General features: G+C 73.0%; 41 protein-coding genes and 1 pseudogene. 23 read left to right on the forward strand and 19 right to left on the reverse strand.

The window, feature by feature from the left end:
- Positions 1-3: 3 nt before the first annotated feature.
- Together ACZ66Z_RS17280 and ACZ66Z_RS17285 are read right to left on the reverse strand one after the other, a co-directional pair.
- Positions 4-1,224, reverse strand: coding sequence for an acetyl-CoA C-acetyltransferase (locus tag ACZ66Z_RS17280; protein WP_469934799.1), 1,221 nt, complete (start codon positions 1,222-1,224; stop codon positions 4-6).
- Between the two features lie 153 nt (positions 1,225-1,377).
- The gene (locus ACZ66Z_RS17285; RefSeq protein WP_469934800.1) at positions 1,378-2,373 is read right to left on the reverse strand and encodes an SGNH/GDSL hydrolase family protein; all 996 of its coding nucleotides are present in this window, start codon (positions 2,371-2,373) and stop codon (positions 1,378-1,380) included.
- Between the two features lie 104 nt (positions 2,374-2,477).
- On the opposite strand from ACZ66Z_RS17285, the gene ACZ66Z_RS17290 reads away from it, so the two are divergent.
- The 4 genes from ACZ66Z_RS17290 to ACZ66Z_RS17305 all read left to right on the forward strand — a co-directional run bounded on the left by ACZ66Z_RS17290 (position 2,478) and on the right by ACZ66Z_RS17305 (position 9,732).
- Positions 2,478-3,866: a cystathionine beta-synthase gene (locus tag ACZ66Z_RS17290; protein WP_469934801.1), complete on the forward strand. Its 1,389-nt coding sequence runs from the start codon at positions 2,478-2,480 to the stop codon at positions 3,864-3,866.
- A 764-nt stretch (positions 3,867-4,630) separates the two neighbouring features.
- Positions 4,631-8,647 carry a golvesin C-terminal-like domain-containing protein gene (locus ACZ66Z_RS17295; protein ID WP_469934802.1) on the forward strand — a complete coding sequence of 1,339 codons (4,017 nt, stop codon included), beginning with the start codon at positions 4,631-4,633 and terminating at the stop codon, positions 8,645-8,647.
- A 12-nt stretch (positions 8,648-8,659) separates the two neighbouring features.
- Positions 8,660-9,130, forward strand: coding sequence for a hypothetical protein (locus ACZ66Z_RS17300; protein WP_469934803.1), 471 nt, complete (start codon positions 8,660-8,662; stop codon positions 9,128-9,130).
- Positions 9,131-9,141: 11 nt separating this feature from the next.
- A complete protein-coding gene (locus ACZ66Z_RS17305; protein ID WP_469934804.1) occupies positions 9,142-9,732 on the forward strand; it encodes an SMI1/KNR4 family protein in 591 nt (196 codons plus the stop codon).
- 86 nt (positions 9,733-9,818) lie between these two features.
- Here ACZ66Z_RS17305 and ACZ66Z_RS17310 read toward each other — a convergent pair whose 3' ends face one another.
- From ACZ66Z_RS17310 to ACZ66Z_RS17340, 7 genes are all read right to left on the reverse strand, one after another.
- Positions 9,819-14,234: a golvesin C-terminal-like domain-containing protein gene (locus tag ACZ66Z_RS17310; protein ID WP_469934805.1), complete on the reverse strand. Its 4,416-nt coding sequence runs from the start codon at positions 14,232-14,234 to the stop codon at positions 9,819-9,821.
- A gap of 108 nt (positions 14,235-14,342) precedes the next feature.
- Complete coding sequence (locus ACZ66Z_RS17315) at positions 14,343-15,584, reverse strand: ABC transporter permease (RefSeq protein WP_469934806.1); 1,242 nt, start codon at positions 15,582-15,584, stop codon at positions 14,343-14,345.
- Positions 15,581-16,243, reverse strand: coding sequence for an ABC transporter ATP-binding protein (locus ACZ66Z_RS17320; RefSeq protein WP_469934850.1), 663 nt, complete (start codon positions 16,241-16,243; stop codon positions 15,581-15,583). The genes ACZ66Z_RS17315 and ACZ66Z_RS17320 overlap by 4 nt, the downstream gene beginning before the upstream one ends.
- Before the next feature lie 65 nt (positions 16,244-16,308).
- Complete coding sequence (locus ACZ66Z_RS17325; RefSeq protein ID WP_469934807.1) at positions 16,309-17,907, reverse strand: hypothetical protein; 1,599 nt, start codon at positions 17,905-17,907, stop codon at positions 16,309-16,311.
- 96 nt (positions 17,908-18,003) lie between these two features.
- Positions 18,004-18,999, reverse strand: a complete 996-nt coding sequence (locus tag ACZ66Z_RS17330) for a hypothetical protein (protein WP_469934808.1) — start codon at positions 18,997-18,999, stop codon at positions 18,004-18,006.
- Positions 18,977-19,468, reverse strand: coding sequence for a hypothetical protein (locus ACZ66Z_RS17335; RefSeq protein ID WP_469934809.1), 492 nt, complete (start codon positions 19,466-19,468; stop codon positions 18,977-18,979). The genes ACZ66Z_RS17330 and ACZ66Z_RS17335 overlap by 23 nt, the downstream gene beginning before the upstream one ends.
- Positions 19,469-19,843: 375 nt before the next feature.
- Positions 19,844-20,374 carry an AMIN-like domain-containing (lipo)protein gene (locus tag ACZ66Z_RS17340; protein ID WP_469934810.1) on the reverse strand — a complete coding sequence of 177 codons (531 nt, stop codon included), beginning with the start codon at positions 20,372-20,374 and terminating at the stop codon, positions 19,844-19,846.
- A 316-nt stretch (positions 20,375-20,690) separates the two neighbouring features.
- Between ACZ66Z_RS17340 and ACZ66Z_RS17345 the strand changes: the two genes are divergently transcribed.
- Entirely contained in the window at positions 20,691-21,524 is an 834-nt protein-coding gene (locus ACZ66Z_RS17345; RefSeq protein WP_469934811.1) for a MurR/RpiR family transcriptional regulator, read from the forward strand.
- A gap of 20 nt (positions 21,525-21,544) precedes the next feature.
- Here the strand turns inward: ACZ66Z_RS17345 and ACZ66Z_RS17350 are convergent, their stop codons facing one another.
- The 5 genes from ACZ66Z_RS17350 to ACZ66Z_RS17370 all read right to left on the reverse strand — a co-directional run bounded on the left by ACZ66Z_RS17350 (position 21,545) and on the right by ACZ66Z_RS17370 (position 25,134).
- The gene (locus tag ACZ66Z_RS17350) at positions 21,545-21,916 is read right to left on the reverse strand and encodes a hypothetical protein (protein ID WP_469934812.1); all 372 of its coding nucleotides are present in this window, start codon (positions 21,914-21,916) and stop codon (positions 21,545-21,547) included.
- A gap of 47 nt (positions 21,917-21,963) precedes the next feature.
- Positions 21,964-22,356 carry a roadblock/LC7 domain-containing protein gene (locus tag ACZ66Z_RS17355; protein ID WP_469934813.1) on the reverse strand — a complete coding sequence of 131 codons (393 nt, stop codon included), beginning with the start codon at positions 22,354-22,356 and terminating at the stop codon, positions 21,964-21,966.
- A 41-nt stretch (positions 22,357-22,397) separates the two neighbouring features.
- Positions 22,398-23,162 carry a transcriptional regulator gene (locus ACZ66Z_RS17360; RefSeq protein WP_469934814.1) on the reverse strand — a complete coding sequence of 255 codons (765 nt, stop codon included), beginning with the start codon at positions 23,160-23,162 and terminating at the stop codon, positions 22,398-22,400.
- Positions 23,159-23,551 carry a roadblock/LC7 domain-containing protein gene (locus ACZ66Z_RS17365; protein ID WP_469934815.1) on the reverse strand — a complete coding sequence of 131 codons (393 nt, stop codon included), beginning with the start codon at positions 23,549-23,551 and terminating at the stop codon, positions 23,159-23,161. Before ACZ66Z_RS17365 ends, ACZ66Z_RS17360 begins: the two co-directional genes overlap by 4 nt.
- A 245-nt stretch (positions 23,552-23,796) precedes the next feature.
- Positions 23,797-25,134, reverse strand: coding sequence for a type III PLP-dependent enzyme domain-containing protein (locus tag ACZ66Z_RS17370; RefSeq protein WP_469934816.1), 1,338 nt, complete (start codon positions 25,132-25,134; stop codon positions 23,797-23,799).
- 95 nt (positions 25,135-25,229) lie between these two features.
- Here ACZ66Z_RS17370 and hutU point away from each other — a divergent pair, with 95 nt between their 5' ends.
- The 5 genes from hutU to ACZ66Z_RS17395 all read left to right on the forward strand — a co-directional run bounded on the left by hutU (position 25,230) and on the right by ACZ66Z_RS17395 (position 31,019).
- Complete coding sequence (gene hutU / locus ACZ66Z_RS17375; protein ID WP_469934817.1) at positions 25,230-26,912, forward strand: urocanate hydratase; 1,683 nt, start codon at positions 25,230-25,232, stop codon at positions 26,910-26,912.
- 17 nt (positions 26,913-26,929) lie between these two features.
- Positions 26,930-28,126: an allantoate amidohydrolase gene (locus ACZ66Z_RS17380; protein ID WP_469934851.1), complete on the forward strand. Its 1,197-nt coding sequence runs from the start codon at positions 26,930-26,932 to the stop codon at positions 28,124-28,126.
- Entirely contained in the window at positions 28,117-29,454 is a 1,338-nt protein-coding gene (locus ACZ66Z_RS17385; protein WP_469934818.1) for a formimidoylglutamate deiminase, read from the forward strand. The genes ACZ66Z_RS17380 and ACZ66Z_RS17385 overlap by 10 nt, the downstream gene beginning before the upstream one ends.
- Positions 29,455-29,551: 97 nt before the next feature.
- On the forward strand, positions 29,552-30,721 hold the full coding sequence (gene hutI / locus ACZ66Z_RS17390) for an imidazolonepropionase (protein ID WP_469934819.1): 1,170 nt from the start codon (positions 29,552-29,554) through the stop codon (positions 30,719-30,721).
- A gap of 136 nt (positions 30,722-30,857) precedes the next feature.
- Positions 30,858-31,019, forward strand: a complete 162-nt coding sequence (locus tag ACZ66Z_RS17395; RefSeq protein ID WP_469934820.1) for a hypothetical protein — start codon at positions 30,858-30,860, stop codon at positions 31,017-31,019.
- Positions 31,020-31,025: 6 nt separating this feature from the next.
- Here ACZ66Z_RS17395 and ACZ66Z_RS17400 read toward each other — a convergent pair whose 3' ends face one another.
- Both ACZ66Z_RS17400 and ACZ66Z_RS17405 read right to left on the reverse strand, forming a co-directional pair.
- Entirely contained in the window at positions 31,026-31,382 is a 357-nt protein-coding gene (locus ACZ66Z_RS17400; protein ID WP_469934821.1) for a hypothetical protein, read from the reverse strand.
- A 197-nt stretch (positions 31,383-31,579) separates the two neighbouring features.
- The gene (locus tag ACZ66Z_RS17405) at positions 31,580-32,491 is read right to left on the reverse strand and encodes an RNA polymerase sigma factor SigF (RefSeq protein ID WP_469934822.1); all 912 of its coding nucleotides are present in this window, start codon (positions 32,489-32,491) and stop codon (positions 31,580-31,582) included.
- Between the two features lie 222 nt (positions 32,492-32,713).
- On the opposite strand from ACZ66Z_RS17405, the gene ACZ66Z_RS17410 reads away from it, so the two are divergent.
- The 6 genes from ACZ66Z_RS17410 (at position 32,714) to ACZ66Z_RS17435 (ending at position 37,867) form a co-directional block, all read left to right on the forward strand.
- Positions 32,714-33,082, forward strand: a complete 369-nt coding sequence (locus ACZ66Z_RS17410) for an STAS domain-containing protein (RefSeq protein WP_469934823.1) — start codon at positions 32,714-32,716, stop codon at positions 33,080-33,082.
- A 91-nt stretch (positions 33,083-33,173) separates the two neighbouring features.
- A complete protein-coding gene (locus ACZ66Z_RS17415) occupies positions 33,174-33,593 on the forward strand; it encodes an ATP-binding protein (protein ID WP_469934824.1) in 420 nt (139 codons plus the stop codon).
- Between the two features lie 119 nt (positions 33,594-33,712).
- Positions 33,713-34,435, forward strand: coding sequence for a peptidase (locus ACZ66Z_RS17420; protein ID WP_469934852.1), 723 nt, complete (start codon positions 33,713-33,715; stop codon positions 34,433-34,435).
- Positions 34,435-35,331 (forward strand): COG1470 family protein, encoded by an 897-nt coding sequence (locus tag ACZ66Z_RS17425; RefSeq protein ID WP_469934825.1) that lies wholly within the window; start codon positions 34,435-34,437, stop codon positions 35,329-35,331. Before ACZ66Z_RS17420 ends, ACZ66Z_RS17425 begins: the two co-directional genes overlap by 1 nt.
- Positions 35,328-36,386: a hypothetical protein gene (locus ACZ66Z_RS17430; RefSeq protein WP_469934826.1), complete on the forward strand. Its 1,059-nt coding sequence runs from the start codon at positions 35,328-35,330 to the stop codon at positions 36,384-36,386. The genes ACZ66Z_RS17425 and ACZ66Z_RS17430 overlap by 4 nt, the downstream gene beginning before the upstream one ends.
- A 14-nt stretch (positions 36,387-36,400) precedes the next feature.
- A complete protein-coding gene (locus tag ACZ66Z_RS17435) occupies positions 36,401-37,867 on the forward strand; it encodes a hypothetical protein (protein WP_469934827.1) in 1,467 nt (488 codons plus the stop codon).
- A gap of 63 nt (positions 37,868-37,930) precedes the next feature.
- On the opposite strand, the gene ACZ66Z_RS17440 is transcribed toward ACZ66Z_RS17435, so the two are convergent.
- Positions 37,931-39,451 carry a peptide MFS transporter gene (locus ACZ66Z_RS17440; RefSeq protein ID WP_469934828.1) on the reverse strand — a complete coding sequence of 507 codons (1,521 nt, stop codon included), beginning with the start codon at positions 39,449-39,451 and terminating at the stop codon, positions 37,931-37,933.
- Between the two features lie 425 nt (positions 39,452-39,876).
- On the opposite strand from ACZ66Z_RS17440, the gene ACZ66Z_RS17445 reads away from it, so the two are divergent.
- Positions 39,877-40,554, forward strand: a complete 678-nt coding sequence (locus ACZ66Z_RS17445) for a response regulator transcription factor (protein WP_030690380.1) — start codon at positions 39,877-39,879, stop codon at positions 40,552-40,554.
- Positions 40,555-40,600: 46 nt separating this feature from the next.
- Positions 40,601-41,872 (forward strand): ATP-binding protein, encoded by a 1,272-nt coding sequence (locus ACZ66Z_RS17450; RefSeq protein ID WP_469934829.1) that lies wholly within the window; start codon positions 40,601-40,603, stop codon positions 41,870-41,872.
- Between the two features lie 47 nt (positions 41,873-41,919).
- On the opposite strand, the gene ACZ66Z_RS17455 is transcribed toward ACZ66Z_RS17450, so the two are convergent.
- The gene (locus ACZ66Z_RS17455) at positions 41,920-42,435 is read right to left on the reverse strand and encodes a GtrA family protein (protein ID WP_469934830.1); all 516 of its coding nucleotides are present in this window, start codon (positions 42,433-42,435) and stop codon (positions 41,920-41,922) included.
- Between the two features lie 197 nt (positions 42,436-42,632).
- Between ACZ66Z_RS17455 and ACZ66Z_RS17460 the strand changes: the two genes are divergently transcribed.
- The 4 genes from ACZ66Z_RS17460 (at position 42,633) to ACZ66Z_RS17475 (ending at position 46,524) form a co-directional block, all read left to right on the forward strand.
- On the forward strand, positions 42,633-43,772 hold the full coding sequence (locus tag ACZ66Z_RS17460) for a 5-(carboxyamino)imidazole ribonucleotide synthase (protein WP_469934831.1): 1,140 nt from the start codon (positions 42,633-42,635) through the stop codon (positions 43,770-43,772).
- Positions 43,773-43,791: 19 nt separating this feature from the next.
- A complete protein-coding gene (purE, locus tag ACZ66Z_RS17465) occupies positions 43,792-44,289 on the forward strand; it encodes a 5-(carboxyamino)imidazole ribonucleotide mutase (RefSeq protein ID WP_469934853.1) in 498 nt (165 codons plus the stop codon).
- A complete protein-coding gene (locus ACZ66Z_RS17470; protein WP_469934832.1) occupies positions 44,286-45,482 on the forward strand; it encodes a dipeptidase in 1,197 nt (398 codons plus the stop codon). Before purE ends, ACZ66Z_RS17470 begins: the two co-directional genes overlap by 4 nt.
- A gap of 121 nt (positions 45,483-45,603) precedes the next feature.
- A complete protein-coding gene (locus tag ACZ66Z_RS17475; protein ID WP_469934833.1) occupies positions 45,604-46,524 on the forward strand; it encodes a membrane dipeptidase in 921 nt (306 codons plus the stop codon).
- Positions 46,525-46,587: 63 nt separating this feature from the next.
- Here the strand turns inward: ACZ66Z_RS17475 and ACZ66Z_RS17480 are convergent, their stop codons facing one another.
- Positions 46,588-47,919: a UDP-glucose dehydrogenase family protein gene (locus tag ACZ66Z_RS17480; protein ID WP_469934834.1), complete on the reverse strand. Its 1,332-nt coding sequence runs from the start codon at positions 47,917-47,919 to the stop codon at positions 46,588-46,590.
- 120 nt (positions 47,920-48,039) lie between these two features.
- Here ACZ66Z_RS17480 and ACZ66Z_RS17485 point away from each other — a divergent pair.
- Positions 48,040-48,158, forward strand: a pseudogene (locus tag ACZ66Z_RS17485) (acyl-CoA dehydrogenase); the annotation flags it as partial.

Here is a 48,158-nt window from a genome sequence, read left to right on the forward strand (position 1 = left end):
GGCTCAGCTCAGCCGCTCGATGACCATCGCCATGCCCTGGCCGCCGCCGACGCACATGGTCTCCAGGCCGAACTGCTTGTCGTGGAACTGGAGGCTGTTGATCAGGGTGCCGGTGATCCGGGCGCCGGTCATGCCGAAGGGGTGGCCGACGGCGATGGCGCCGCCGTTGACGTTCACCTTGTCCAGATCCAGTCCCAGGTCCCGGTAGGACGGGATGACCTGGGCGGCGAAGGCCTCGTTGATCTCGGCGAGGTCGATGTCGCCGATGGTCAGGCCGGCGCGCCGGAGGGCCTGCTTCGAGGCCTCGACCGGGCCGAGGCCCATGATCTCGGGGGAGAGGCCGGAGACGCCGGTGGAGACGATCCGGGCCAGCGGGGTCAGGCCGAGCTCGCGGGCCTTGGTGTCGGACATGATCACGAGCGCGGCGGCGCCGTCGTTCAGCGGGCAGCAGTTGCCGGCGGTGACCAGGCCGTCGGGGCGGAAGACCGGCTTGAGGCCCTGCACGCCCTCCAGGGTGACGCCCGCGCGCGGGCCGTCGTCCGCGGAGACGACCGTGCCGTCCGGCAGCGTCACCGGGGTGATCTCGCGCTCCCAGAAGCCGTTCTTGATGGCCTGCTCGGCGAGGTTCTGCGACCGTACGCCGAACTCGTCCATCTCCTGGCGGCTGATGCCCTTCCAGCGGGCCAGGTTCTCCGCGGTCTGGCCCATCGCGATGTACGCGTCCGGGACGAGGCCGTCCTCGCGCGGGTCGTGCCAGGTGGAGCCCTCGGACTCCGCGACGGCCTTCGTCCGGGCCTCCGCGTCGGCGAAGAGCGGGTTGTGCGTGTCGGGCAGGGAGTCCGAGTTGCCCTTCACGAAGCGGGACACCATCTCGACGCCGGCCGAGACGAAGACGTCGCCCTCGCCCGCCTTGATCGCGTGCAGCGCCATGCGGGAGGTCTGCAGCGAGGAGGAGCAGTAGCGGGTGACCGTGCAGCCCGGCAGGTGGTCCATGCCCATCTGCACGGCGACGATCCGGCCGAGGTTGTTGCCCTGCTCGCCGCCGGGGAGGCCGCAGCCGAGCATCAGGTCGTCGATGTCGCGCGGGTCCAGCTCCGGCACCTTCGCCAGGGCGGCCTGGACGATGGTCGCGGTGAGGTCGTCCGGCCGCAGGTCCTTGAGGGAGCCCTTGAAGGCCCGGCCGATGGGCGAGCGGGCGGTCGAGACGATCACGGCTTCGGGCATCACGGCTCCATGAGGGTGCGGAGTGAGCGGACTGAAAGGGAAGTTACCCGTACGTACCGCACGGGTCACCGCCTGGACGGTGTGACGCGGACCTCTTTTCTAAGCGAGCGCTCAGTCGCGGGTCCCGCCCCGGTGGGCGCGGCCCGCGACGGGTCACGCCTGGGCGTCTTCCGGGGAGGGTTCCGGGGGGACCGGGAGGCGCCGCCGGCGCCGGTGCTTCAGGAGCGCCCACGGCGCACGCGCCCCCGTGACCTCCGTGCCCGCCTCCCGCACGGCCTCCGCCGCCGCCTTCGCCACCGGCAGCATGTTCTCCCGGCGCGCCGGCTCCAGCCGGTCCGGCTCCGGCCAGACGCCCAGCGCGGCGCAGAGCGTCGGCAGGACGGCCATCGCCGCCGTCGCGTACCCCTCCGCCGAGGGGTGGAAGCTGTCGATCCCGAACATCTCGCGCGGGTTCGCCGCGAACTCGGGGCCGAGGAGGTCGCCGAGCGACACGGTCCGGCCGCCCTGCTCCACGACCACGATCGTCTGCGCCGCCGCCAGCTGGCGCGAGGCCCGCCGGGCCAGCCAGCGCAGGGGCTGGTAGACGGGCTCGATCGTGCCCAGGTCCGGGCAGGTCCCGACCACCACCTCCGCGCCCACCGTCCGCAGCCGGCGCACGGCCGAGGCGAGCAGCCGCACCGACTCCGTGGGCGGCAGCCGGTGCGTGACGTCGTTCGCACCGATCATGATCACGCACACGTCCGGCGGCCCGAGCGGCTGTGCGAGGAGCAGCGACACCTGCCGCTCCAGGTCGTCCGAGCGGGCCCCCGAGAGCGCCACGTTCCGCAGCACCACCGGGCGCTCCGCGACCGCCGCGAGCCCGGAGGCGAGGAGCGCGCCCGGCGTCTGCCCCGCGCGGCGGACGCCCTGGCCCGCCGCCGTGGAATCACCCAGAAGGGCCAGCCGCAGCGGGTCCTCCGTGCCGAAGGCGCGGCCGTATAAGCCGTCCGCCACCGGCGGCAGCGGCGCCGGGGCGCCGTAGACCGTGCGTTTGGCCAGCTGCGCCTCGGCCAGGAGGATCCCCACCGCCGCCACACCGAGCAGCCCGATGCTCCCGCCGCCGTACGCCGCACCCGCGGCGATCCGCCGCGCCACCCTCGCCCTCGACATGGGGGCCGTCACCTCCTTCAAGCCGTTCAGGGTCTAACTGCCCCGTAACCCGCTCCGACTACGCATACGCTGGCCACACCATTACGGAGACCCCGGAGATTACGGTGCAATTCCACGACTCGATGATCAGCCTCGTCGGCAACACCCCGCTGGTGAAGCTCAACAACGTCACAGCGGGCATTCAGGCGACCGTTCTGGCCAAGGTCGAGTACTTCAACCCCGGAGGCTCGGTCAAGGACCGGATCGCCCTGCGCATGATCGAAGCTGCGGAGCAGAGCGGTGAGCTCAAGCCCGGCGGCACGATCGTCGAGCCCACGTCCGGCAACACCGGCGTGGGCCTGGCGATCGTGGCCCAGCAGAAGGGCTACAAGTGCATCTTCGTCTGCCCCGACAAGGTGTCGCTCGACAAGATCAACGTGCTGCGGGCCTACGGCGCCGAGGTCGTGGTCTGCCCCACGGCCGTCGACCCCGAGCACCCCGACTCGTACTACAACGTCTCGGACCGCCTCGTCCGCGAGACGCCGGGCGCCTGGAAGCCCGACCAGTACTCGAACCCCAACAACCCGCGCTCGCACTACGAGACCACCGGTCCCGAGCTCTGGGAGCAGACGGACGGGAGGATCACCCACTTCGTCACGGGCGTCGGCACCGGTGGCACCATCTCCGGCACCGGCAACTACCTCAAGGAGGTCAGCGGCGGGAAGGTGAAGGTCGTCGGCGCGGACCCGGAGGGCTCGGTCTACTCGGGCGGTTCCGGCCGGCCGTACCTGGTCGAGGGCGTCGGTGAGGACTTCTGGCCGACCGCGTACGACCGGACCGTCACGGACCGGATCGTCGCGGTGTCCGACAAGGACTCCTTCCAGATGACCCGCCGCCTCGCCAAGGAGGAGGGCCTCCTCGTCGGCGGCTCCTGCGGCATGGCCGTCGTCGCGGCCCTGGAGGTCGCCAGGGAGCTCGGTCCCGACGACGTGGTCGTCGTGCTGCTGCCGGACTCGGGCCGCGGTTACATGTCGAAGATCTTCAGCGACGAGTGGATGGCCGGCCACGGCTTCCTGGAGGACACCTCCACCGCCACCGTCGCCGACGTCCTGCGCCACAAGGAGGGCGTCATGCCGTCCCTCGTCCACATGCACCCGGACGAGACCGTCGGCCAGGCCATCGAGGTGCTGCGCGAGTACGGCGTCTCCCAGATGCCCATCGTGAAGCCCGGCGCCGGCCACCCCGACGTCATGGCGGCCGAGGTCGTCGGCTCGGTCGTCGAGCGCGAGCTCCTGGACCACCTCTTCACCAAGGAGGCCTCCCTGGAGGACCCGCTGGAGCGGCACATGAGCGCGCCGCTGCCGCAGGTCGGCTCGGGCGAGCCGGTCGCCGACCTGATGTCCGTCCTCGGCGAGTCCGCCGACGCGGCGATCGTGCTGGTCGAGGGCAAGCCGACCGGTGTGGTGAGCCGTCAGGACCTGCTGGCCTTCCTGGCCAACGGCGGCACGAAGTAGCGCGTCGGCAGTTCGCACAACCGGTACGAGGGCGACACGTGCCCGCAGCACCTGCTTAACAAGCGTCCGGCACATTGGTGGTCGTCGGCGTCACGGACTTCCGGAGCGGCTCCCGGGTTTCTGCCAGACGCCGCGGACGCGGAGCACCGGCCCTGACCCGGGCCCGTGTCCCTCGCGGGGACCGCCGTCGTCCCGCCCCCCGGTGACGGGGGTGCGGCGGTCCCCGCGCCACCCCCTCACGACGTCGAGGGGGTGTCTCCGGCCGTCAGGAGGGGTTGACGGCGAGGCCCTGCGCGCTGCTGTTCGCGGCGCCGGGGACGGTGGTGGGGCCGCTCACCGCGTCGCCGTCGGTGGATCCCGGGTCGACGACCGAGGCGGCGCCGGAGACCGTGCAGGGGGCGTCGGCGCCTCGTCGCCCGTGTCGACGGCCGTGATGCGGTGGACGCCCTGCCCGCCGCAGACGAAGTCGCCCTCGTGGGACCTGGTGATGGTCGGCTGGGTCTGCGCGTAGGCGGGGGCCCCACCGCGAACGGCAGGGCGACGCCCAGCCCCGGAAGGGTCGCGCTCTGGTCGAGCGGGCCCGCGGGCACTACTGTCGCAACGCTCCTGATCGTGCCGAGACGTCCCTCCCCGGGACGTGCCGAACTGCGCCCGACGCCCTTGACGGCCACCGCTGTCATGATCATGATCGCGCGTGGCGTGGATGCACGGCCACCGTTTCCGGGGGGAGGCTTCCGCGCCGAAAGAGCCTCTAAGGAGCGCAGTTGAGATTCCTCCGATCGACGCGAGCACCCCTGGCAGCGGTGGCTGCCGGCGCTCTGCTCGCGGGACTGACCCAGGCCGCGGCCTGGGCGCAGCCCGGGCCCGCCGCCCCGCCGACGGCGCCCGTCACCACCGACACCGCCCCCGCGACGGACCGCGTCCCGGCCGCCGACCGGGCCGAAGTCCTCGGCGAGGACTGGCAGAAGTCCACGGACACCGCCTGGACCACCACCGGCGACGCCCAGGGCTTCCACCTGCTGACCGCCACCGAACAGAGCGGCTACGCCTGGAAGACGCTCGCGTCCCTGGCCGAACCCGGCTTCGACGTGGACCAGTGGATCGGCAACGCGTGCGTCACCGGCTCCGGCAAGCGCGCCGTCGTCGTCTACGCCCCCCGCACCTTCACCAACGACCCCCGGCTGATGGCCCGCGGCGGTTTCACCGCCGTCGTGGACCTCACCAGCGGCGCCGTCACCAAGCTGAAGGTCAACGCCTCGCTCTCGTACTACGACCCCGGCTGCGGCGCGGACGAGGAAGTCGTCCTCACCCAGTCCCCGGGCGAGGACAAGAAGCAGACCCGCCTCTTCCGCGTGAACACCGCCACGGGCCAGGTCGCCGAGCCCGTCGTCGTCGACGGCCAGATCACCTCCTCGGTGCCGGCCGGCGCCGGGAGGATCGCCGCCGCCTCCGGGCGCACCCTCGTCGAGATCGACGGCAAGGGCGCCAAGAAGAGGCTCGCGACGACCGGCACCGTCCCGTACCGCATCAGCAAGGACGCCGACGGCGGCTACGTCTTCCTGGAGCGCGACCAGCGCGACAGCCTCCAGGAGAAGGAGACCGCGCTCGTCCGCCGCTGGGCGGGCAGGAAGGTCACCGAGCTCGGCCACGGCTCCCTCGGGAACACGGGTCTCGCCCGGGTCGGCGGACAGGTCTACCTGACCGGCGACGTCACCCCCGAGGCCGGCGCGAGCCTGCCGAAGTCCGTCACCCGGCTGTCCGGCGTCCACAAGGACGCCACGCTGTCCACCAAGGCGCAGGCGGTCGTCCAGCACACCGTCTGGGCCGACAACTTGGGCTCGCCGAAGTACCTCCAGCGGGAGAAGGCCTCCGACGCCCGCCCGGTGAACATCGACACCACGCTGCGCGAGACCGGCAGGAGCGTCGGCTTCACCGTCACGCCGATGGACGTCACCGCCCCGAAGTGGGGGACCTCCCGCACCCCGTCGCCGCTCCTCGGCACCCCCGAGGGCACCGGCACCGACGCGGGCGGCCCGACGACCCAGACCGCCGGCACCCGCGCCCTCACCGCCGCCACGGCCGCCGCCGACACGACCGGCTCCGCCGGTGAGCTCGTCGAGTCGGAGCGCACCTGCTCCGTGCCCCGCAACGACCCGCGCAACCAGGCCATGCAGCCCAAGCCGCGCCAGGTCGAGTGGGCCGTCGACAAGGCCATCACGGGCAAGCTGAACATCGGCGCCTCGCGCCCGGCGAACTGGAAGAACCTCGGGATGCCGGCGTACTCGCCGCAGACCCTCTTCCCGAACCCGGTCCTCGAAGGCGGCGGCCGCGTCCCCGCGCAGGTCCTCCTCGGCATCACCGCCCAGGAGTCGAACATGTGGCAGGCCTCCCGCTCCACGGTGCCCGGTGTCACCGGCAACCCGCTGATCGGGAACTACTACGGCGTCGACTACTACGACGGCAAGCCGGCCAACGACTGGGACGTCAACTGGTCGAAGGCCGACTGCGGCTACGGCGTCACCCAGGTCACCGACCACATGCGCCTCGCCGGCCGCGAGCACGGCAAGGGCGGCACCGCCTGGGACTACCAGCAGCAGCGCGCGGTCGCCCTGGACTACGCGGCCAACGTCGCCGCCGGCATCGGCATCCTCGTCGAGAAGTGGAACACGACCCGGCGCGCCGGACTCCAGGTCCACGACGGCAACCCGGCCAAGCTGGAGAACTGGTTCTTCGCCCTGTGGGCGTACAACTCCGGCTTCTACGAGAACGTCAACGGCAACGACGCCTGGGGCGTGGGCTGGGCCAACAACCCCGCCAACCCCGAGTGGGACGCCGGCCGCCTGCCGTTCATGGAGGACCGCCTCGGCAACGAGGACGCCTCCGCCGCCGCACGCCCGCAGAACTGGCCGTACCCCGAGAAGGTGCTCGGCTTCGCCGCCCACCCGCCGTCGTTCCTGGAGTCCCCGGGCGTCCTGGTCGCCGCCTTCCGCGCCGCCTGGTGGAACGGCACCACCGAGGACGCCACCGTGGTGGGCTCCGCGAAGTACAACCGCGCGCGCGTGAAGCCGCCGGAGGACCTCTTCTGCGGCGTCTACAACTGGTGCGAGCCCTCGAAGATCTCCGACACCGCGAAGAACGAGCCCGGCGCGGGACCCTGCACCCGCGACGACTTCCACTGCTGGTTCCACCTGTCCGTGCAGTGGAAGACCGACTGCTCCTACTCCTGCGGCAACGAGCTCTTCCGCTTCACCTCGCCGGACTACGACGCCGAGCAGGCGGACGGCACCGCGTACCCGCCGAACTGCACCCGCAGCGGCCTGCCCTCCGGCGCGCTGGTCGTCGACGACCTCCCCGGCGGGACCCCGTCGATCCGGCCGGGCTGCGCCAACGGCGACTGGAGCAACTCCGGCACCTTCAAGGCGGACTTCACCGGCGAGCCCGGCATCGCCCACGACGGCACCGCCGCGACGGTCTACCCCGGCAAGATCGACCTGCACCAGCTCGGCGCGGGCTTCGGCGGCCACTTCTACTTCGGCCACACCCGGGACGTCACCGCCAAGGGAGACCGCCTCAACTTCACCGGCACCTGGGCCCTGAACCAGGCCCGCACCGACTGGATGCGCGTCCTGGTCCACCTCCCCGACCACGGCGCCCACACCCAGCAGGCCCGGTACGACATCGACACCGGCGGCGGCTCCTTCGACCGCCACCGGTACGTCAACCAGAAGCGCGGGACCAACGGCTGGACGTCCCTCGGGGCCTTCCGGATGAACGGCGTGCCCCGCGTCCAGCTCACCACGGAGTCCGAGGACGGCACCGGGGACGACGACGTCGCCTTCGACGCCGTCGCCTTCCAGCCGCTGCCGGGCAAGCCCCAGCAGGTCGTGCAGATGGGCGACTCGTACACCTCCGGAGAGGGCGCGGGCTCGTACGCCAAGGAGTCCGACAACGACGTCGACGTCAGCTCCCGCTGGAACGCCTGCCGCCGCAGCGCCAACTCCTGGGTCCGCAAGACCACCCTGCCGGGCCGCTCGGCGTCGGTCGGCACCCTCGCCGACGGCTTCTCCTCCGAGCTGGAGCTCCAGAACGTCTCCTGCTCCGGAGCGCGCTCCTGGCAGATGGAGACGGGCCACGCCGTCGACAAGAACGGCAACGAGGTCTGGGGCACCGACGGCAACTTCCACGAGCGGTTCCAGATCGACTCCGGCGTCCTCAGCGGGGACACCGACCTGGTGACGCTCACGGTCGGCGGCAACGACGCGGGCTTCCCGCAGGTCATGCAGGCGTGCGCGACCCTCGGCTGCCCGGCCGAGGAGGACGTCCACCGGGACATCGACAACGCCATGGCCGGAGTCGAGGACCTGCTGCGGAAGATCCACACCGAGGCGTGGTCGGCGAAGATCGTCCTGCTCGGCTACCCGCAGATCTTCAACGAGAACTCGCTCACCTGCGTGAGCGGCGTCGGCGGCGCCGGCATGATCCGCATCAACGACAACGCCGTCTACATGGAGGGCAAGCAGCGGGCGGTCGTCGACAAGCTCAAGGCGGAGAGCCTGCCGGTCTTCTTCGAGTCCCCCGACGGGGACTTCGCCGGCAAGCGGGCCTGCGACTCCCCCGAGGGCATCAACAAGATCGTGACCGCGGGCAAGGGCCCCGGTGACTTCAAGTGCGAGCTCGGCGGCACCTGGTGCGTCAGCCGGGAGAGCTACCACCCCAACACCACCGGTACGACGGCCTACTCGCAGGCCTTCCGCCGTGCGCTGGACAACCTTCCCAAGTAACCTCGGGACCCAGTGAGAAACGAACGCAGAAGCGGAACCGCACCCTGGGCCAAGGTCCTGGGTGCGGTTCTGCTCGCCCCCGTCCTGGCGCTCGCCGCCTACCTCACCGTCGCCCACTTCCGCCAGGAGGCCCGGGAACGGGACGCCTTCGAGGCCACCCGGGCGGACGCGACGCGGTTCGCCGACGCCCTCGTCGCCACCAAGGGCGCCACCCCCTCCGACCAGGACGTGCGGGACGCCCTCGACGCGTCCCCGGGCCACGGCGCGCTCGTCGCCACCCGGGCCGGACGGCACGGCACCCGGGTCTTCGTCCTCTTCTCCCGCCCGTACGAGCGGGGACCGGCCCTCTTCGGGCCGGCCGACGGCACGGCCACCCGCTGCTTCACCATCGACCTCCAGAAGACCGGCCCGGCACGCCCCCGGGTCACGGCCCACGGCCCCGACGAGTCCTGCGCGGGCGTGGCCGCCTCCACCCCGAACTGACCGGAGTCACCATGTCCGACGCCGACGACGTCCTCCCCGCCTGGTCCAGGATCACCCGCTGGCTGGAGGAGCACGCCCCGGGCGACCGCGCGGCCCTGCGCCCCGGCGCCTCCGAGGCCGACCTCGCCGCCCTGGAGGCCGGACTCGGCTTCCCCCTGGATCCCGCGCTGCGGGCGCTGCTCGCGGCCTGTGACGGCGTGGTGCCCCGCCGGGCGAGCGTCGAGCCGGGGGCGTTCCTCATCGGGTACGGCCTCCTGGACACCGAACAGGTCCTGGAGTGGCAGCGCCACCTCGCCTCCCGGGCCGAGGAGGCCGTCGAGGAGGGGTACGAGGACGAGGTCGGACGGACCTCCCACGCGCGCTGGGTCCCGTTCGCACAGGCGCTCACCGGCGACCTGCTCTTCGTCGACCACCGCGAGGACGGGCACGGGACGGTCGGCGAGCTCTCCTTCGGCGACCCGGACCACCGGCGGCCCTGGACGGGCCTCGGCGCCATGCTCGACGACCTGGCCACCGCGATGGAACGGGGGACCCCGCTGCTCGCCGTGGGCCGGCGGCCCGCGGTGCACGAGGGCCGGATGCTGGAGTGGCCCACGGTCTGACCCCGGCCGCCCGGAAGCGGAACGGCCCGCCCGGTCCTGGGGACCGGGCGGGCCGCGTCGCGTTCGGCCGTCAGACCGTTCGGACGTCAGGCGATGTTGCAGACGGAACTGATGCTGCAGCCCTCGAATCCGGTCTGGACGTAGTACGCGTCGTTGTCGAGGAGTCGTACCTCCGACGTGAACCTGCCGAGGTCGCCCCCGGCGTCCGTGTTCTGCTTGGTCGGGACCGCGGCCCGGCCGCAGATCTCGTTCCAGCTGGGATTCGCGTAGTTGCCGTCGAGCTCCAGCATCCACGAAGTGCCGTTGGGCTGCTTCGCGGCGTACATCTGGACGCAGTACTTGCCCGAGGTGAGCGTCATGCCGCCGCTCTCGCGCGACTTGGCGAACGGGTACTCGTCACAGCTCGTCCCGTCCGCGGCCGGGTTCGGGCGCCACTCGGCGACGGCGAGCATGCACATCTTGTCGCGGTTCGTCTGCGCCTTGGCGTCGTCCGCGAGGCGGTGCAGGGGCTTGTCGTGCTTCTCGCTGCCCGGGTGGCTCGCCAGCTTCTCCATGAGCACCCAGTAGTAGGCGGCGGCCGCCGGGTACTTCCGGGTGTTCATCTGGATGGTCGGGGTGTAGCTCGGGAAGACGCAGCCCGTGTTGCCGCCCACCTCGTTGTCACAGCGGATCTTGAAGGCCTGGTGGCTCCACTTCGGGACGGCCTGGACGGCCGACTGCGGGGTGGACCAGAACGTCTCCCAGGTCAGGTCGAGGACGCTGCGGCCGCCCGTGACCTTGTTCCACGTGAACGTGTTGGTGCGCGTGGCGACGTGCGGGTCGCCCGTCGTCCACGTCGTACTGCCGATCCAGGGGCCGTAACTCTCGGAACAGGCCGTCGTCGTCCAGCACTCCTCGTTGAAGTCGGTCATGGTCGTGGAGGTGATGCCGGTCATGCTGATCAGCGACACCTCGGTCCACGTCTTGAAGACGTTCGACTTGGGATCGAGGTTGATCTCCTGGATCACCTTCATGGTGGCGTTGCCGATCGGCACGCCGTCCTTGGTGGCGGTGAGGGGCATCATGCCCCGCAGGCAGCCCTCGGTCCGGCTGAACATGAAGGAGCCGTTGACGTTCTTGCACCAGCCGGGGGTGGCGGTGGCGGCCGCCGCGGCCGCCGTGGTCGACACCGTCGCCTTCCGCTCGCCCGGCACCGGCCCGTCGAGCGGCTGGAACGAGGCGCACAGGGTGACGCGGTCGACGCCGGTGGAGCAGGAGGGCTCACCGGACGCGGCGTCGAGGGCCGAGGCCATCATCGTCCCCATCGGGCCCGCGTCCTTGGGGTACTGGGTGCCGACGTAGTCGATGTCCGGGGCCAGCGGGTTCGCCTCGGGGAAGGTGACCGCGTTCAGGCCGTCGTAGTCGCCGGGGACGAAGGCGATCGCGTCCCACGCGATGTCCTTGTCGCCGTTCCCGTCGCCGGTGAAGTTCGACAGGCTGACCTGCGGCAGGGTGCTGCCGAACTGGTAGGCGCCCAGGTCGACCCACTTGTTCGAGGCGTTGTCCGCCTGGGAGATCGTCTTGGTGACCGTGCCCCCGACCGTCTCGATCCGGTAGTCGGCGATCTTGGTCTGCGCCCCGTGGTCCGGGATGTGCGCGTAGACCTTGGCCTGCCCGCCGGGGACCGTCCGGTTCAGCTTCCACACGCCGTCGACGTACAGCCGGTGGCCGTAGTCCGGGTCCGGCTTGCGGGTGTGGGCGAACCAGAAGTGGTTGCCGTACGCGGCACCGATCTGATGGGTGTCCATCTTGCCGGGGTAGGTGCCGTCCGCCCAGACGTAGTAGTTCAGCTTGAACGTTCCGTCGGACTTCACCGCCCCGCAACTGCGCGCGTCCGAACCGGCCGGGACCACGCCGTTCGCGACGTCGTCGACGATCAGCGCGCCCGCCGGCAGGCCGCTGGAGCAGCGCGGCGGGTAGGAGTTGGCGTCCGGCTGCTCCGGGTACGTGGTGTTGAACCGGTGGACCTGGTTGCCGCACTGGGCCCCGGAGCCGCAGTTCTTCCAGGACACCGCCTTGTTCCACCAGCAGTGCAGCCAGTGCGGGTTGGTGTCCTTGTTGCCGGAGTCGAGGGTGCAGGCGCCCTTCCCCGGGTCGTTGGAGTCGCCGTCGGCGATCTTGCCTCCGTCGCAGGAGACGGACGCGTCGCAGAACAGGTCGATCGGCGGCTTGGCGCGCGTCCGGTCCCCGCTGGTGGTCCAGTTGGCCGGACGGTAACCGGCCTGCATGTCACCGGGGGCGAACATCGCCGTGATGGGCCGGGCGGCCCAGCCGATGACCTTCTCCTCGTACGGCCAGTCCTGCGGGTGCGCGGCGTGGCTGTAGTCGTCGAGGCCGAGGAGGTTCTCCAGGAAGGGGGTGCGGTTCGCCTTCCACAGCGGGTTCGCCGGGTTGTTGGTCCAGCCCACGCCCCAGTGCCCGGCGGAGTCGGCGGTGTCGTAGAAGCCGGAGTTGTACGCCCACAGGGCGAAGAACCAGCTCTCGATCCACTTGGGGTGGCCGTCGTTGACCTTCATCCCCGCGTTGTACGTCTGGTTCCACTTCTCCGACAGGATCTGCGCGCCCGCCGCGATGTTGGCGGTGTAGTCGAGCGCGATGGCCTCCTGCTGGAGGACCGACTTGGTCGGCTGGTCGTGGCCGGGCAGCCGCATGCCGTCGGTGGCCTGCGTGATGCCGTAACCGCAGTCCGCCTTCGCCCAGTTGATCGCCCACGGGTCGACCTGGGTGCCGCTCGGGCTGAAGTCGACGCCGTAGTAGTTGCCGATCAGGCTGTTGGAGGTGACGCCCGGCACCGCGTACCGGGTGGCCTGCCACATGTTGGACTCCTGGGCGGTGACGCCGAGGAGGATCTGGGCCGGGATGTGCCAGCGGTCGTTGGTGCCGTCCTCCGTGTCGAGCCTCCCGTTGGGGTCACCCGCCAGGACGATCGGCGGGAACAGGCCCTGCGGCTGGTAGCCGCCCGTGCCGGTGTTCTTCCAGTTCGGGCTCCGGTAGAAGTCCAGGCGGCCGACGACCGCCTGGTCCACCGCCCACTCGACCTGGCGCGGGGTCGGCTGGAACGCCTGCTTCCGCACGTCGTTCCGGGGCACCGCGCAGGTGCGCTCGGACGCGTCCTCGCTCGGGTCGTCCGGCGCGGAGGCGGCGGTGAGGCCCGTGGGGGCCGCGGTCTTCCGGGCGGAGGCGGCACCCCGCGGCCGCGGGAGCGCCGGGGACGTCGTACGGCCCTGCTCGGCGGCCTTCGCGCCGCCGATCCGGTCCTGGCCGGGCAGCGCGTCCAGGGTGACGGTCCGCCGGCTGCCCAGGAGCCGCAGGGTGGTCCGCGCGGTGCGCTCGGTCAGCGCCTCCTCGGGCCGGATCCGGCTGTCCTTGCCGTCCGCCCAGGCGGTGGTGACCGCGGCGTGGCCGTGGCTGGAGAGCAGGGCGCCCTTGGCGAGGCCGCCGGGGTTCTTCACCCGGGCCGGCAGCGTGCCCGTACTGGTGGCCTTTCCGGTGACGTAGACCGTGCCGTCGGCGGAGGACGCGAGGTCCCACGCGGCGAGGGCGCCGGAGGCCACCGTGACGGCCCCGGCCCCGGACCGCTGGAGCTGGAGCGGGCCCAGGTGGCGGGCGTAGCTCGTCGTCGTCTTCCCGGAGTCGGTGCTCCTGGCGCGGTCGATGTAGGTGAGACCGCCCGCGGCGTCCACCGTCAGCTGGAAGGGGACCGCCCGGGTGCGGGTGATCTCCCGGAGCCGGCCCTTGGCACCGGCGGCGACCAGCCGGTTGCCGCGGGCGGCGACGACGCCGCTCCTCGTCGGCACGGCCGAGGTGACCTGACCGGGGTACGCGACCGGGGCGCCGGCCCTGCCCGAGACGGCGTCGACGGTGATCAGCCGGGTCCGCTGCGCGGCGTCGCCCTCGTACGAGAGCTGGGTGAACACCGCCTGCTCGCCCGTACCGCAGCCGGGGCTGAAGTACGCCAGGGAGGCCTGGAACGGGAGCTTGGTGACCTTGCCCGTGGTGAGGTCCACGGTCGCCGCGAAGGCTCCGCGGGCCATCAGCTCCGGCTTGTTGGTGAACGTGCGCGGCGCGTACGCCACGGCCGCCCGCTTGCCGGAGGCGGTGAGACAGGCGTTGCCGATCCAGGTGTCGGCCTCGAAGCCCGGCTCGGACAGGGACGCCGCGGTCTTCCAGGCGTACCCGTTCTTCTCGTCGGCGACCAGCAGGTGGAAGCCCGTGCCGTCACCGGAGGTGGTGAAGGCCCGGTCCGTGGACGTCGTGTGGCCCCGGCCGAGGACGGCGGAGCGCTCGGCCGGGGCGACCGCGCGGGGACGGGCCGCGTCCTCGGCGGCCGGAACCGGCTTCTGCGCCGTTCTCGTGGGAGGGGCCGGCTCGGATGCCATCGCGGGCATCGAGAGGGGCACGGCCAGCGCCGTGGCCAGCGCGACCGTGAGCGGCGCCGTGCGCCGCATGGGTATGGACTTCACGCTCATCCTTCGTCGGTGGTGCTCGCGCACCGGGAACTTTCCGGCGGCACGGCCCGGGGCGCGGGACGCTCCGGGCCGTGACGAATGGGGGGGGAGGGGAGCCGGAGGTCAGCGGCGCAGCGCCTCGACGGGCTGGATGCGGCTCGCGCGCCAGGCCGGATAGAGCCCGGCGAGCAGACCGGTCAGGAGGCCGATCGCCGGGGCGGTGACGACCGTGGCGGGCGGGATGACGGGCGTCCACTCGCGGGCCATCGCGACGGCGACGACGACGGTCACCCCCAGCGAGGTGCCGATGAGCCCGCCGAGCGCCCCGAGGACCCCCGACTCGGTGAGGAACTGGGCGAGCACGTGCCGCCCCCGCGCGCCGAGCGCGCGGCGCAGCCCGATCTCGCCGGTCCGCTCCATGACGGCGACGAGCGTGGTGTTGGCGATGCCGACCGAGCCGATGAACAGGCAGACGGCGGCGAGCACCAGGAACAGCTGCCCCAGGTCCCCGCTCACCCCGCTGCGCAGGGTGCGCGGGTCCGGCGGCGGGACGGCCCTGAGGTACTCGGGGTGGTCCGGGCGCAGCGCGACCGGCGCCTCTCCCGCAACCTGCTGCGCGGCCCCCACCCTCGTGCTGACGAGCATCTCCGCCCCGTCCTTGGGCGGCCCCCAGAGCTCCTGCGCGGTGCTGCGCGGGACGATCACCGACAGCAGCAGATCGGCCTTGCGCCGCGTGTCGTCGACGATGCCGATGACGGAGAACGCCTCGTCGCCGATGAAGAGCGCCGGCTGGGTCTCCAGCGTGGTGATGCCGAGCCGGGCCGCCATGCCCATGCCGATCACCGCGACCCGCTGGCGGGTCGCGTCGTGCCAGCGGTCGTACACCCGCCCTTCCCGCACCGAGGGTTCGGCCGCGAGCAGCGCCCCCGACGAGGCGGCGACCACCTGGATCTGGCTCGCGGCACCCGCACCGGCGACGGGTGCGGAACGCACCTCCTGCCCCTCGCGCAGCTGCACCGTCCACAGCACGCCGCCGTGGGCGACCCCGTTGAGGCGCTCGACCCGCTGGTCGGCGTCGTCCGGGAACGCCAGGTCCTCGAACTCGGTGTGCTCGCCGCTGACGTCCTGGACGGTCACCTCGGTGGCGCTCAGCCCGCTGAAGCGCGCGTCGATCTGCGAGGCCGCCGTGGCGGTGAGACCGAGCACGGCGACGAAGGAACCGACGCCGAGCACGGTGCCCAGGGCGGTGAGCGCCGCGCGCGCCGGCCGCTGGAGCAGCCCGGCGGTGGACTCGGAGACCAGGTCCCGCCAGTGGAAACGGGACGGCTCGATGCCCTCGGCACGACGACGGATCCGCACCCTCACGCCGCCCGCCCCTCGGTCAGCACGCCGTCCCGGATGGAGAGGGTGCGCGCGCCCCGCCGCGCCACGGCGGGGTCGTGCGTGATGACCAGGACGGTCATCCCGTCGCGGTGCAGGTCCTCCAGGAGCTCCATCACGGTGGCGGCCGTCGCGCTGTCCAGGTTGCCCGTGGGCTCGTCGCAGAGCAGCAGCGAGGGGCGCGCGGCCAGCGCCCGCGCGATCGCCACGCGCTGCCGCTCGCCGCCGGACAGGGTCGTCGGGACGGCGTCCAGCCGGTGCCCGAGGCCGACGCGGACGAGGGCGTCCCGGGCCGCCGCGACCCGCTCCCTGCGGCCGGTCCCGCCGTACACCATGGACAGCGTCACGTTCTCCACGGCCGTGCGGTGCGGCAGCAGGTGGAAGGCCTGGAAGACGAAGCCGATGCGGCGTCCGCGCAGCGCCGAGCGGTCCGCGTCGCCCAGCGAGCCGGTGTCGATGCCGTCGAGGAGGTACTGCCCCTCGGTGGGGGAGTCGAGCAGCCCCGCGATGTTGAGGAACGTCGACTTGCCGGAGCCCGAGGGCCCCACGATGGTCACGAACTCGCCCTTGCGGACCGTCAGTTCACAGGGCTGGAGGGCCGCGACCGCCGGCGGCCCCGGATAGGTGAGGCCGGCTCCGCGCATCTCGATGACGGGCGGGACGGCCGCCTCGTCCACGGGCCGGTCCACGGCGGGCGCCGTCGTCCCGTTCACGACGGTCCGAAGCCGGTGGAGGCCGCGCCCGCACCGCCGCCCGCACCGCCGCCCACGCCCGCACCGCCGCCCACGCCCGCGGTGACGCCGGTGATGACCTGGTCGCCCGCGGACAACTCGCCCGCGCGCGCGGGCCGGACCTCCACGTAGCCGTCGCCGGTGCCACCGGTCTCCACGGGGACGCGCAGCCGCTTCCCGCCCGCCCGGACCACGGTCACCGAGGTCCTGCCGTCGGCGCCCGCCGAGACGGCGGTGACCGGGACGACGAGCACCGCGCCGTCGGTGGCGGCGGTCTGCACCGTCAGCCGGACGTCCTGCCCGGCCATGGACGCGTCCAGCGGCTTGTCCGGGGCGACGACCATGGCGTACCCCTGGGCGCCGGACTTGTCCGGGGCGCCCTCGCCCGTCCCGGCGGCGGGCTGCGGCCGGGCGAGGCCGGTCGCGACGGAACGCACCGTCGCCCCGGCCGACGTGCCCTCCCACTCGGAGAAGATCTCCACCCGCTGACCGGGCCTGACCAGGCCCCGCTGGTGCTTCTGCAGAAAGCCCTCGACCACCAGGACGCCCGCCGAGAGGGTCAGCGCGCTCCCCTCGGCCTTGCTGCCGACCCCGGCCGAGACCGAGTCGACCCGGGCCGGGAACCCCTTCAGGTACACGACCTCGGAGGCGGGCAGCATGGGGCCGGTCCTCGCCTTGATCCGGTCCAGCCGGTCCCAGGTCTTCGCCAGGTCCTCACGGGCGCGACGGAGCTCGACGCCCGGGTCCGCCGGCTCCTCGGGGCCGACGGCGCCCGCGCCGCCCTTGCCGTCGGCGCCCGCGCCGCCGGTGCCGCCCTTCCCGTCGGTCCCCGTGCCGCCCGGGGCGCGCCGCGCGGCGGCCTGGATGTCCTCGACCCGGCGGGCGGCCTCGGTCACCGCCTCCTGCGCGCCGGTCAGCTCCTCCTCGCCGCCGTCCTCGGCCGGCAGCGGGTCGTACCCGACGCTCCGGTAGAACGCCGTCAGGGCGGCCTTCGTCCCCGGGCCGAAGAGTCCCGAGCGGTCGCCGCCCGTCCCGTGGCCCCGCTCCCGCAGCGCGGCCTGGAGCTGGGCGACGTCCTCGCCCTCGGCGCCGGGCTTGAGGTCCCGGTACACCGGCACGCTGCCCTTGAGCGCGATCACGGGCCGTCCGGACACCTCCATCAGGACGCGGCCGGAGCGGAAGGTGTCCCCCGCGCCCACGTTCATCTTGGTGACGACGGGCGCCCCGCCCGCCCCGCCGGAGACGGCGGCGGCGACCGACACGGTCTGCGAGGCGCGTACGGACCCCCGGAGGATCACCGCCTCCTCGAGCACGCGGTGCTCGACCGGGGCGGTGATGACGCTGGGCGGCGGCGCCGCGGTGTCCGCGGCGGCCTGGGCCGGCGACTTGATGACACGGGCGGCGACGATGCCGAGGCCCGAGACCAGGACCGCGGCGGCGGTCACGGCCCCGAGCAGGCGTCGGCGGCGGGCCAGGGCGTTGCCCGGCCCGCCCGCTTTCGCGCGCGCTTCCTGCGGTGCGGCGGCGTGCTCCCACACCTCGTCGACGGACGACGGAGCCTCGGGTCCGTTACCCACGTCTGTTCCCCATATCTGCGCGGCGCCCGGCCGGGCGGCGGCGCCAGGCCGTGGCGGGCGTCGGCGCGGCCGCACCGGCGCCCGCCACGGGCGGTCTCATCCGCGGAGAGCCGCTTCGGCGGCCTTGACCGCCTGGGCGTTCTTCTCCTTGAGCTGGTGCAGGGCGAGCTGGTTCTCCTCGACCTGCCGGTTCTGGATCGCGGCCTCCGCCGTGTGCCAGACGCGGACGAGGTCCGTCTCCTTCTTGCAGTCGACGTCCGCCACGGCGGCGGAGATCTCCTTCTCCGACGGCTCGGCCCCCTCGACCCGGGGGACGAGGTCGAACGTGGCATAGGGGTCCGCCACCGCGTACCCCTTCTTCCGCATGCAGCCCGACCACGCCTTGACGACCGCCAGGACCTCGGGCGTCTCCTGGGACTTCACGAGGCTGTCGTGGTCGAGCCGGCTGGAGAGGCCGAAGTCGATGCGGGCACCGATCCTGTCGAAGGACGCGCCCTGGCAGCCGTCCTCGGGGACCTTCTTCCCCCGGTAGGTGGCCGGTGCGGGTTCGGCCCGGGGGTCGAGGCCCTTGCGGCCGGTGAGGACGGCGACGGCGGCGGCCGTCAGCTTCGGCGGCGGCGGGTGCTCGACGGTGTCCGGCGGGAGCCCGAATCCGTACTTCTCCGCCATCGCGCGGTCGCTGATCCCGTACCGCCGCGACATGTTGGCGTCGTCCGCGTTGGGCGGCGGGTTCGTGCCCACGGGCGGGAAGACGACGGTGAAGCCGAAGTCGGCCATGCACTGCGTCTGGAGGCTGCGCGCGGCACGCTCGATGACGACGGAGTCCCGGTACGTCTGCATGTACTGCTGGAGCGGCAGGACGAGCCCGCGGGCGAGCCCGGAGTCGGGCGTCGCCTTGGGCCACTTCGACTCGTCGACCCCGGCCGCGGCGGCGGACTGCGGCGGCGCCTGTCCGGCGGGGTCCGTGTCCCCGCAGCCCGTCAGGGAGGTCAGGGCCAGGCCGGCCGCGGCCAGGGCCACCAGGGACCGCGCGAGCGGTCCCGGGGTCCCCGGCCGGAGCCCCGCCCGCTCACGCGAAGTGCGAGGAGGCATTGTTGTTCTTCAGGGTGGCGTCCAGGTTGGTGCTGGAGGCGCAGGCCCAGTAGTGCGGGATGGACTGCGAGTGGCCCGCGTAGCCCGAGTTGTAGTAGACGCGGTAGCCGTCGACCGTGGAGCAGTTGTTGGCCGAGGCGGCGTTGTTCTTCACCACCTGGCCGGAGCCGTCGCCCTGGCCGGAGGCGAACACGAACACGTAGTTGACGGTGCCCGCGTCCGTGCCGTTGTACGAGATGGTCTCGCCGGCGTGGTTGTACTGGTTGCCGTAGAACTTCGCGAAGCTGCCGCTCGGGTTTCCGTTGCCGGAGTCGGCGACCGAGTGGTAGTTCAGGTACAGGTCGCCCTCGGTGCAGTTCCTGTAGTCGCAGTTGTCGCTCACGTACTGAGTGGAGACGGCGGCGGCGGGCGCGGCGCCGTACATCAGGGTGGCGGCGGTGGCGGCAGCGGCGGCGGCCGTGGCGCCCACGCGCGTACGAACGGATCGAACCTTCATGGTCCCCCCAGAGTCCATCGATTCACCGGGTCCGGAGCCGGTGGCGTCCGGACGGGCAGACGGTAACCGGGGTCCGGGGCGACGGTCTAGGCCAATTCGAAGGGGCCCGGGTGTCTGGTTTTTCTGACCTTGTAGTGATCATGACGGATGCGTGACACCGGGCTCGGATCGGCGCCCTCGGCAACTGATGTGTCGTCAATTACTGCTTCCAGCAGGGCCTTTGGCCCGTCCGAGAGGATCACCGCCCCCTCGGACGAGGTGGAGCCGGGCGAGGCGCGGGCCCGTCGACATGTGACACGGGTCACTGCAACCGTCTCGGGGATCGGGCCCTCCGCCCCCCGGAGCCGCCTACCGGTAGACGTCCACGACCACGCGGTTCGGCTGCGTGAGGGTGAAGACGTTGTAGCGCGTCGAGGGGCCGAGGGAGATGCCGAAGTCGACGTACCCCTCGAAGTCGCTCAGGAACTGGACGCCCTTGAGCACGGGCAGACCGGGCTGCTGGAGCGTCGGGCCGGTGTAGGTCGGCCGGCCGGCGTCGTCGGAGGTGTGGGCCCCGGAGAACCGTACGAACAGGTACGAGCTTCCGGGGGTCGTCAGGTGCCCCGTCTGGCCGCTCCCGCCGAGGGGGTAGCTCCCGTCGGCGTTCTTCCACGTGTCGACCTGCGGCAGGCCGTCCGCGGTGAAGTCGAACACGAGGCGGTCGTGGTCCGGGTGGGTCGCGTACCGGGTGCCGGTGACGCAGGTGGGGGTGCACGTCGCGGTCACCGCGGTGGCCGCGGCCGGGGCCGCCGAGGCGGTGGGCGCGACGAGGAGGCCGGTCAGCAGCGCGGCGGACAGTGCGGCGGACGTCCGGGCGAGCCGGCGCGGGGCGGGGGTCATGACTTCTCCTTGAGCTCGGTGGTTCCCGTCGGACGGGGAGGACGGGTCCGGCCGGGTGCTTGTCCGCCCGTCGGCGATCATGCTCCGGACGCGGCAGAACGTACGAGGAGACCGGGGGAGCGGAACAGTCCGGACGGGCGGAGTCCGTCAGGTCCGCGCGAAGGCGGCGGATCTTGCCGCACGCGCGCGAGTGACGTGGAATGGATCGCGCTCGACCGGTCCCGTCGAGCCGCTCGGGTTCTCCTCCCGCGAGGTCCGCCCGGTGTGCATATCCTTATGCAGAGGATTCGCGAGTGAATAGGCGAGAGGGGGCGGCATGAGCGACAGCCCGGCCGGCCGGCTGCAGGCGCTCTTCGAGGGGCACCGGCTGACACCGACGCAGCGGCGGATCGCGCACTGCATGGTGCGGCGCGCCGGTGACGTGCCGTTCCTGTCCAGCGTCGAGCTCGCCGAACTCGCCGGCGTCAGCCAGCCCTCCGTCACCCGCTTCGCCGTCGCCCTCGGCTTCGACGGCTACCCCGCGCTGCGCAAGCACCTGCGGGAGAGCATGCCCGCGGCCCCCGAGGAGGCCTCGGGCCTCAACGAGTACCAGCAGGCCGTCCTCGCCGAGATCGAGAACCTCCAGCACCTCGCCGGGCTCCTCGCCGACCCCGCTCCCGTCGAGCGGGCCGGCCGGCTCCTCGCCGGGTCCCGCCCGCTCCTCGTGCTCGGGCTGCGGGCCGCCTCCTCGCAGGCGCGCGGCTTCGCCTACTTCGCCGCCAAGGTCCACCCGGACGTCCGGCTCCTCGACGAGGGCGGCTCGATGCTCACCGACCGCGTCGACGCGGCCGTACGGGCCGGGGCCACGGCCCTGCTCTGCTTCGCGCTGCCCCGGCACCCCCGGGAGGTGGTCGAGGCCCTGGAGCACGCGCGGAAGGCCGGGCTCACGGTCGTGACCGTCGCCGAGTCGGCGTTCGCGCCCGTCGCCGCCCACAGCGACCTGCTGATCCCCGCCGCCGTCGGCACCGGACTCGCCTTCGACACCGCCTGCGCGCCGATGCTGCTCGGCCGGGTCCTGCTGGAGGCCATGGCGGACGAACTCCCCGACGCGCAGGCGCGCCTGGAGGAGTTCGACACGAAGGCGGCGGCCCGGGGCCTGTTCGTCGAATAGGCCCCGCGCGCCGCTCCGGGTCAGACCTCCAGCTCGGCCTCGATCTTCTTCAGCTGGTGGCGGGCCATCGCCAGGTTCGCGCGGTTCTTGTCGAGCGCCAGGTAGAGGAAGAGGCCGTTGGTGCCCCGCCCCTTGAGCAGCCGGATCAGGTGGTACTGGGTGCCGAGGGTGATCAGGATGTCCTCGATGTCCTCCTGGAGCCCCAGCATCTCCATCGTCCGGACCTTGGCCCGGACGACGTCGGTGTTGCCCGCCGCGGCCATGTTCAGGTCCAGCTCCTTGCCGCCGCCGATCGTGCCGAGCGCCATGCCGCTGGTGTAGTCGACGAGGGCCGCGCCGATCGCGCCTTCGATCGTGACGGCTTCCTTGAGGGAGGTCTCGGTGTTCGCCATGGTGTCGTACTTCTTCCTTCTCGGTGCTGTTCGGGACTGTGCGGATGTCAGTTCAGGTCTTTGCGTTCCAGCGCTCCGTCGACGAGCTCCCCTATCCGGGCGCTGGACCTGCGGGCCTCCAGATGGAGCCGCCCCACGTTGATCCGGGGCTCGGCGAGCAGCGTCAGGACGGCCGAGCCGCCCGCCGCGTACGTCGCCACGTAGCCGTTCTCGCCGCGCACGAGCAGTTCGCGGAAGCGGCCCTGCCCGGTGGAGTCGGTCAGCCGCTGCCCGACGCCGAGCGCCGCCGCGGTCAGCGCGGCCACGGTCTCCGCCTCGCCGTCCACCGTGTCGTGGGCGAGGACGAGCCCGTCGGCGCTGGCCGCCAGGGCTCCGGTGAGCTGGGGCAGCCGCGCCCGCAGCCGTCTGAGCTCGCCGAGGACCTCGGCTTCTGCCGTCATGAGCTGTCTCCTCTCGGCGCGCATGCGCAGGGCACGCCTCATCACAGGTGTGCCTCCAGGGCGTCACGGAGCCGGCGCAGCAGGGCGATGTCGGGATCGGTCACCGGCGGGGCCGGTGAGAAGGCCTGCGGTGGCGGTGCGGGCAGGGGGTCGAGCGGCGTCTCGACGAGGCCGGACGCGGCCAGGCGCCGCACGTCGAGCAGCGTGTGGAAGGCGGGCCGGCCGAGCAGCCGGGCCAGCTCCGCCGGGGTCCGCTCCCCGTCGGCGGCGGCGAGCAGCGCGCGCTGCCGCGCCCCCACGGTCTGGCCGGGGGAGGGCGGGCGCGGCACGACCGGGGCGGTGTCCACGGCGGGGTACGGCCAGACGGCGTCGAGGAGTTCGCGGCGGCGGACGGTCTCGCGCTCGACGGCCTCGGCGGAGACCGGCCGGACCGTCCCGAACCAGTGCCCCACCCCGTACCGGAAGCGGGTCGGTCCGCTGGTGGGGGAGAGGGCGAAGAAGGCCGCGTCGAAGACGGCGCCGAGGTGGCAGATCTCCAGCTCGCCGTCGTGCAGCCGGCCGCTGTCGACGAGGAAGCGGCCGACCGCGCGGTGCGCCCCGGCCCGGTCGACGGCCTCGTCCCAGCCCTCGCGGGGCAGTCGGCCGCCGGTGGTGAGGAGGACGTCGACACCGGGGGCGGCGGGCGCCTCGGCGTGCACGACCCGGCCGTCGACGAGGTAGAGCGTGCCGTGGTCGCGCAACAGGGCGCCGGTGGCCTTCTCGGCGGCGAGCCGGACCAGCATCGGGGAGACGGCCGTCCTGCTCATCCGAGGACCAGTCTCTCGGCGAGGTCGCGGAGCCGGAGCCGGGCGAGGGCGAGGTTGCCGGAGTCGCGGTCGAGCCAGAGGTGGAGGAAGACGCTGCTGTCGAAGGAGGTCTCGACGAAGCGGAGGACGTGGTAGCCGGCGCGGGTGGTGACGATCAGGTCCTCGACGGGCGGGCCCGCCCCGGGGCCGCCGTCCGCTGTCGTGAAGGAGTCGAACTCGGCCGCGGAACGGGCGAGTTCTGCGGTCTCGGCGGCCGTCGTCTCGTGGTCGCCGACCGGTGAGTCGCCCGCCGTGCCGAGCGCGAGCCCGCTGGTCCAGTCGACCAGGGAGGCGCCCCGGGCCCCCGGCAGGGCCATGACCTCCAGCAGGCACTCGTCGATTCCGGGCACGCGGATTCCCCTCCCGATGCGGCGTGCGAACGTGCGGCAGTGACGGTGACGCTACTGAACGTTCCGCTCCGGTGGAGGCGTTCTGGCATTTTCCATCGGAACATGCCGATGTCTGACTCGAATTGATCCGGAGGGACCCGGTCGTCCCGCGACTCGACGGGATCGGTCGTACGCTCGACGGGATCGGTCGCGACCCCACGGGACCGGCCGCGCGGCTCCGCGGCGCCCGTCCCGTCGGGCAGGTCCTACCCGACGGGCTGCCGGACCAGCGCGTCCGCCCGTTCCCCGCCCGCCTCGGCGACGATCTCGTCGAGCGTCTGGGCCCTGCGCACGGTCGTGAACGCCACCGCCCCGTCGCCGTCGACCGTGAAGCCGTGGACCGCGGGCCGGGGCAGGCTGTTGTACGCGTAGTGGTGGGCGAAGTAGTACGCGCCGGTGTCCGGGACCGCCACGACGTCGCCCGGGTGCAGCAGCGGCAGCGCGCGGCCCGTGGCGAGCAGGTCCCCGGCGAAGCAGGCGGGGCCCGCCACGTCCTGGACGGTGACGTCCCCGGTGCGGGGCCGGCCCCCGGAGTCGTACGCGAGGACGCGCAGCGGCCAGGACCCGGGGGCGTAGACCGTGCGGGCGGCCAGCTGCACGCCCGCGTGGGTGACGGCGATCGGGCGGCCGCCGGAGGTCTTGGTGTACTCCACCCGGGCGAGGACCGTGCCGTGCTTGGCGAGCAGGGAGCGCCCGAACTCGGTGACGAGCCGGTAGCGGCCGTCGAGGAGCCCGGGGACGGTGTCGGCGAGCAGCAGGGCGTACTCCGCGTACGTCGGCTCCTCCTCGTCGGAGGCGAAGTTCACCGGCAGCCCGCCGCCGATGTCGAGGGTGTCGACCTGCTGCCGGCCGGCCGCCCGGTTGATCTCCTCGGCGAGCGCGTACGCCTCCCCGACCCCCTGGGCCATGAGGGCGAGCGGGATGCCCTGGGAGCCGGTGTGGGTGTGCAGCCGGGTCAGCCAGGGCCGGTCCAGGAAGGCCCGGACGACGGCCTCGCGGGCGCCCTCGTCGCGGAGCGCCACGCCGAACTTGGAGGTGGCGGTCGCGGTCGAGAGCGCCCCGATGGAACCGGCTCCGACCTGCGGGTTCACCCGGAGGCCGAGCGGCGAGGCGGTGGGGGCGGAGGCGACGAGCGCGTCGAGCCTGGCCAGCTCCTGGAGGTTGTCGGCGTTGACGGCGATCCCGAGGGCGAGGGCCTGGCGGAGCTCGGCCGGGGTCTTGGCGGGGGAGTCGAGCACGGTGCGGGAGGACGGGACGCCGGCCGCGCGGGCGAGGGCCAGCTCGCCGGGGCTCGCGACCTCGACGCCGAGCCCCGCCTCGTGGAGCAGGCGCAGGACGGGGACGAGCGGGGCGGCCTTCACGGCGAAGGCGTGCAGGACGTGCGCGTCGGTGACGGCGGCGAAAGCGCTGGTCAGAGCGGTGGCGGAGGCGAGGATGCCGACGGTGTCGAGGAGGGCGACGACCGGCTGCGCGGGGGAGAGGAGTCCTTGGTCGACGGAGGCTCGGACGGCGAGATCACGACGGGAGGAGGCCATGCGGCCCATCCTCGTGCATCGTCCGGCCGGGGCGCCCTGTTGACTACAACTATTCAGCGAGCCAAGATGTGAATATCTGAACGACATTCCGAGGAGGCACCCCCATGTCAGGACCCCGCCCCGTGCGAGCAGCCCGCGGTACGGAACTGAGCGCCCTGGGATGGCAGCAGGAAGCCGCCCTCCGGATGCTCCAGAACAACCTCGACCCCGAGGTCGCCGAGCACCCCGACAAGCTCGTCGTCTACGGCGGCACCGGCAAGGCCGCCCGCGACTGGCGCTCCTTCGACGCCATGGTCCGCACCCTGCGCACCCTCAAGCAGGACGAGACGATGCTCGTCCAGTCCGGCCGCCCCGTCGGCGTCATGCAGACCCACGAGTGGGCCCCCCGCGTCCTCCTCGCCAACTCCAACCTGGTCGGCGACTGGGCCAACTGGGAGGAGTTCCGCCGCCTGGAGCAGCTCGGCCTCACCATGTACGGCCAGATGACCGCCGGCTCCTGGATCTACATCGGCACCCAGGGCATCCTCCAGGGCACCTACGAGACCTTCGCGGCCGTCGCCGCGAAGAAGTTCGGCGGCACCCTGGCCGGCACCATCACCCTCACCGCCGGCCTCGGCGGCATGGGCGGCGCCCAGCCCCTCGCCGTCACCATGAACGACGGCGTCGCGATCTGCGTCGACTGCGACCCGCGCGCCATCGAGCGCCGCATCGAGCACCGCTACCTGGACGTCAGGGCCGACAACCTGGCCCACGCCCTCCAGCTCGCCACCGAGGCCCGCGACGCCCGCCGCCCGCTCTCCATCGGCCTCCTCGGCAACGCCGCCGAGCTGCTCCCGCGGATGCTCGCCGAGGGCGCCCCCATCGACATCGTGACCGACCAGACCTCGGCCCACGACCCGCTCTCCTACCTCCCCGTCGGCGTCGCCTTCGAGGACATGGCCGACGCCGCCGCCAAGGACCCGGCCGGCTTCACCCGGCGCTCCCGCGAGTCGATGGCCAAGCACGTCGAGGCCATGGTCGGCTTCATGGACGCCGGCGCCGAGGTCTTCGACTACGGCAACTCGATCCGCGGCGAGGCCCAGCTCGCCGGCTACGACCGCGCCTTCGCCTTCCCCGGCTTCGTCCCCGCCTACATCCGCCCGCTGTTCTGCGAGGGCAAGGGCCCCTTCCGCTGGGCCGCCCTCTCCGGCGAGGCCTCGGACATCCACAAGACGGACAAGGCGATCCTCGACCTCTTCCCGGAGAACGAGTCCCTCCACCGCTGGATCAAGATGGCCGGCGAGCGCGTCCACTTCCAGGGCCTGCCCGCCCGCATCTGCTGGCTCGGCCAGGGCGAGCGCGACAAGGCGGGCTCCATGTTCAACGACATGGTCGCCGACGGCACCCTCGCCGCGCCCCTCGCGATCGGCCGCGACCACCTCGACTGCGGCTCCGTCGCCTCCCCGTACCGCGAGACCGAGGCCATGCTCGACGGCTCCGACGCCATCGCCGACTGGCCGCTGCTCAACGCCATGGTCAACGTCGCCTCCGGCGCCTCCTGGGTCTCCCTCCACCACGGCGGCGGCGTCGGCATGGGCCGCTCCATCCACGCGGGCCAGGTCTCGGTCGCGGACGGCACGAAGCTCGCGGGCGAGAAGATCCGCCGCGTGCTCACCAACGACCCCGGCATGGGCGTCATCCGCCACGTCGACGCGGGCTACGACATCGCGGAGCGCGTCGCCGACGAGAAGGGCGTCCGCGTCCCGATGCGCGAGGGCGACCGGGACGACGAGGGTGCTTCCGCGTGAGCGACAGCTTCCACGCCATGTGGCGGTCGCTGCGGCCCATCGGCCGCAGCGCCGCCTCCGGTGGCTACCGCCGCTACGCCTGGACCCAGGCCGACGCCGACTGCCGCCTCTGGTTCCGCATGCAGGCCGAGGCCCGCCGCCTGGACGTCGAGACCGACCGCAACGGCAACCAGTGGGCCTGGCTCGGCGACCCCACGGCCGGCGACGCCGTCGTCACCGGCTCCCACCTGGACTCCGTCCCCGACGGCGGCGCCTTCGACGGCCCCCTCGGCGTCGTGTCCGCCTTCGCCGCCCTCGACGAACTCCGCTCCCGCGGCGCCTCGTTCAAGCGGCCCCTCGCCATCGTCAACTTCGGCGACGAGGAAGGGGCCCGCTTCGGCCTCGCCTGCGTCGGCTCCCGCCTCACCGCCGGCCGGCTGACGAAGGAGCAGGCGCACGAGCTCCGCGACGCCGACGGGACCACCCTCCCGCAGGCCATGGAGGCCGCCGGGTACGACCCCTCGGGGATCGGCCCGGACCCCGAGCGACTGGGTCGCGTCGGCGCCTTCGTCGAGCTGCACGTCGAGCAGGGCCGCGCCCTGGACCTCTCCGGGGACGCCGTCGGCATCGCCTCCTCCATCTGGCCGCACGGCCGCTGGCGGTACGACTTCGCCGGCGAGGCCAACCACGCGGGCACCACCCGCCTGGTCGACCGTCGCGACCCCATGCTCACCTACGCGGAGACCGTCCTCGCCGCCCGCCGCGAGGCCGAACTCGCGGGCGCCGTCGCCACCTTCGGCAAGATCGCGGTCGAGCCGAACGGCGTCAACGCCATCCCGTCGACGGTCCGCGGCTGGCTCGACGCCCGCGCCGCCGACCAGGGCTCCCTCGACAAGGTCGTCGCGGGCGTCGAGGCGGCGGCCCGGGAGTACGCCGACCGCCACGGCATCGACCTCGCCGTCGTGCGGGAGTCGTTCACCCCGATCGTGGAGTTCTCGCACGCCCTGCGCGACGAGCTCTCCCGGATCCTGGGCACCTCGGGCAAGGTGCCGGTCCTCGGCACGGGCGCGGGACACGACGCGGGCATCCTGTCCGAATCGATCCCGACCGCCATGCTGTTCGTACGGAACCCCACCGGCGTCTCGCACTCCCCGGCCGAATTCGCGGCCGAGGACGACTGCGTGGCCGGGGTCATCGCACTCGCCGACGTACTGGAGGAGCTGGCGTGCCGCTGACGACGTACTGGCTGGAGCACGCCTGGCTCGACACGAACGTCGAGCCGGGCGTGGCCCTGGAGGTCACGGACGACCGGATCACCGCCGTCCGCACGGAGGTCGGGACGCCCCCGCCGGGCGCCGTCGTCCTGCGCGGCCTCACGATCCCCGGCCTGGCCAACGCCCACAGCCACGCCTTCCACCGGGCCCTGCGCGGCACCGTCCAGGTCGGCTCCGGCACCTTCTGGACCTGGCGCGAGGTCATGTACTCCGTCGCCCAGCGCCTCACCCCCGACGGCTACTTCGCGCTCGCCCGCGCGGTGTACGCGGAGATGGCGCTCGCCGGCATCACCTCCGTCGGCGAGTTCCACTACCTGCACCACGCGCCCGGCGGCACCCCGTACGCCGACCCCAACGCCATGGGCGAGGCGCTCGTCGCGGCGGCGGGGGAGGCGGGCATCCGCATCACCCTCCTCGACACCGCCTACCTCTCCTCCGGCTTCGGCGCAGCCCCCGAGCACCACCAGCTCCGCTTCACCGACGGCACCGCCGAGAAGTGGGCGGAGCGGGTCAGTGCGCTGAAGGAGCGCGACGGCGTCCGCATCGGCGCGGCGATCCACTCGGTACGGGCCGTCCCGGCCGACCAGCTGTCGACCGTGGCCCGGTGGGCGCAGGACCGCCGGGCCCCGCTCCACGTCCACCTCTCCGAGCAGACGGCGGAGAACGACGCCTGCCTCGCGGCCCACGGGATGACGCCGACCCAGCTCCTGGCGGAGCACGGCGTCCTGGGCGCGCGGACGACGGGCGTCCACAACACCCACATGACGGACACGGACATCGCCCTGATCGGCTCGACGTCCACCGGCACCTGCATGTGCCCGACCACCGAACGGGACCTCGCCGACGGCATCGGTCCGGCGGTCGCCCTCCAGCGCGCCGGCTCGCCGCTCTCCCTCGGCAGCGACAGCCACGCCGTCGTCGACCTCCTCGAAGAGGCGCGGGCCATGGAGCTGAACGAGCGCCTGCGCACCCGCACCCGGGGCCACTGGACGGCCGCCGCGCTGCTGCGCGCGGCGACGGCGGACGGCCACGCCGCCCTCGGCTGGGCCGACGCGGGCGTCCTGGAGGCCGGCGCCCTGGCCGACTTCGCCACGATCACCCTGGACTCGGTCCGCACCGCCGGCCCGGTCCCGCGCCTGGCGGCGGAGACGGCGGTCTTCGCGGCGACGGCGGCGGACGTGCGCCACGTGGTGGTGGGCGGCCGGACGGTCGTCCGGGACGGCGCCCACGTCTCCGTACCGGACGTCGGCGAGGCCCTCGCGACCGCGATCGCCGCACTCAGAAGCTGAGCGTCGGGTTGTGGGCAATCGTTCCGCGGGGCGGAACGGGTGGGCACAACCCGGCCGCCGGCCCGCACCCGAACGACCCGCCCTCACGGAGAGCAAGATGACGACGACGCTCATCACGAACATCGGCAGCCTGGTCACGAACGATCCCGCCCTCGGCACGGGTCCCCTCGGCCTGATCGAGGACGCCGCGCTCGTCCTGGACGGCGAGAAGGTCGCCTGGGCGGGCCCCGCGAGCGCGGCCCCCGCCGCGGACGCGGCCGTCGACGCGGCCGGCCGCGCCGTCATCCCCGGCTTCGTCGACTCCCACTCGCACCTCGTCTTCGCCGGCGACCGCACGGCCGAGTTCCACGCGCGGATGTCCGGCCGGCCGTACGAGGCGGGCGGCATCCGCACGACCGTGGCGGCGACGCGCGCGGCGAGCGACGCCGAACTCTCGGCGAACGTGGCCCGCTACATGGGGGAGGCGCTGCGCCAGGGCACCACCACCTTCGAGACCAAGTCCGGCTACGGCCTCACCGTCGAGGACGAGGCCCGCGCGCTGCGCGTCGCCGCCGAGCACACCGACGAGGTCACCTACCTCGGCGCGCACATCGTGTCGCCGGACTACGCCGACGACCCGGCCGGGTACGTGAAGCTGGTGACCGGCGAGATGCTGGACGCCTGCGCCCCGTACGCCCGCTGGGTGGACGTCTTCTGCGAGAAGGGCGCCTTCGACGGCGACCAGGCCCGCGCGATCCTCAAGGCCGGCATGGCGAAGGGGCTGCAGGCGCGCGTCCACGCCAACCAGCTCACGTACGGCCCCGGCGTACAGCTCGCGGTCGAGCTGGACGCGGCGAGCGCCGACCACTGCACCCATCTGACGAACGCCGACATCGACGCCCTCGCCCAGGGCAACACGGTCGCGACCCTGCTGCCGGGCGCCGAGTTCTCCACCCGCGCCGAGTGGCCGGACGCCCGCAGGCTCCTCGACGTGGGCGTGACGGTCGCCCTGTCCACGGACTGCAACCCCGGTTCGTCCTTCACGTCCTCGATGCCGTTCTGCATCGCCCTCGCGGTCCGGGACATGCTGATGACGCCGGACGAGGCCGTCTGGTCCGCCACCGCCGGCGGCGCGGCGGCCCTGCGCCGCACCGACGTCGGCCGGCTGGGCGTCGGCGCCCGCGCGGACCTCGTCGTCCTCGACGCCCCGTCCCACGTCCACCTGGCCTACCGGCCGGGCGTGCCGCTGGTCGCGGAGGTCTGGCGGAAGGGCGCGCGGACGGTCTGAGCGGGGGATCCACCCGGGGGGGATTGAGCAGCCGTACTCAGGCGGGGCGGGCCGCGGCGGCCGACACTCGGACCATGAAGTCAACTTCCGTGCACAAGGGCCGAGTCGGCCGCGGTAGGGCGCCCACTCTCGGCCCATGTCCGTCTCCACCGCCCTCTGGTCCTTCGCCCTCGTCGTGGGTCTCCTGACCCTCACCCCGGGGCTCGACACCGCCCTCGTCCCGCGCACGGCGGCCCTCGGCCACCGCACGGGCACGGTCGTCACGGCCTTCGGCCTCCGACTGGCCTTCGGGGACTGACCGCCGTCAGCGGAACTCGTGGACGACCTCGATCTCACCCACGATGTGCGCGTTGAACTCGTCCAGCTCCTCCGCCGGCACCCACAGCTCCAGGATCGTCCGCCCGCCCGCCTGTCGGACCGGGTACCTGCGGAGGAACTCCGTGTCGACCTCGAAGCGGGTGACGTAGCCGACGCCGCTGTGCTTCACGTTCCAGTCGCGGGCGATCCTCACCGCGTACTCCTCGTCGAGGACCGGATAGAAGATCGGCTGCTCCGGCAGCCGCGGCGGCCACGCGCGTCGGCCCGATTCCCGTACGAGCTCCAGCTCCTCGGGGCCGGTGGGGCGCCACAGGGTCGTCGTCGGGCGGGTGCGGGCGGTCATGGCGGTTCGCTCTCTCTGCGCGGGGCCGGGGTCCTGAACCGTAGCGGCGGTCCCGCGGTGCGGGCATCCCCGTTTCCGTGGGCCGACCACCCTCCCCTCCCGGCCCGTTCCGCGACGGCGGAGGGCCCGTCCAGGGTCGTCAGACCGCGAACGGGCCCTTCCGCGGCCGTCTCGGAGGCTCGGGGCGCCGGGGGAGATCACTCCTCCAGGGTCAGCCCGCGCCGCAGCCGGCCCAGGGTGCGGGACAGCAGCCGGGACACGTGCATCTGGGAGATGCCGAGTTCCGCGCCGATCTCCGACTGGGTGAGGCCGGAGACGAAGCGGAGGGAGAGGATCTGCCGCTCGCGCTCGGGCAGCGAGGCGATCATCGGCTTGAGGGAGGCGATGTACTCGATGCCGGTGATGCCGTGGTCCTCGTAGCCGAGCCGGTCGGCGAGCGCGGCCTCGCCGCCGGCGCCGTCCTCCTCGTCGGGCTGCGCGTCGAGCGAGGCCGCGGTGTAGGCGTTGCTCGCGGCCATGCCCTCGACGACCTCCTCCGGCGTGATGCGGAGCTCCTCGGCGAGTTCGGCGACGGTCGGGGCGCGGTCGAGGCGCTGGGCGAGCGCGTCACCGGCCCTGGCGAGTTCGAGCCGGAGCTCCTGGAGCCTGCGGGGCACGTGCACGGACCACGAGGTGTCGCGGAAGAAACGCTTGATCTCGCCGATGATCGTCGGCATCGCGAAGGTCGGGAACTCGACGCCCCGGGTCAGTTCGAAGCGGTCGATCGCCTTGATGAGGCCGATGGTGCCGACCTGGACGATGTCCTCCATGGGCTCGCTGCGGGTGCCGAACCGCGCGGCGGCGAACCTGACGAGGGCGAGGTTGAGTTCGACGAGGGTGTTGCGGACGTACGCGTGTTCATGGGTGCCCTCCTCCAGCTCGGAGAGCCTGGCGAAGAGCTGCTTCGACAGGGCGCGGGCGTCGACCGGACCGATCCGATCGAGAGGCATGTCGAGCAGTCCGTCGGGCAGACGGTCGGAAAGACGGTCGGGCAGATCGACGGCAGGGTGCTGGGAAAGTGCTGCCGACGGCGCGTCGGGGGTACGCGTGGCGTCGAGCCGGGGTGACATGGGTCTCCTTCTGGTGCTTCTCGCTGCGGTTTGCGGCGCCTCCAAAGCCGGCCGGGTCGGGCGTTCCCTTCTAGCCCTACCCGGTCGACCCGGATCGTTGCAAGTGCCAATAATCCCTTTCGTTCCGATATGCGAGGTACCTCATGTGCATCGAAGGGGCTGCCGCTTGTAGGGTTCGAGTCACATCAGTCGGCATCCGCGAGAGCGAGAAGAGGCACGGGCATGGACCGCCAGCACATCGGCAGCGCGCCGCCCGCGCGACTGCGGGTCGAGGTCCGTGACGTGGCGGGGGGCGCGCTCCTCACGCCCGTCGGCGAACTCGACCACCACACCGCCGAACTGCTGCGGGTGCCCCTGGACGACGCCCTCGACGGGGGCCGCACCCGGCTCGTCGTCGACTGCGCGGGCCTGGAGTTCTGCGACTCGACCGGGCTCAACGTGCTGCTCGGCGCCCGGCTGAGAGCGGACGCCGCCGGCGGCGGCGTGCACCTGGTGGCGATGCCGCCCGCGGTGGCCCGGGTGTTCGAGATCACAGGGGCGGACAGCGTCTTCACCATCCACGAGACGCTCGCCACAGCCCTCCCGGACTGAGGCCGCCAGCCCGCACGACCACTCGGCGACGCTCTGTGACGCCCTTCCGTTCCTACCCCTCCGTCCCGTCGATAGGTGAGGTGAAGCGTTGATGGACCAAGCTTCCGACGTCCGTACGCTCGCCCTCGGCGAGACCAGCGGCACCGTGCCGCTCGCGCGCGACTTCACGCGGACGGCGCTCCACGAATGGGGCTGGCTGCCGGCCGCCACCGCCGACCGCAGGGCCGCCGCCGAGGACGTCCTGCTCGTCGTCTCCGAGCTCGTCACCAACGCCTGCCTGCACGCCGAGGGCCCCGAGCAGCTGCGCGTCCTGCGGACGTCCCGGACGCTGCGCCTCGAAGTCACCGACCGCGGCGCGGGACAGCCCGCGCCGCGCACCCCGCACCGGTCCGGGCGGCCGGGCGGGCACGGCATGTTCATCGTGCAGCGGCTCTGCCTGGACTGGGGCATCGAGCGCACCCCGGGGGCCCCCGGGAAGACGGTCTGGGCCGAACTGGCCGCACCGGCATAGGACCTTCACAAGTCCACGCGTTCCCCTGCCTTCCCTCCGCACGGTCCCGGGCGTACCTTGACGCCCAATCTGAAAGACCGTCAGTTCCGTTGCGGTGAGGGGTGCTCGGGGTGTCCAAGGTGCCGAACCGGAGGAGGACGACCGCCGCGCTCGCGGCGGCCGTCGCGGTGGCGGGCGCGACCGTGCTGGCCGGAGCACCGGCCGCCCGGGCGACCGTCGTCGACGTGAACTACGCCTGCGAGACGAAGATCGGGCCCAAGAGCGCCGTCTCGCCCGTCGACGTCAAGGCCGTCAGGAGCGGCGACGGCTACACGATCAGCATGTCGTTCGACAAAGGGGTCTCCGACAGCCCGGTCGAACTCCCCAAGGGCGTCATGACCCCGCGCGCCGAACTCGTCCTCGGCGGGGACGCGAGCGGCACGGTGAAGGTCACGGGGACGCCGAACACGGCTGCCGTCCCGCCCGACACCCCCATCAGGATCGGCACGCTGACCGGCACGTTCACCCCGAAGAAGAACGGCAGGGTCACCTTCACGGCGGGCACCCTCACCGTCCACGCCCTCGGCATGGACGCGGCCGTCTGCACACCGAGGAACAACCCGAAGCCGTCGCTGGAACTCCAGGTCACCGGGGTCTCCGGCGACGGTCCGGGAAACGCCGCCCCGCCGCCCGCCGACGGCTCCGACGGCTCCGGGGACTCCGGCGGCTCCGAGGGCTCCGGCGGCGAGCTGCCGAAGACCGGCCCGCTGGACTCCGCCCTGGCGCTCGGCACCCTCGGCGGCACCGTCCTGCTGACCGGCGCCGCCGGAGTGCTCTGGCTCACGCGGCGCACGGCACGCTGATGCGGACGGCGGACCGCTCCGAACGCCGGACGGCGCACCGGCCCGTCCGGCGCACGGCGGCCCGTCCCGGGCGCCGTGCGGTCGCCCGCTCCGGGCTCGTGGCCGCCGTGACCGCCCTCCTCGGCGCGGTCGCGGCGGCACCGCCCGGCGCCCGGGACTGGACGGCGGCGCCCGCCGCCGGACGGCCGTACGCCTACCTGGAGGGCCCCGCCGGCAGCGTCCTCCAGGACACCCTGTCGGTCGCCAACCCCGGCACCGCGCCCCTCACCGTCCGCCTCACCGGCCGGGGCGCCCCGGTGGCCTTCGCCGCGCCGACCGTGACCGTGCCCGCCGGGACCCGCGCCGACGTGCCCTTCGCCGTGACCGTCACGGCGGACACCCCGCCCGGCGAACACCGGGGCACCCTACGGGCGGTGGCCGCCGGCCGGGAGCTCCGCGTCGACCTGCGGATACGGGTCAGCGGACCGCACCTCGCCGCGCTCACCGTCGAGGACGTCCACCTCGACGGGGCCACCGGCGCCCTCCGCTACACCCTGGTCAACCGCGGCACCACCGTCCTCGCCCCGCGCCTCGCGGTCCGCGCCGAGGGTCTCCTCGGCACCGTCCTCGACCGGTCGGACCGCGCCCTGCCGCTGACCCTCCGCCCCGGCGAGCGGACCACCCGGACCGAACCCTGGCCCGACCCGCCCGCCCTGGACTCCGTCACCGTCCGTCTGACGGCCACCGCGCCGGGCGCGGCCCCCGCCACCGCCCGCGCCGAGGCCGCCTTCGCCTCGGGCCCCGCGCTCGCCGGCGCGGCCGGGCTGCTCCTCGCGGCGGCGGGCGCCGCCGCCCACACGGCCCGGCGGCGGGGCAGGTCCCGTACCCGGCGGGCCCCGGCGGGAGCGACACCATGAGGACGATCCGTACGGCCGCCGCCCTCCTCACCGCCCTCGCCCTCGTCCTGCTGCCCGCCGCCCCCGCCGCGACGGCGGCCCCGGAACCGGTGGTGGAGCTCTCGAAGGCCGAGGGCGGCAAGGGCGGCGAGATCACCGTCAGCGGCAGCGGCTGGAAGCCCGGCGCGCTGCTCATGCTCCTGATCTGCGGCCAGGGCGCCCCCGGCAGGGGCGTCATCGGCGGCACCAACTCCTGCGCCAACACCGAGGGCCGGGCCGCCACCGTCGACGCCAGGGGCGCGTTCAGCGCGAAGCTCCCCGTCGCCGAACCGCCCAGGCCCTGCCCCTGCGTGGTGCACGTCGCCGGGGTCACCGGCCGACAGGACTCCGTCGACAAGGAGTTCACGGTCGCCGGACACCCCACGGCCCCGCTCCCCGAGGCCTCCGGCGACGGCCGCCTCGCCGTCCTCGCCGCCGTCCGACTCGACGGCTCCGACGGCCTCCTCACCTGGTTCGGGGCGCCCCCGCGCCGCGAGGTCGTCCTCACCGTCGGCAACCTCGGCCCCGCCGCCGTCAAGGACCCGGTCTTCCAGGTCGGCACCGGCCACGGCGTCTTCGCCCCGCAGTACGAGGAACACCAGTGGCGCGGCACGATCGAACCCGGCAGGAAGGCCCTGGTCCGCCTCCCCGCCGAGCTCACCGCCGGCGCGCACGGCGACTACCAGGTCTCCGTGACGTACGCGGGCAAGGTCCTCGTCGAGCAGCCCTGGGGCGTCGGCAGGCCCTGGGGCGTGACCCTCTTCTGGGTGCTCCTCGCCGTGGTGGTGCCCGCCGCGCTGTTCCGGATCGGCATGGCCGTGGTCGACCGCGCGCGGCCCGTCTCCGGGGCCGGCCGGGCCTCGGCGCCCCGGACCCGGACGGGGCCGCGCGGACGCCGCCGCGCCCCGGCCCGTACACCCGCTTCCGCCCCCGCACCGGGGGACGGGGAGACGACCGCGGCCCTGCCGTGGTTCAGCCCTGACTCCGCACCGTCAGCGCCAGGGAGCAGCAGCCCGACGACGAAGGGACAGGTGTGAGTACGCAACGGAGGATGAGCGCGGCCGGAGTCGCGCTGGTGCTCGGCGGCGCGGGGATCCTGTACGCCGCCGGCCCCGCCCAGGCCGCCGAGGTGAGCTACGCGACGGAGTGCATCCCGCCGTCGATCTCGGGCCTTCCGCCCGTGCAGGGCACGACGAAGGTGCTGATCACCGCGCCGGCCGAGGCCGAGGTCGGCGACGAGGTCGAGATCGTCTGGAAGACGGTCCGGGCCGCCTCGAAGAACCCCGACGTGCTCGACCTCGACAAGGACACGGTCAAGCCGACCGGAGTCCTCACCGTCGGCGGCGCGGGGAGCGGGACCGTCGCGATGGAGGGACCCCGGCAGAACCCGCCGATCCCCAAGAACTCCCCGATGGTCCTGCCCGACATGAAGGGGAGGCTGAAACTGGAGAAGGCGGGCGAGATCACGCTGACGCCCGGCAAGTACACGATCAACGTGTCCAAGCCCCTGTCGACGGACACCAAGTGCTCCCCGAAGGAGACGGTGCCGGTCGGCGCGACGATCAAGGTCACGGCCGGGGGAGGGGGAACGACGACGGGCGGCAGCACGTCCGGAGGGACCGCGTCGGGCGGCTCGACCACCACCTCGGGCGGCTCGACCACCACCTCGGGCGGCACCACCACCTCCGGCGGCACCACCACCTCGGGCGGATCCTCCGACTCCGGCGGTACGGGTTCCACGGCGGGCGGCACCACCACCGGCGGCTCGACCACCGGCTCCGGCGGTACGGGTTCCACCGGCGGCTCGACCACCGGCTCCGGCGGTTCCGGCAGCTCCGGCGGCGGTTCCGGCGGGCAGACCGACTTCCCCGGCAAGCAGGTCGCGGTCCAGTTCTCCTGCCGGCCTCCCGGCCCCGCCTCGATCGCCTCCGAGGTGACGATCGACGCCAGGAAGAACGGTACCGGTTACGACCTCACGGTCAAGACCGCCAAGGGCGTCATGAACAGCCCGGCGGCCCTGCCCGCCGGTGCCCTCAAGCCGTCCATGGCGGTCGGGATCGGTGGCGCCGACAGCGGCTCGGTGAAGGTCACCGGCCCCGCCAACGCGGCCCCCCTCGAGGCGGGCAAGCCGGTCGACCTGCCCGACATGAAGGGCACGTACACCCCCGGAGCGACGGGCAGGTCCACGCTCAGTCCCGGCGCGCTCACCATCAGCGTCTCGCTCGGCGGCTCGCCGATCGTCATCCCCTGCCAGGTCAAGGGCGCCGTCCGGGCCTCCCTGGAGCTGGACACCAGCAAGCAGGCCGGCGGCGCCTCCGGCGGCTCCGACGGCGGGACGGACACGGGCACGGCCACCGGCTCGGGTTCGGGCTCCGGCGGCTCCGACGGCGGGAACCTCGCCCACACCGGAGCGGACGACGACGGTGCCCTGCGCGCCCTCGCCCTCGTCGCGGGCACGATCGTCCTGGTCGGCGGCGCGGTCTTCACCTTCACCCCCTGGGCGCGGCTCAGGCGGTGAGGAACGACGGAGGGCCCGTCGCACCGGTGCGGTGCGACGGGCCCTCCGTGCGGGCGGGTGGCGTCAGTGGACGCTGCCCATGAGGCCCTGGACCTTCTTGCGGTACATGTAGATCGCGAAGCCCGCGAGGACGGCCAGCGCGGCCTCCAGCGCGATGATCCCCGTTCCGTTCAGGTCGACGCCGGCCAGTGAGAGCAGGCCCGTGGCGCAGTCACCGGCGGTGACGGCGAGGAACCAGACGCCCATCATCTGGGAGGCGTACTTCTGCGGCGCCATCTTCGTCGTGACGGAGAGGCCGACGGGGGAGAGGCACAGCTCACCGATGGTCTGGATCATGTAGATCGTGACCAGCCACATCGGGGAGACCTTGGTGCCGTCGCCCGCCATGTTCATCGGGACGACGAAGACGAAGAAGGACGCGCCGACCAGGACCAGGCCCATCGTGAACTTCACGATGGTGTTCGGCTCCTGGTTCTTGCGGGCCAGCCACAGCCACAGCCAGGCGAAGACCGGGGCCAGCGCCATGACGAACAGCGGGTTCAGCGACTGGTACCAGGTGGCCGGGAAGCCGAAGCCGAAGACGGTGTCGGCGGTCTTGTCGTCCGCGAACAGCGACAGGGTCGAGCCGCCCTGGTCGTAGATCATCCAGAAGACGGCGGCGGCGACGAAGAACCAGATGTAGCCGGTCATCTTCGACTGCTCGGTGCGGTCGAGGTCCTTGTCGCGCTTGATGCGGACGAGGACGGCGATCGGGATGATCAGACCGGCGAGGGTGATCGGGACGAGCGCCCAGTTCAGGGTGTACATGCCGAGGCCGACGACGACGCCGTAGAAGGCGGCGGCGAGCACGACGACGAGCGCGACCTTGACCAGGATGCCCTTGCGCTCGGCCGGGGAGAGCGGGTTCGGGACGACGGTGCTCTTCGCGCTGAGGTGCTTCGTGCCGAAGAGGAACTGGACCAGGCCGATGCCCATGCCCAGCGCGGCGAGCGCGAAGCCGAGGTGCCAGTTGACCTTCTCGCCGACGGTGCCGACCACGAACGGCGCCACGAAGGCACCGAGGTTGATGCCGACGTAGAAGAGCGTGAAGCCGCCGTCGCGGCGCGGGTCGTCCGGGCCGTCGTAGAGGTGGCCGACCATCGTGGAGATGTTGGCCTTGAGCAGACCGGAGCCGGCGGCGACCAGCGCCAGGCCGACGAAGAACATGGCCTGGCCGGGGATGGCCAGCGAGGCGTGACCGGCCATGATCACGAAACCGGCGATGGTGACGGTCTTGCGGGCGCCCCAGACGCGGTCGCCGAACCAACCACCGGGCATGGCCATCAGGTAGACCATCGAGACGTACACCGAGTAGATGGCCGTCGACGTGGCCGCCGTCATGGCGAGGCCGCCACCCTGGCTGCCGGTCGCCGCGTCCGCGCCGCCGGAGACCAGGTACAGAACGAGAAGGGCCCGCATGCCGTAGTAGGAGAAGCGCTCCCACATCTCGGTCATGAAGAGGGTGGCCAGACCACGGGGGTGGCCGAAGAACGTCTTCTCGGAACCAGAGGTTCCGGTCGAAGCCGTCGTCAGGCTGGACGCCATGTCGATCCTTGCTCTGTCGGGACGCACGCCTTGTGAGCGTGATGCGCCCGGTGGGGGAGGCCGGCACCGGCGGGGTCGAGTGACTCCGCCGGGATCCACGCCCCGGGAGACGCGTGTACGCGCCCCGGGACCCGGCCCACAGGTCTTCACCGTCTCCAGGCTCGGCCGGGCCGACCCTACGCAGAAAGAGGACCTTGGCGAGCGAAGCCGCACAAAGGTCCCCGATTACCGCTACTGACGTCTCGCCACCATACGACACGACAGTGCCGGATATGGAAGGACTTGAGAGAAGGATCACAGGTGACGAAGGAACCGTACGCGATCTTTCGAAGGTCATCTGCTGGATGCCCACAAGATCCCCAGGGGTCGTTCGGGCCCGATGGATCCCGCCCCGGCCCGGGTGCCGTGCGGACTACCATCACCCCATGACCCGTGTACTGCTCGCCGAGGACGACGCATCCATCTCGGAACCGCTGGCCCGCGCCCTGCGGAGAGAGGGGTACGAGGTCGAGGTCCGCGAGGACGGCCCCACCGCCCTCGACGCCGGCCTCCAGGGCGGGGTCGACCTGGTCGTGCTCGACCTGGGCCTGCCCGGCATGGACGGCCTGGAGGTCGCCCGCCGGCTGCGCGCCGAGGGCCACACGGTCCCGATCCTGGTCCTCACCGCCCGCGCGGACGAGGTCGACACGGTCGTCGGGCTCGACGCGGGCGCCGACGACTACGTCACCAAGCCCTTCCGGCTCGCCGAGCTCCTCGCCCGCGTCCGGGCCCTGCTCCGGCGCGGCTCCACCGAGCCCGCCGTCGCCCCCGCGACCCACGGCGTCCGGATCGACGTCGAGTCGCACCGCGCCTGGATGGGCGACGAGGAGCTCCAGCTCACCGCGAAGGAGTTCGACCTCCTCCGCGTCCTGGTCCGGGACGCCGGCCGGGTCGTCACCCGCGACCAGCTGATGCGCGAGGTCTGGGACACCACCTGGTGGTCCTCCACCAAGACCCTCGACATGCACATCTCCTGGCTGCGCAAGAAGCTCGGCGACGACGCGGCGAACCCCCGCTACATCGCCACGGTCCGAGGAGTCGGCTTCCGCTTCGAGAAGAGCTGAGCCGCCGACCCACCCCGTTCGAAGAGAGCCGAGCCACCGTGAAGCCATGCGCCGCCGCCTGATCAACTCCACGCTCGCCGTCGTCCTCGTCGTCATCGCCGTCTTCGGCGTCTCCCTGGTCGCCGTCGAGACCCGCACGATCTCCAGCAGCGCCCAGGAGAGCGTGGACTCGGAGGCGCTCCGACTCGTCTCCATCGTCGACGGCCGGCTCATCGGCGGCGAGCCGGTCAACCCGGACATCCTGGCCGAGCAGGGCGGCGCCAAGCGGTACGCCCAGATCCGCATCCCCGGTCGCGACGCCATCGAGATCGGCAGCCGGCCCGAGGGCGAGGTCATCCGGGGCACCGCCCACGGCGAGCGCGGCGAGACCGTGGTCGTCGAGGAGTCCCGCTCCGCGGTGACCGCCGAGGTCGGCCGCACCCTGCTGATCATCGGCGGGGTGGCCCTGCTCGCGGTCGTCGCCGCCGTCCTCCTCGCCGTACGGCAGGCGAACAAGCTGGCGTCCCCGCTCACGGACCTCGCCGAGACCGCCGAGCGGCTCGGCTCCGGCGACCCGCGGCCCCGGCACAAGCGGTACGGGGTGCCCGAGCTGGACCGGGTCGCGGACGTCCTCGACGCCTCCGCCGAGCGCATCGCCCGGATGCTCACCGCCGAGCGCCGGCTCGCCGCCGACGCCTCCCACCAGCTCCGCACGCCCCTCACCGCGCTCTCCATGCGCCTGGAGGAGGTCGCCCTCGCCGAGGAGCTGGACACCGTCAAGGAGGAGGCGACGATCGCGCTGACCCAGGTCGAGCGGCTCACCGACGTCGTCGAGCGGCTCCTCACCAACGCCCGGGACCCCCGCACCGGCTCCGCCGTCGCCTTCGACCTGGACGAGGTCGTCAAGCAGCAGATCGAGGAGTGGCGCCCGGCCTACCGCAGCGCGGGGCGGGCCATCGTGCACTCCGGCAAGCAGGGCATGCGGGCGGTCGGCACCCCGGGCGCGGTCGCCCAGGTCCTCGCCGCCCTGATCGAGAACTCGCTCATGCACGGCGGCGGCACGGTCGCCCTGCGCACCCGCGTCACCGGCAACCAGTCGGTGATCGAGGTCACCGACGAGGGCCCCGGCGTCCCCGCCGACCTCGGCGCGCGGATCTTCGAGCGGGCGGTGAGCGGGCGCAGCTCGACGGGGATCGGCCTGGCGGTGGCCCGGGACCTGGCGGAGGCGGACGGCGGCCGGCTGGAGCTGCTCCAGCAGCAGCCGCCGGTCTTCGCGCTCTTCCTGAGCCGCGAGGTCAGGAGCGTCGCGGCGGAGCCGCAGGAGCGCCCCGTACGGTAGCTCCGGCCCGGCGGCCCCGTGCGGCGGCTCCTCGGGGGAGGGGCGGGTCAGACGTGGTCGGGCTGGCGGCGGACGGCCTGCCGGGGGGTCTTCTCCAGGAACGATTCGGCGGTCTGCACGGCCTCCTTCGCCGGCAGCGCGCGGAACACCCACGTGCGGTAGGACCAGAAGCGGAACAGGGTGGCGACGCCGATGCCGAAGAACTTGAAGAAGTTGCTCTGCAGCGGACTGTCCCAGCCGAAGCCGTACGTCGCCGCGTACAGCAGACCGTTCTGGATCACCAGGCCGATCAGGCTGAAGAGGAGGAAGAGCGCCAGCTCCTTGGTGCGGCTGCTCTTGTCCCGGTCCCGGTAGGTGAAGTACCGGAAGCCGAGGTAGTTGAACACGATCGCCACCACGGTGGCGACGATGCTCGCCCGGACGACCGGAAGCTCCGAGAAGTGGCGGACGAGGTTGAACACCCCGAGGTCGACCAGGACCCCGACGGCGCCCACGGCACCGAACTTGGCGACCTCGCGGACGAGCCCCTCGAGTCGCATGCGCAGCACGCCGGGTTCACTCATGGTGATCGCTGTGTCCGTCCGTCCGGATGACGTCCGGGCGACGTCAACCCATCCATGCTAACCAGCGCTCCTGTCACCCGCCCGTGTACCTCGCAAACCTGTGGACAACCCGCTTCCGGGGGTGTCCTACCCACCTGGAGGTTGTGCCAAAGCACAGCCGGACGAGTGTTCCCCGATGGTGCGGATACCCTAAGAGGGTGACGTTCCCCGTAGTAGGCATGGTCGGAGGCGGGCAGCTCGCCCGTATGACCCACGAGGCGGGCATCCCCCTCGGCATCAAGTTCAAGCTCCTCAGCGACACCCCGCAGGACTCCGCGGCCCAGGTGGTGAGCGAGGTCGTCCTCGGCGACTATCGCGACCTGGACACGCTGCGTGACTTCGCGCGCGGCTGCGACGTGATCACCTTCGATCACGAGCACGTGCCCGCGGAGCACCTGGCGGCCCTGGAGGCGGACGGCGTCGTCGTCCGCCCCGGTCGCGCGGCCCTCGTGCACGCGCAGGACAAGGGGGTGATGCGCGCGAAGCTCGACGAGATCGGCGCGCCCGGCCCCCGGCACCGGATCGTCGCCGATCCGGCCGACGCCGCGGCCTTCGCGGCCGAGGCCGGCGGCTTCCCGATCATCCTGAAGACCGTGCGCGGCGGCTACGACGGCAAGGGCGTCTGGTTCGTCCGCACGCCCGAGGACGCCCACGACCCCTTCCGCGCCGGGGTGCCGGTCCTCGCCGAGGAGAAGGTCGACTTCGTCCGCGAGCTCGCGGCGAACATCGTCCGCTCCCCGCACGGCCAGGCCGTCGCCTACCCCGTCGTCGAGTCCCGCCAGGTCGACGGCGTCTGCGACACGGTCATCGCGCCCGCGCCCGGCCTCGACGAGGAGCTCGCGGGGCAGGCCCAGGAGCTGGCCCTCCGGATCGCCAAGGAGCTGGACGTCGTCGGCCACCTCGCCGTCGAGCTGTTCCAGACCCGGGACGGCCGCATCCTCGTCAACGAACTGGCGATGCGCCCGCACAACTCCGGCCACTGGACCCAGGACGGGGCGATCACCTCGCAGTTCGCCAACCACGTCCGGGCGGTCCTCGACCTGCCCCTCGGCGATCCGCGCCCGCGCGCGCCGTGGACCGTGATGTGCAATGTCCTGGGCGGTGACTACCCGGACATGTACTCCGCGTACCTGCACTGCATGGCCAGGGACCCGCAGCTCAAGATCCACATGTACGGCAAGGACGTGAAGCCCGGTCGCAAGGTGGGCCACGTCAACACCTACGGCGACGACCTCGACGACGTGCTGGAGCGCGCCCGTCACGCCGCCGGCTATCTGCGAGGAACGATCGTTGAGTAATCCGCTCATTGGCATCGCGATGGGGTCCGACTCGGACTGGTCCGTCATGGAGGCCGCGGCCCAGGCCCTCGACGAGTTCGAGATCCCGTACGAGGTGAACGTCCTCTCCGCGCACCGGATGCCGCGCGAGATGATCGCGTACGGCGAGGAGGCCGCCGGCCGCGGGATCCGGGCGATCATCGCGGGCGCCGGCGGCGCCGCCCACCTCCCGGGCATGCTCGCCTCCGTCACCCCGCTGCCGGTCATCGGCGTGCCGGTGCCGCTGAAGTACCTCGACGGCATGGACTCGCTGCTCTCCATCGTGCAGATGCCGGCCGGCATCCCCGTCGCCACGGTCTCCGTCGCCGGCGCGCGGAACGCCGGCCTGCTCGCGGCCCGGATCCTCGCCGCGCACGACGCCGAGCTCCGCACCCGGATGACCGAGTTCCTCCAGGAGCTCAACGACCAGGCCACGGAGAAGGGCAAGCGGCTGCGGGCCAAGGTCGAGGGCGCGGCGTCCTTCGGCTTCGCCAAGTGACCGCGGCCGACCGTCTGGAGGAGGCCCGCGAGCTGCTCGCGGGCCACCCCGTCGTCGACGGCCACAACGACCTCCCGTGGGCGCTGCGCGAGCACGTGCGCTACGACCTGGACCGGATGGACATCGCCGCGGACCAGAGCGGCGCGCTCCACACCGACCTCGCCCGGCTGCGGGCCGGCGGCGTCGGCGCCCAGTTCTGGTCGGTGTACGTGCCCTGCCGGCTGACCGGGGACGACGCGGTCAGCGCGACCCTGGAGCAGATCGACGTCGTCGACCAGCTCCTCGACCGGTACGCCGCCGACCTCGCCCCCGCCCTCACGGCGGACGACATGGAGGCGGCCCGGAAGCAGGGCCGCATCGCCTCCCTCAAGGGTGCCGAGGGCGGCCACTCGATCAACAACTCCCTCGCCACCCTGCGCGCGCTGCACGCCCTCGGCGTGCGCTACATGACGCTCACGCACAACGACAACAACGACTGGGCGGACTCGGCGACCGACGGGCCCGGCGTCGGCGGGCTCTCCGCCTTCGGCCGGCAGGTCGTCCGCGAGATGAACCGCTCCGGCATGCTCGTCGACCTCTCGCACGTCGCCGCGACGACGATGCGGGACGCGCTCGACGCCACGGCGGCGCCGGTGATCTTCTCGCACTCCTCGTCCCGCGCGGTCTGCGACCACCCGCGGAACGTCCCGGACGACGTCCTGGAGCGGTTGCCCGCGAACGGCGGCGTCGCGATGGCCACCTTCGTGCCCAAGTTCATCCTCCCCGCGGCCGTCGAGTGGACCGCCCGGGCGGACGACAACCTCCGGGCGCACGGCTTCGACCACCTCGACACCACCGCCGGGGCGATGAGGCTGCACCGCGCCTTCGAGGAGGCGAACCCGCGCCCGATCGCCACCGCCGCCACGGTCGCCGACCACCTCGACCACATGCGCGAGGCCGCCGGCATCGACCACATCGGCATCGGCGGCGACTACGACGGCACGGCCTTCACCCCGGCCGGCCTCGACGACGTCGCCGGCTATCCGAACCTGATCGCGGAGCTCCTGCACCGCGGCTGGTCCCGCCCGGACCTGGCCAAGCTGACCTGGTCCAACGCGGTCCGCGTCCTGAGGGACGCGGAGGCGGTCTCCCGCGACCTGAAGGCCCGCACGGCCCCGTCGAACGCGACGATCGACGCGCTCGACACCCCGTAGCGGTCCTCACCCGGACGGTCCAGCCCACCGAGCCCCCCGAGGGGGCCGGTGGCACGGTGGACGGTACTGCCCCGCCGCTCTCGGCGGGGCGGTACTGCATCGCCGAGTCCGGAGTCACGCCATGGCGGATCTGCTAGACGACCATCCCACCCTCTCCACCGTTCCCGCTGCCGCCGACGTGCCCACGCCCCCGGACCCGCCGCCGCCCGACGAGACGGCCCGCGCCCGCGCCCTCCTGGCCGCCCAGCCCGTCACCGAGGGCCACACCGACCTCCCGGAGTCCCTCGACCCCGAGGACCTGCCGCCCGTCCGCGCCGGAGAGACCGGGGCCCAGCTCTGGTCCCTGCACGTCGAGGCGGACGAGGGCGTCCTCGGGACCCTGCGGCGGATCGACTCCGTCCGCGCCCTCGTCGCCGGCTGCCCCGAGGACCTGCGCCTCGCGCACTCCTCGTCCGAACTGGCCGACGCCCGCAACTGCGGCCGCGTCGCGGCCCTGCTCGGCCCGGTCGACTGGGCGGCGCTCGGCGGCTCGGCCGCCACCCTGCGGGCCTACCACGCCCTGGGCGTACGGGCCGTGAACCTCACCTGCTTCGACCGCTTCGCCCGCGGTGCCGTACGGGAGATGAACCGCATCGGCCTGGCCGTGGACCTCTCCGGCGCCGACCCCGACACGGTCCGCAGCGCCCTCGCGGTCACCCGCGCCCCCGCCCTGCTGACCAGGGCGGCCCCGGAGGCCCTGCCGGACGACGTGCTGCGCCTCCTCGGCGGGAACGGCGCCGTCCTCATGGTCACCGTCACCGAGGACCCGGCGGCCGCCGCCGACGCCCTCGACCGGGTCCGGGCGGAGGCGGGCCCGCAGTGCGTCGGCGTCTCCCGCACCACGGCCCCGGCCGTCGGCTACGTACCGCTCTTCGCCGAGCTGCTCCGCCGGGGCTGGACCGCCCAGGAACTGGTCGGCCTCGCCCACGCCAACGCCACCCGGGTGCTCCGGGAGACGGAGTTCCTGTCCCGGACGAACCGGATCCGGCCGGCCGCGGCCTGAGGCGTACGGACGGGAGAGGGGCGCACCGCCGGACGGTGCGCCCCTCTCCCGTGCCCCAGGGCCTCAGGCGGTCGGGCGGCCCATCGCCCGGTACGTCCAGCCGGCCGCCCGCCACCGCTCCCCGTCGAGGGCGTTGCGGCCGTCGAGGACCACCCGCGCCGCGGCGACCCCGGCCAGCTCCGCCGGGTCGAGCTCGCGGAACTCGCGCCACTCGGTCAGGTGCAGCACCACGTCCGCCCCGCGCACCGCCTCCAGGGCGGAGGGGGCGTAACCGAGGGTCGGGAAGACGCGGCGGGCGTTCTCCATGCCCTTCGGGTCGTAGACGGTCACCTGGCCGCCCTGGAGCTGTATCTGGCCGGCCACGTTCAGGGCGGGGGAGTCGCGGACGTCGTCCGAGTCCGGCTTGAAGGTGGCACCGAGCACGGCGACCCGGCGTCCCAGGAAGGTGGACCCGCCGAGGGCCTCGCGGGCCATCTCGACCATCTGGCCGCGCCGCCGCATGTTGATCGAGTCGATCTCGCGGAGGAAGGTCAGGGCCTGGTCGGCGCCCAGCTCGCCCGCGCGGGCCATGAAGGCCCGGATGTCCTTCGGGAGGCAGCCGCCGCCGAAGCCGATGCCGGCGCGCAGGAACTTGGCGCCGATCCGGTCGTCGTGGCCGATGGCCTCCGCGAGCTTGGCGACGTCGCCGCCGGCGGCCTCGCAGACCTCCGCCATCGCGTTGATGAAGGAGATCTTGGTGGCGAGGAAGGAGTTGGCGGCCGTCTTCACCAGTTCGGCCGTCGGGAAGTCGGTCACCACGAACGGCGTGCCCTCGCCGACCGGGACCGCGTACACCTCGCGGAGCGTCTTCTCGGCCCGCTCGCCGGAGCCGTGCACGCCGACCACGATCCGGTCCGGGCGCAGGGTGTCCTGGACGGCGAAGCCCTCCCGGAGGAATTCGGGGTTCCAGGCGAGGTCGACGCCCTCCGGGAGGAGGGACGCGAGCCGCTCGGCCGAGCCGACCGGCACGGTCGACTTGCCGACGACCAGGGCCCCGTCGCGGACGACCCGGGCGAGGGAGGCGAAGGCGGCGTCCACGTAGCTCATGTCGCAGGCGTACTCGCCGTGCCGCTGCGGGGTGTTCACACAGACGAAGTGCACGTCGCCGAAGGCGCCGGCCTCCTCCCAGGAGGTGGTGAAGCGCAGCCGGCCGCTCGACCCCTCGATGCCGGCCACGTGCTTCGCGAGCAGCTCCTCCAGGCCCGGCTCGTACATCGGGACGCGCCCGGCGGACAGCATCTCGATCTTCTCGGGGACGACGTCCAGGCCGAGCACCTCGAAGCCCAGCTCCGCCATGGCCGCGGCGTGGGTGGCGCCGAGGTAGCCGGTGCCGATCACGGTGATCTTGAGGGCCATGCGGGACTCCAGGGAACGTCGGGCGGAATGCCTGCCCGAGCATAGTCGGGCGCTGGTCGGGGGCCCGGTCACGCCCTACCATTTGGGTTACTTAACGGTAGTTAGCATCTGTGGGAGTGGATGAGCGTGGCGGGTTCGACTGATTTCGACCTGTATCGGCCCTCGGAGGAGCACGACATGCTCCGCGAGTCGGTGCGTGCCCTGGCGGAGGCGAAGATCGCTCCGTTCGCGGCGGCGGT

The organism is Streptomyces sp. NPDC107498, from assembly GCF_055582805.1.

What these genes read in the sequence shown, in the direction of transcription:
- ACZ66Z_RS17280 (WP_469934799.1), bottom strand. Translation starts at nt 1,224, where the DNA reads ATGCCCGAAGCCGTGATCGTCTCGACCGCCCGCTCGCCCATCGGCCGG.
- ACZ66Z_RS17285 (WP_469934800.1), bottom strand. Translation starts at nt 2,373, where the DNA reads ATGTCGAGGGCGAGGGTGGCGCGGCGGATCGCCGCGGGTGCGGCGTAC.
- ACZ66Z_RS17305 (WP_469934804.1), top strand. Translation starts at nt 9,142, where the DNA reads ATGTCCGACGCCGACGACGTCCTCCCCGCCTGGTCCAGGATCACCCGC.
- ACZ66Z_RS17320 (WP_469934850.1), bottom strand. Translation starts at nt 16,243, where the DNA reads ATGCGCGGAGCCGGCCTCACCTATCCGGGGCCGCCGGCGGTCGCGGCC.
- ACZ66Z_RS17330 (WP_469934808.1), bottom strand. Translation starts at nt 18,999, where the DNA reads ATGCCTCCTCGCACTTCGCGTGAGCGGGCGGGGCTCCGGCCGGGGACC.
- ACZ66Z_RS17340 (WP_469934810.1), bottom strand. Translation starts at nt 20,374, where the DNA reads ATGACCCCCGCCCCGCGCCGGCTCGCCCGGACGTCCGCCGCACTGTCC.
- ACZ66Z_RS17345 (WP_469934811.1), top strand. Translation starts at nt 20,691, where the DNA reads ATGAGCGACAGCCCGGCCGGCCGGCTGCAGGCGCTCTTCGAGGGGCAC.
- ACZ66Z_RS17350 (WP_469934812.1), bottom strand. Translation starts at nt 21,916, where the DNA reads ATGGCGAACACCGAGACCTCCCTCAAGGAAGCCGTCACGATCGAAGGC.
- ACZ66Z_RS17355 (WP_469934813.1), bottom strand. Translation starts at nt 22,356, where the DNA reads ATGACGGCAGAAGCCGAGGTCCTCGGCGAGCTCAGACGGCTGCGGGCG.
- ACZ66Z_RS17360 (WP_469934814.1), bottom strand. Translation starts at nt 23,162, where the DNA reads ATGAGCAGGACGGCCGTCTCCCCGATGCTGGTCCGGCTCGCCGCCGAG.
- ACZ66Z_RS17370 (WP_469934816.1), bottom strand. Translation starts at nt 25,134, where the DNA reads ATGGGCCGCATGGCCTCCTCCCGTCGTGATCTCGCCGTCCGAGCCTCC.
- hutU (WP_469934817.1), top strand. Translation starts at nt 25,230, where the DNA reads ATGTCAGGACCCCGCCCCGTGCGAGCAGCCCGCGGTACGGAACTGAGC.
- ACZ66Z_RS17380 (WP_469934851.1), top strand. Translation starts at nt 26,930, where the DNA reads ATGTGGCGGTCGCTGCGGCCCATCGGCCGCAGCGCCGCCTCCGGTGGC.
- hutI (WP_469934819.1), top strand. Translation starts at nt 29,552, where the DNA reads ATGACGACGACGCTCATCACGAACATCGGCAGCCTGGTCACGAACGAT.
- ACZ66Z_RS17395 (WP_469934820.1), top strand. Translation starts at nt 30,858, where the DNA reads ATGTCCGTCTCCACCGCCCTCTGGTCCTTCGCCCTCGTCGTGGGTCTC.
- ACZ66Z_RS17400 (WP_469934821.1), bottom strand. Translation starts at nt 31,382, where the DNA reads ATGACCGCCCGCACCCGCCCGACGACGACCCTGTGGCGCCCCACCGGC.
- ACZ66Z_RS17405 (WP_469934822.1), bottom strand. Translation starts at nt 32,491, where the DNA reads ATGTCACCCCGGCTCGACGCCACGCGTACCCCCGACGCGCCGTCGGCA.
- ACZ66Z_RS17410 (WP_469934823.1), top strand. Translation starts at nt 32,714, where the DNA reads ATGGACCGCCAGCACATCGGCAGCGCGCCGCCCGCGCGACTGCGGGTC.
- ACZ66Z_RS17415 (WP_469934824.1), top strand. Translation starts at nt 33,174, where the DNA reads ATGGACCAAGCTTCCGACGTCCGTACGCTCGCCCTCGGCGAGACCAGC.
- ACZ66Z_RS17425 (WP_469934825.1), top strand. Translation starts at nt 34,435, where the DNA reads ATGCGGACGGCGGACCGCTCCGAACGCCGGACGGCGCACCGGCCCGTC.
- ACZ66Z_RS17430 (WP_469934826.1), top strand. Translation starts at nt 35,328, where the DNA reads ATGAGGACGATCCGTACGGCCGCCGCCCTCCTCACCGCCCTCGCCCTC.
- ACZ66Z_RS17435 (WP_469934827.1), top strand. Translation starts at nt 36,401, where the DNA reads ATGAGCGCGGCCGGAGTCGCGCTGGTGCTCGGCGGCGCGGGGATCCTG.
- ACZ66Z_RS17440 (WP_469934828.1), bottom strand. Translation starts at nt 39,451, where the DNA reads ATGGCGTCCAGCCTGACGACGGCTTCGACCGGAACCTCTGGTTCCGAG.
- ACZ66Z_RS17445 (WP_030690380.1), top strand. Translation starts at nt 39,877, where the DNA reads ATGACCCGTGTACTGCTCGCCGAGGACGACGCATCCATCTCGGAACCG.
- ACZ66Z_RS17450 (WP_469934829.1), top strand. Translation starts at nt 40,601, where the DNA reads ATGCGCCGCCGCCTGATCAACTCCACGCTCGCCGTCGTCCTCGTCGTC.
- ACZ66Z_RS17455 (WP_469934830.1), bottom strand. Translation starts at nt 42,435, where the DNA reads ATGAGTGAACCCGGCGTGCTGCGCATGCGACTCGAGGGGCTCGTCCGC.
- purE (WP_469934853.1), top strand. Translation starts at nt 43,792, where the DNA reads ATGGGGTCCGACTCGGACTGGTCCGTCATGGAGGCCGCGGCCCAGGCC.
- ACZ66Z_RS17475 (WP_469934833.1), top strand. Translation starts at nt 45,604, where the DNA reads ATGGCGGATCTGCTAGACGACCATCCCACCCTCTCCACCGTTCCCGCT.
- ACZ66Z_RS17480 (WP_469934834.1), bottom strand. Translation starts at nt 47,919, where the DNA reads ATGGCCCTCAAGATCACCGTGATCGGCACCGGCTACCTCGGCGCCACC.